At 66.6% G+C, this 56,866-nt stretch carries 54 protein-coding genes, 3 pseudogenes and 1 riboswitch (2 of these 58 running past the window's edge); of the genes and pseudogenes, 31 read left to right on the top strand and 26 right to left on the bottom strand.

The window, feature by feature from the left end:
- On the bottom strand, positions 1-824 hold the 5' portion of the coding sequence (locus L5G28_RS00555) for an amidase (protein ID WP_236999871.1). It extends 646 nt beyond the left edge of the window; the window shows 824 of its 1,470 coding nt (coding positions 1-824); the start codon lies at positions 822-824; its stop codon lies off the left edge, out of view.
- A 172-nt stretch (positions 825-996) separates the two neighbouring features.
- On the opposite strand from L5G28_RS00555, the gene L5G28_RS00550 reads away from it, so the two are divergent.
- Entirely contained in the window at positions 997-1,743 is a 747-nt protein-coding gene (locus L5G28_RS00550; RefSeq protein WP_236996750.1) for an SDR family oxidoreductase, read from the top strand.
- Here the strand turns inward: L5G28_RS00550 and L5G28_RS00545 are convergent.
- The 4 genes from L5G28_RS00545 to L5G28_RS00530 all read right to left on the bottom strand — a co-directional run bounded on the left by L5G28_RS00545 (position 1,737) and on the right by L5G28_RS00530 (position 4,599).
- Positions 1,737-2,696, bottom strand: a complete 960-nt coding sequence (locus L5G28_RS00545) for a hypothetical protein (RefSeq protein ID WP_236996751.1) — start codon at positions 2,694-2,696, stop codon at positions 1,737-1,739. The two genes, L5G28_RS00550 and L5G28_RS00545, sit on opposite strands and share 7 nt — an antisense overlap.
- Positions 2,693-3,241 carry an ImmA/IrrE family metallo-endopeptidase gene (locus L5G28_RS00540; protein ID WP_236996752.1) on the bottom strand — a complete coding sequence of 183 codons (549 nt, stop codon included), beginning with the start codon at positions 3,239-3,241 and terminating at the stop codon, positions 2,693-2,695. The genes L5G28_RS00545 and L5G28_RS00540 overlap by 4 nt, the downstream gene beginning before the upstream one ends.
- 6 nt (positions 3,242-3,247) lie before the next feature.
- A complete protein-coding gene (locus tag L5G28_RS00535; RefSeq protein WP_236999870.1) occupies positions 3,248-4,120 on the bottom strand; it encodes a hypothetical protein in 873 nt (290 codons plus the stop codon).
- A 68-nt stretch (positions 4,121-4,188) separates the two neighbouring features.
- Positions 4,189-4,599: a helix-turn-helix domain-containing protein gene (locus tag L5G28_RS00530; RefSeq protein ID WP_236996754.1), complete on the bottom strand. Its 411-nt coding sequence runs from the start codon at positions 4,597-4,599 to the stop codon at positions 4,189-4,191.
- A 506-nt stretch (positions 4,600-5,105) separates the two neighbouring features.
- On the opposite strand from L5G28_RS00530, the gene L5G28_RS00525 reads away from it, so the two are divergent.
- Entirely contained in the window at positions 5,106-5,366 is a 261-nt protein-coding gene (locus L5G28_RS00525; RefSeq protein ID WP_236999869.1) for a hypothetical protein, read from the top strand.
- A gap of 9 nt (positions 5,367-5,375) precedes the next feature.
- Here the strand turns inward: L5G28_RS00525 and acuI are convergent, their stop codons facing one another.
- From acuI to L5G28_RS00490, 7 genes and pseudogenes are all read right to left on the bottom strand, one after another.
- Positions 5,376-6,371 (bottom strand): acrylyl-CoA reductase (NADPH), encoded by a 996-nt coding sequence (gene acuI / locus L5G28_RS00520; protein ID WP_236999868.1) that lies wholly within the window; start codon positions 6,369-6,371, stop codon positions 5,376-5,378.
- A 64-nt stretch (positions 6,372-6,435) separates the two neighbouring features.
- A complete protein-coding gene (locus L5G28_RS00515; protein WP_372477130.1) occupies positions 6,436-7,215 on the bottom strand; it encodes an alpha/beta fold hydrolase in 780 nt (259 codons plus the stop codon).
- A gap of 61 nt (positions 7,216-7,276) precedes the next feature.
- The gene (locus L5G28_RS00510) at positions 7,277-8,056 is read right to left on the bottom strand and encodes a lytic transglycosylase domain-containing protein (protein ID WP_236999867.1); all 780 of its coding nucleotides are present in this window, start codon (positions 8,054-8,056) and stop codon (positions 7,277-7,279) included.
- A gap of 144 nt (positions 8,057-8,200) precedes the next feature.
- Positions 8,201-8,557, bottom strand: a complete 357-nt coding sequence (locus L5G28_RS00505) for a hypothetical protein (protein WP_236999968.1) — start codon at positions 8,555-8,557, stop codon at positions 8,201-8,203.
- Between the two features lie 46 nt (positions 8,558-8,603).
- Positions 8,604-10,319 (bottom strand): dihydroxy-acid dehydratase, encoded by a 1,716-nt coding sequence (gene ilvD, locus L5G28_RS00500; protein ID WP_236999866.1) that lies wholly within the window; start codon positions 10,317-10,319, stop codon positions 8,604-8,606.
- A 74-nt stretch (positions 10,320-10,393) separates the two neighbouring features.
- Positions 10,394-11,657: pseudogene (locus L5G28_RS00495) on the bottom strand (uracil-xanthine permease family protein).
- A gap of 68 nt (positions 11,658-11,725) precedes the next feature.
- Positions 11,726-12,301, bottom strand: a complete 576-nt coding sequence (locus tag L5G28_RS00490) for a hypothetical protein (protein WP_236999865.1) — start codon at positions 12,299-12,301, stop codon at positions 11,726-11,728.
- Positions 12,302-12,466: 165 nt separating this feature from the next.
- Between L5G28_RS00490 and L5G28_RS00485 the strand changes: the two genes are divergently transcribed.
- The gene (locus L5G28_RS00485; protein WP_236999864.1) at positions 12,467-13,708 is read left to right on the top strand and encodes a sensor histidine kinase; all 1,242 of its coding nucleotides are present in this window, start codon (positions 12,467-12,469) and stop codon (positions 13,706-13,708) included.
- Positions 13,705-14,379, top strand: a complete 675-nt coding sequence (locus L5G28_RS00480) for a response regulator (RefSeq protein WP_236999863.1) — start codon at positions 13,705-13,707, stop codon at positions 14,377-14,379. The genes L5G28_RS00485 and L5G28_RS00480 overlap by 4 nt, the downstream gene beginning before the upstream one ends.
- A gap of 16 nt (positions 14,380-14,395) precedes the next feature.
- Here L5G28_RS00480 and L5G28_RS19370 read toward each other — a convergent pair whose 3' ends face one another.
- Positions 14,396-15,793, bottom strand: a complete 1,398-nt coding sequence (locus tag L5G28_RS19370) for an outer membrane protein assembly factor BamB family protein (protein WP_236999862.1) — start codon at positions 15,791-15,793, stop codon at positions 14,396-14,398.
- Between the two features lie 479 nt (positions 15,794-16,272).
- On the opposite strand from L5G28_RS19370, the gene L5G28_RS00470 reads away from it, so the two are divergent.
- From L5G28_RS00470 to L5G28_RS00425, 11 genes and pseudogenes are all read left to right on the top strand, one after another.
- A complete protein-coding gene (locus tag L5G28_RS00470; protein ID WP_236999861.1) occupies positions 16,273-16,449 on the top strand; it encodes a hypothetical protein in 177 nt (58 codons plus the stop codon).
- Between the two features lie 149 nt (positions 16,450-16,598).
- A pseudogene (locus tag L5G28_RS00465) lies at positions 16,599-16,736 on the top strand (IS3 family transposase); the annotation flags it as partial.
- A gap of 347 nt (positions 16,737-17,083) precedes the next feature.
- Entirely contained in the window at positions 17,084-17,719 is a 636-nt protein-coding gene (locus tag L5G28_RS00460) for an MspA family porin (protein ID WP_236999860.1), read from the top strand.
- Positions 17,720-17,794: 75 nt separating this feature from the next.
- Positions 17,795-18,154 carry a hypothetical protein gene (locus L5G28_RS00455; protein WP_236999859.1) on the top strand — a complete coding sequence of 120 codons (360 nt, stop codon included), beginning with the start codon at positions 17,795-17,797 and terminating at the stop codon, positions 18,152-18,154.
- A gap of 741 nt (positions 18,155-18,895) precedes the next feature.
- Complete coding sequence (locus tag L5G28_RS00450) at positions 18,896-20,089, top strand: hypothetical protein (RefSeq protein ID WP_236999858.1); 1,194 nt, start codon at positions 18,896-18,898, stop codon at positions 20,087-20,089.
- Positions 20,074-20,445: a DUF6188 family protein gene (locus L5G28_RS19470; RefSeq protein ID WP_372477129.1), complete on the top strand. Its 372-nt coding sequence runs from the start codon at positions 20,074-20,076 to the stop codon at positions 20,443-20,445. The genes L5G28_RS00450 and L5G28_RS19470 overlap by 16 nt, the downstream gene beginning before the upstream one ends.
- A gap of 1,028 nt (positions 20,446-21,473) precedes the next feature.
- Positions 21,474-22,067, top strand: a pseudogene (locus L5G28_RS00445) (IS256 family transposase); the annotation flags it as partial.
- A 151-nt stretch (positions 22,068-22,218) separates the two neighbouring features.
- Positions 22,219-22,572, top strand: coding sequence for an antitoxin Xre/MbcA/ParS toxin-binding domain-containing protein (locus L5G28_RS19365; protein WP_236999857.1), 354 nt, complete (start codon positions 22,219-22,221; stop codon positions 22,570-22,572).
- Between the two features lie 447 nt (positions 22,573-23,019).
- Entirely contained in the window at positions 23,020-25,572 is a 2,553-nt protein-coding gene (clpB, locus tag L5G28_RS00435; RefSeq protein WP_236999856.1) for an ATP-dependent chaperone ClpB, read from the top strand.
- Between the two features lie 365 nt (positions 25,573-25,937).
- On the top strand, positions 25,938-27,383 hold the full coding sequence (gene gnd, locus L5G28_RS00430) for an NADP-dependent phosphogluconate dehydrogenase (protein WP_236999855.1): 1,446 nt from the start codon (positions 25,938-25,940) through the stop codon (positions 27,381-27,383).
- Positions 27,384-27,452: 69 nt separating this feature from the next.
- Positions 27,453-27,830, top strand: a complete 378-nt coding sequence (locus L5G28_RS00425) for a PPOX class F420-dependent oxidoreductase (protein WP_236999854.1) — start codon at positions 27,453-27,455, stop codon at positions 27,828-27,830.
- Position 27,831: 1 nt separating this feature from the next.
- On the opposite strand, the gene L5G28_RS00420 is transcribed toward L5G28_RS00425, so the two are convergent.
- Positions 27,832-29,049: a M20 family metallopeptidase gene (locus L5G28_RS00420; RefSeq protein WP_236999853.1), complete on the bottom strand. Its 1,218-nt coding sequence runs from the start codon at positions 29,047-29,049 to the stop codon at positions 27,832-27,834.
- A gap of 67 nt (positions 29,050-29,116) precedes the next feature.
- Here L5G28_RS00420 and L5G28_RS00415 point away from each other — a divergent pair, with 67 nt between their 5' ends.
- The 3 genes from L5G28_RS00415 to L5G28_RS00405 are packed head-to-tail and all read left to right on the top strand — an operon-like array spanning position 29,117 to position 31,338.
- Entirely contained in the window at positions 29,117-30,082 is a 966-nt protein-coding gene (locus L5G28_RS00415; protein ID WP_236999852.1) for a TtfA family protein, read from the top strand.
- A 31-nt stretch (positions 30,083-30,113) separates the two neighbouring features.
- Positions 30,114-30,656: an orotate phosphoribosyltransferase gene (gene pyrE, locus L5G28_RS00410; RefSeq protein WP_236996772.1), complete on the top strand. Its 543-nt coding sequence runs from the start codon at positions 30,114-30,116 to the stop codon at positions 30,654-30,656.
- Positions 30,649-31,338 (top strand): TrmH family RNA methyltransferase, encoded by a 690-nt coding sequence (locus L5G28_RS00405; RefSeq protein WP_236999851.1) that lies wholly within the window; start codon positions 30,649-30,651, stop codon positions 31,336-31,338. Before pyrE ends, L5G28_RS00405 begins: the two co-directional genes overlap by 8 nt.
- Positions 31,339-31,527: 189 nt before the next feature.
- On the opposite strand, the gene L5G28_RS00400 is transcribed toward L5G28_RS00405, so the two are convergent.
- Positions 31,528-32,169, bottom strand: coding sequence for a TetR/AcrR family transcriptional regulator (locus L5G28_RS00400; protein ID WP_236999850.1), 642 nt, complete (start codon positions 32,167-32,169; stop codon positions 31,528-31,530).
- A 53-nt stretch (positions 32,170-32,222) separates the two neighbouring features.
- Between L5G28_RS00400 and L5G28_RS00395 the strand changes: the two genes are divergently transcribed.
- Complete coding sequence (locus L5G28_RS00395; RefSeq protein ID WP_236999849.1) at positions 32,223-33,803, top strand: GMC oxidoreductase; 1,581 nt, start codon at positions 32,223-32,225, stop codon at positions 33,801-33,803.
- A 14-nt stretch (positions 33,804-33,817) separates the two neighbouring features.
- Here L5G28_RS00395 and L5G28_RS00390 read toward each other — a convergent pair whose 3' ends face one another.
- Positions 33,818-34,534 (bottom strand): DedA family protein, encoded by a 717-nt coding sequence (locus tag L5G28_RS00390; RefSeq protein WP_236999848.1) that lies wholly within the window; start codon positions 34,532-34,534, stop codon positions 33,818-33,820.
- A gap of 145 nt (positions 34,535-34,679) precedes the next feature.
- On the opposite strand from L5G28_RS00390, the gene fbaA reads away from it, so the two are divergent.
- Entirely contained in the window at positions 34,680-35,714 is a 1,035-nt protein-coding gene (gene fbaA / locus L5G28_RS00385; protein WP_236999847.1) for a class II fructose-bisphosphate aldolase, read from the top strand.
- A gap of 93 nt (positions 35,715-35,807) precedes the next feature.
- Here fbaA and L5G28_RS00380 read toward each other — a convergent pair whose 3' ends face one another.
- Positions 35,808-36,998, bottom strand: a complete 1,191-nt coding sequence (locus tag L5G28_RS00380) for an Rv0361 family membrane protein (protein WP_236999846.1) — start codon at positions 36,996-36,998, stop codon at positions 35,808-35,810.
- A gap of 117 nt (positions 36,999-37,115) precedes the next feature.
- Here L5G28_RS00380 and L5G28_RS00375 point away from each other — a divergent pair, with 117 nt between their 5' ends.
- The 3 genes from L5G28_RS00375 (at position 37,116) to L5G28_RS00365 (ending at position 39,724) form a co-directional block, all read left to right on the top strand.
- Complete coding sequence (locus L5G28_RS00375; protein WP_236999845.1) at positions 37,116-37,544, top strand: DUF3151 domain-containing protein; 429 nt, start codon at positions 37,116-37,118, stop codon at positions 37,542-37,544.
- Between the two features lie 12 nt (positions 37,545-37,556).
- Positions 37,557-38,720, top strand: coding sequence for an FUSC family protein (locus L5G28_RS00370; protein ID WP_236999844.1), 1,164 nt, complete (start codon positions 37,557-37,559; stop codon positions 38,718-38,720).
- A gap of 68 nt (positions 38,721-38,788) precedes the next feature.
- Positions 38,789-39,724 carry a cation diffusion facilitator family transporter gene (locus L5G28_RS00365; protein WP_236999843.1) on the top strand — a complete coding sequence of 312 codons (936 nt, stop codon included), beginning with the start codon at positions 38,789-38,791 and terminating at the stop codon, positions 39,722-39,724.
- Here the strand turns inward: L5G28_RS00365 and L5G28_RS00360 are convergent, their stop codons facing one another.
- On the bottom strand, positions 39,725-40,513 hold the full coding sequence (locus L5G28_RS00360; protein ID WP_236999961.1) for a site-2 protease family protein: 789 nt from the start codon (positions 40,511-40,513) through the stop codon (positions 39,725-39,727). It lies immediately after the preceding gene.
- A gap of 2 nt (positions 40,514-40,515) precedes the next feature.
- A complete protein-coding gene (locus tag L5G28_RS00355; protein WP_236996782.1) occupies positions 40,516-41,157 on the bottom strand; it encodes a hypothetical protein in 642 nt (213 codons plus the stop codon).
- Between the two features lie 102 nt (positions 41,158-41,259).
- On the opposite strand from L5G28_RS00355, the gene L5G28_RS00350 reads away from it, so the two are divergent.
- Positions 41,260-42,546 (top strand): adenylosuccinate synthase, encoded by a 1,287-nt coding sequence (locus L5G28_RS00350; RefSeq protein WP_236996783.1) that lies wholly within the window; start codon positions 41,260-41,262, stop codon positions 42,544-42,546.
- Positions 42,547-42,561: 15 nt separating this feature from the next.
- Positions 42,562-44,127, top strand: coding sequence for an adenylate/guanylate cyclase domain-containing protein (locus L5G28_RS00345; RefSeq protein ID WP_236996784.1), 1,566 nt, complete (start codon positions 42,562-42,564; stop codon positions 44,125-44,127).
- Here the strand turns inward: L5G28_RS00345 and L5G28_RS00340 are convergent.
- Positions 44,124-44,582, bottom strand: a complete 459-nt coding sequence (locus L5G28_RS00340) for a VOC family protein (RefSeq protein ID WP_236996785.1) — start codon at positions 44,580-44,582, stop codon at positions 44,124-44,126. The genes L5G28_RS00345 and L5G28_RS00340 overlap by 4 nt on opposite strands.
- A 72-nt stretch (positions 44,583-44,654) precedes the next feature.
- On the opposite strand from L5G28_RS00340, the gene purT reads away from it, so the two are divergent.
- Together purT and L5G28_RS00330 are read left to right on the top strand one after the other, a co-directional pair.
- Entirely contained in the window at positions 44,655-46,202 is a 1,548-nt protein-coding gene (purT, locus tag L5G28_RS00335; protein WP_236999842.1) for a formate-dependent phosphoribosylglycinamide formyltransferase, read from the top strand.
- Positions 46,203-46,394: 192 nt separating this feature from the next.
- Positions 46,395-46,895: a hypothetical protein gene (locus tag L5G28_RS00330; protein WP_236999841.1), complete on the top strand. Its 501-nt coding sequence runs from the start codon at positions 46,395-46,397 to the stop codon at positions 46,893-46,895.
- A gap of 102 nt (positions 46,896-46,997) precedes the next feature.
- Here L5G28_RS00330 and L5G28_RS00325 read toward each other — a convergent pair whose 3' ends face one another.
- Positions 46,998-48,386, bottom strand: a complete 1,389-nt coding sequence (locus L5G28_RS00325) for an FAD-dependent oxidoreductase (protein ID WP_236999840.1) — start codon at positions 48,384-48,386, stop codon at positions 46,998-47,000.
- Positions 48,387-48,591: 205 nt separating this feature from the next.
- Between L5G28_RS00325 and L5G28_RS00320 the strand changes: the two genes are divergently transcribed.
- The 3 genes from L5G28_RS00320 to L5G28_RS00310 are packed head-to-tail and all read left to right on the top strand — an operon-like array spanning position 48,592 to position 50,726.
- A complete protein-coding gene (locus L5G28_RS00320) occupies positions 48,592-49,086 on the top strand; it encodes an Rv0361 family membrane protein (protein WP_236999839.1) in 495 nt (164 codons plus the stop codon).
- Positions 49,083-49,496: a rhodanese-like domain-containing protein gene (locus L5G28_RS00315; protein ID WP_236999838.1), complete on the top strand. Its 414-nt coding sequence runs from the start codon at positions 49,083-49,085 to the stop codon at positions 49,494-49,496. Before L5G28_RS00320 ends, L5G28_RS00315 begins: the two co-directional genes overlap by 4 nt.
- A gap of 15 nt (positions 49,497-49,511) precedes the next feature.
- The gene (locus L5G28_RS00310; protein WP_236999837.1) at positions 49,512-50,726 is read left to right on the top strand and encodes an O-succinylhomoserine sulfhydrylase; all 1,215 of its coding nucleotides are present in this window, start codon (positions 49,512-49,514) and stop codon (positions 50,724-50,726) included.
- Positions 50,727-50,772: 46 nt separating this feature from the next.
- On the opposite strand, the gene L5G28_RS00305 is transcribed toward L5G28_RS00310, so the two are convergent.
- From L5G28_RS00305 to L5G28_RS00285, 5 genes are read right to left on the bottom strand one after another with little or no spacing between them, the layout of a single operon-like run.
- Positions 50,773-51,852: an isochorismate synthase gene (locus L5G28_RS00305; RefSeq protein WP_236999836.1), complete on the bottom strand. Its 1,080-nt coding sequence runs from the start codon at positions 51,850-51,852 to the stop codon at positions 50,773-50,775.
- On the bottom strand, positions 51,849-52,427 hold the full coding sequence (locus tag L5G28_RS00300) for a hypothetical protein (protein ID WP_236999835.1): 579 nt from the start codon (positions 52,425-52,427) through the stop codon (positions 51,849-51,851). The genes L5G28_RS00305 and L5G28_RS00300 overlap by 4 nt, the downstream gene beginning before the upstream one ends.
- Positions 52,424-53,632, bottom strand: coding sequence for a Trm112 family protein (locus L5G28_RS00295; RefSeq protein WP_236999834.1), 1,209 nt, complete (start codon positions 53,630-53,632; stop codon positions 52,424-52,426). Before L5G28_RS00295 ends, L5G28_RS00300 begins: the two co-directional genes overlap by 4 nt.
- A gap of 1 nt (position 53,633) precedes the next feature.
- The gene (locus tag L5G28_RS00290; RefSeq protein WP_236999833.1) at positions 53,634-54,794 is read right to left on the bottom strand and encodes an SPFH domain-containing protein; all 1,161 of its coding nucleotides are present in this window, start codon (positions 54,792-54,794) and stop codon (positions 53,634-53,636) included.
- 21 nt (positions 54,795-54,815) lie between these two features.
- Positions 54,816-55,364, bottom strand: coding sequence for a hypothetical protein (locus L5G28_RS00285; RefSeq protein WP_236999832.1), 549 nt, complete (start codon positions 55,362-55,364; stop codon positions 54,816-54,818).
- Between the two features lie 411 nt (positions 55,365-55,775).
- Positions 55,776-55,888: riboswitch (SAM riboswitch) on the top strand.
- Between the two features lie 16 nt (positions 55,889-55,904).
- Here L5G28_RS00285 and L5G28_RS00280 point away from each other — a divergent pair.
- Positions 55,905-56,866, top strand: partial view of an aminotransferase class V-fold PLP-dependent enzyme gene (locus L5G28_RS00280; RefSeq protein WP_236999831.1) — the 5' portion only. It continues 268 nt past the right edge of the window; the window shows 962 of its 1,230 coding nt (coding positions 1-962); the start codon lies at positions 55,905-55,907; its stop codon lies off the right edge, out of view.

The raw sequence follows: 56,866 nt of genomic DNA, 5'->3' as shown, positions 1-56,866 counted from the left end.
CCGGCCAACGGTGTGTCGGAGCGTAGGCCGTCGAGCGCCATGGTGAGGAAGCCCTCGCCGTCGGGGCAGGTGGCCGACCGGGGGACTGCCGACCAGTCGCGTGAGTCGGGGCGGATCAGCTCGTCCATGAACGCGGCCGTGTCCGTGACCGTGCGGGTCATCGGTCCGGCGTGCGCGAGCGTGCCGAATGGGCTCGACGGAAACATCGGGATCACACCGTACGTCGGTTTGAGGGCCACGGTGCCGGTGAAGGCTGCGGGGATGCGTACCGACCCGCCCGCATCGGTGCCGGTCGACAGGGGGCCGAGTCCGGCGGCGACGGCGGCGGCGGACCCGCCGCTCGACCCGCCCGGGGTGCGGTCCGGATCGTACGGATTACGGGTCACGCCGGCCAGTAGGGAGTCGGTGACGCCCTTCCAAGCGAACTCCGGGGTCGTCGTCTTACCGACGACTACGCAGCCCGCTTCGACGGTGGCCGCGGTGACCGGGGCGTCGACAGTGGCCGCGACGCCGTCGTCGGCGGCCGCGATCAGCGTCGAGCCTCGGTAGGTGGGCAGGCCAGCCGTGAGGAACACGTCCTTGATGGAAGTCGGGACGCCGTCCAACGGTCCCAGCGTGCGGCCGTCCCGGTATCGCTGCTGCGCATCCTTCGCCGAGGCGCGCGCGCCGTCCTGGTCGACGACGCAGAACGCCGACAGACTGCCGTCGATCCGATCGATCGCGTCGAGGACCGCGTCGGCGGCTTCGACGGGTGACAGAGTGCCGGCGCGGTAGGCGTCAGTCAGCTCGAGTGCGGAGAGATCGCAGATGTCGCGGGAATCCATGAGCGCGGCCGCCCTTCGACGAAAATCGATTGATTGTTGACAATCCTACATCGGCCCACGGGCGTAGTCACTGTTTTCGCGGCGTCCGCCTTGACGGCCAGTCGGTGCGGCGATACAAAGTAAGCAATCGCTTATTTTTTGAAATGGGTGTCGACTACCGCAGGAGAGCCGCATGACCGCACGTTTCGCCGGAAAGACCGCCATCATCACGGGAGCGAGCAGAGGTATCGGGTTGGGGGTCGCCCATCGTCTGGTCGGCGACGGCGCGAAGGTCGTCATCACCGCGCGCAAACAGGAGGCGCTCGACGACGCGGTCGCCGAACTCGGTGGCCCCGACGTCGCGCTGGCCGTCGCGGGTTCGGCCGACGACTCCGATCATCAGGACGAGACCGTCGCGAAGGCGATCGAGACCTTCGGCAGCGCCGACTTCTTCGTCAACAACACCGGGATCAACCCGGTGTTCGGTTCGCTTATGGACATTGATGCCGCTGCGGCGCGGAAGATCCTCGACGTCAATGTCGTCTCCACTCTGCAGTGGACGCAGAAGGTGTACCAGGCGTGGCAGAAGGAGCACGGCGGCGCCGTCGTCAACGTCGCATCGGTCGCGGGCATCCGCCCGGCTCCGGGCATCGCGTTCTACGGGGTGTCGAAGGCCGCCGTCATCGACCTCACCTCGTCGCTCGCGGAGGAGCTCGGTCCGAACATCCGGGTCAATGCCGTCGCGCCCGCCGTCGTCAAGACACGTTTCGCCACCGCCCTATACGAAGGTCGGGAAGAAGAGGTCGCATCGGCGTACCCGCTCAAGCGTCTCGGCGTGCCGGACGACATCGGATCGGTCGTCGCCTTCCTGCTGTCCGACGACGCAGGCTGGATGACCGGCCAGACGCTGACCGTCGACGGCGGCGTCCTGCTTCACTGAGCGCGGGCGGGCGGCGCCTTCTCGTACTCGCGGGCGATCAACTGGACCCACCGGCGATCGGACAGGTCGTCCGGTGTCGTCAACTTGTCCGGGTCGATCGGGGTCACCTCGGTCTCGTGCAGCCACGTCGCGATCTGGCGGGCGCGAGCGCGCGGCGTGCCGTGATCGGGTTCGTCGCCCGGCGTGATCAGACCCGCGCCCGCATGCAGGTATAGACCGTCGAGGATCTGTGAGACGCGGTCGTTGGCGGCCAGGACGGGAGTCGCCGACTGGTAGTCGCCGGTCGCGACCTCCGGGTGTGCGGCGGCCAGCGCCGCCCACAGACGGTGTGTGCGGCGCAGGTCACGACGGGCGACGAACCACGACGCCAGCATCACCGACGAGCACGCGAAGCTGATGATGATGATCGCGGCCGCCCACCAGCCGTTCTCCGGGTCCGGGCTGCGCAAGTCGAGCGCCAGGACGACGGTGACGACGGTGATCCCGGTCAAGAAGTAGGCGATCGCGCGCCCCAACGCATGCCAGGCGATGTACCGGAGCCCGTTGATCAGGGCGATGACGCCTGCTACGACGACGAACACCGTTCCGACGACGGCTTCGCCGACCACGCTCATCGCGATGATATCGGCCGAGCCCACCGCGACGGTGATGACAGTGGTGACGTGCAGGGCCCTCTGGGTCATCCGCGGCAGCGCGGCGGCGCCGATCAATGTCGTCGCAGTCAGGACCACCACCCAGCAGCCGACGAAGGTCAGTACCGCGACATCGTCGCCGAACGGATCAAGGATTCTCGAGACGGTCGGCGTCCGAACAGCTGCGGCGAGTGCGACGCCGATCGCCGCGACGGCGACGGAGGTGCGTGCCAACGACGGAGGGCGGACGGTGAGCCGCCCGATGCGTGCGCCGACGGCGGCAGCGCACAAGGCCGCGATCACCCACGTGAGCAGCGTCATCCGAGGGCCTCGTCGTAACGGAGCATCGGGCGCAGCGACCGGTTGCGGTGGAGTTGGCGCAAGCGTTGCAACAGCCGTGCGGCGAACGCTTCCGCCTCCCACTCCTGAAGTTCGAGTTCTTCGGCGGTGATCGACTCTCCCTGTTCGTGTTCCGGTTCCGAATCGCCGGACTCGGACAGCCCCAGCATGTAGGCGATCAGGTCGTCCTCAGCTTCAACGGTCGACTCGTCGGCGACGGTGCCGGTGTGCGAAAACACGATGTGTCCAAGTTCGTGTGCCAGCGTGCGAGCCTCACTGGGGAGGGCTCGGGCCAACACGATCACGTCACGATCGGGGTAGTCGCGACGCTGGCCCCACACCCCGGGGGCGAGGTCGTCGACGGCGACGGAGATCGGCCGTTGGCGGCTCTCGCCGACCGCGCGGACGATGTCGTCCAATGATCCGGCCTGCTTCTGAGCGGCGACGTCGAGCACCGCGTCGACCGCCGCGTGCACACGGCGGTGCGAGCGGTGCGAGATTCGGGCCGATTCAACGGGGTTAGACACGCGGCATCACTTGGGAGGCGACAAGAATTGCGTGCGCGCGGCGTTCAACCGGGTTCGGCCGGCGCGAGCACTTCGATGGGTCATCAGGCCTGCGGCGCCCGCGATCACGATCATGCCGCCGACCCCGCCGCCCGCGGCAGCGTACTGCCCGGCGGTCACGTCCGACGGAGCCGGAAGCGCTTGCGCCTGACGGGCCCGATCCTGATCGGGCGGTGTCGGGTCGGAAGCCGGCTGTGCGGCCGGGGCCTTCGACGAACGGGTCGTCGACGGCTTGGACTTCTTCGACGTCGGGGGCTTCTTCGATGTCTTGGTGCGCTTGCTCGTCTCGGAGCGCTTCGCGTCAGTCGGTGCTCCCGCGGAGCCACCACGACTCGGGGTGCGCGGCGTCGCGGTGCGCTTCGGCACGCGGATCGGCGGGTTGTCGGCCGACGAGTTCTCGTCAGTGTCGGGGAGGTCCTGGTAGATGGTGCCCGGGTCGCGTCCCTCCTCGGACGTGCTCGGCGGTTTCGGCTTCTGCGTCGTCGGTGCCGGCGGCTTCGGGCGGGTCGTCGGCTCGGACGGCTCGGGCGAGGTGCTCTCATCGTCGGAGTCGTCTTCATCGGAGTCGTCGTCATCGCCGGAACCGTCATCGCGGGTCGACGTCGACGGCGATGCGGGAGTCTCGGACGTCGTCTCAGGAGCCGTCGTCTTAGGAGCCGTGGTGTCGGGGGCGGTGCTTTCGGGGGTGCTGTCGTCGTCGCCGCACGCGGAGTGGTGGTGACAGTGGTGATGGTCGTGCCCGGGCAGGGCGAGCGCGGTGCCCGGTGTGACGAACAGGGCGCCCACGACGACGGCGGCGACGCCCACTGGGCGCACGACGCGCGAGAATTCCACCTGCATCACACTTCTCCAACTACTCCTCGACCTAGAGGATACGAGATGGCGAGCCCACTCCGTCGATCACCCGGTCAGTCGAGCGGATTCTCTGGGAGCCCTTCGCCGCGGCGAAGCTTCTCTGCCATCGCGGTCAACATATCCTGCGACTCTACGGACAGGTCGAATGCTCGGCTCGACAGGCGTCGCAGGCTCGCGCCACGCAGCTGCGACAGGAGTTCGAGGTCGTGGTCGATCTTCGCCGCGTACACGTCGTCGTAGAAGTAGTCCGGCTTCACCTTGAAGAAGCGGGCGAGCGCGGTGATCGTCTCGTGGGACGGATTGGTTCGGTGACCGTTGCGCAGCTGCGAGAGGTACGGCTTGGACAGCTTGTGGCCGGCGGCGGTGACCGCGTCGGCCACTTCAGCGTTCGTGTGGGGCTTGCGTCCCGGAGGGTGCACGGTATCGAACAATCTGTTGAGCCGATCCGCGAATTCGTTGTCCATGGCGCCTTCCCCCGTCGAGTGCGGTGATCCGGGCGCGCCGCCCAGGCCACCACTTTGACACGCGTCGACGGTCTAGGTCGTCGCGATGCCCCTGATGTCCGTTACATACTAGCAATCCGATGTTGCCAGGTGGAAATTTCTAACGCAACAGGTGGGTGGCGCGAGTAACTCCAGCGTCCGGCATGCGCTTTTGGTGGCGTCAACCAGTATGAATCGGTCGCGGAGGTGACGATTCCTGACCGGGACTAGCGGTAACATTCGGTTTGCTGTACGGTAACTGACGTGCTCATGGGGACGGGTGCAGCGGATGTTCGTTCGGCGGAGGGACCGGCCGGTCGTATTTCGACCAGGTAGGTGTCGACGGACGTCCGCGGCAAACGCTGCCGAAAGCGTTGAAGCCGCCGACCGCGGGTATCTCTCAGGGGGGAGTATCCGCGGTCGACGGCTTCAGCCGTATCCCTGTGCCACAGACTCAGGCGAGATCGACGCCCTGTCTTGGACGCGATGTGGTCGCGGGTGACTCCCGGTGCAGTCTCGACGAGGGTGGCCGTCCCGTCGTCGAGGTCGATCACACCGAGATCGGTGATGACCCGGTTCACCACCCCTACACCGGTCAACCATCCAGTTCGCGAGGTCGCCGGTCCGGGCGGCCGGAATGGGCGCTCAGCTTGAACGGTGTGCAGACGCGCTTCTCCGCGACCCGTCGCCCGCAACTCGGTGAGGCTCTGCTGCGCGTGGCGCACGACCTCACCAAGCGGGTGCGGTGACGCCGATGCTCACTCCCCGATCGGGACGACGATCCGTCCGCGGACTCTTCCGGCGATGAGCTCGTCGGCGAGACGCGCGCAGTCGTCGAGCGTGGCCGACGTGGTGACCGGCTGCAAGACCGCCGAATCGAGGTCCTGCGCCAGTCGCCGCCAGGCTTCGCGCCGGTCCTCGACGGGGCACATGACACTGTCGACGCCCGCGAGCGTCACGCCGCGCAGGATGAACGGTGCGACGGTGGCCGGGAAGTCCATGCCGCCCGCGAGTCCGCACGCGGCGACCGTGCCGCGATACTTGGTTCCTGCGCAGACGTTGGCGAGCACCTGGCCGCCGACGACGTCGACGGCGCCCGCCCACTGTTCTTTGGCGAGCGGTCGGCCGGGTTCGGTGAAGTCGGCGCGCGGAAGAATGCGTGATGCGCCGAGACCGGTGAGGTAGTCGGCTTCTTCTGGCCGACCGGTGACGGCGGCGACCTGGTAGCCGAGCTTGGCGAGGATCGCGACGGCGATGCTGCCGACGCCGCCCGCCGCGCCGGTGACGAGGACTTCTCCGTCGTCGGGCGTGACGCCGTTACGTTCGAGCGCCATGATGCACAGCATCGAGGTGTATCCGGCGGTGCCGATGCTCATCGCCTGCTCGAACGTGAAGGCGGTCTCCAGGGGGATCAGCCAGTCGCCGCTCACCCGCGCGTACTCGGCGAGTCCACCCCAGTGGCGCTCGCCGACACCCCACCCGTTGAGGACGACGCGATCGCCCGGAGCGAACGCCGAGTTGCTCGACTCCTCGACGGTTCCGGCCAGGTCGATGCCGGGGACCATCGGGAACTGGCGGACGATGGGGCTCGCGCCGGTGATGGCCAGCGCGTCCTTGTAGTTCAAGGTCGACGCGGCGACCCGGACGGTCACGTCCCCTTCGGGAAGTTGGTCTGCGGAAAGGTCGGTGACCTGGGCGGACTGCTTCTTGTCGTCGTCTCGGTCGATGAGGAGCGCGCGGAACGTGGAGTTCATGGATGCCTTTCGTCGGTGCGAGCAGTGGTTCGGGCGGCAACGTGTGCGGCGAGCAGTGCGGGATTCAGTCCGCCGTCAAGAAGTCCACCACCATTGGACTCGCCTCGTCGCGGCATTCGTCGAAGTAGCCGTGGCGTGCGCCGTCGAAGATGTGGGTTCGAGCGTCGGGGATCCGATCCGCGAGTATCTGTGCGTTCGCCACCGGCGCGAAACGGTCATCGGTGCCGTGTAGGACGAGGGTGGGCGCGGTGATCTCAGGGAGTCGGGCCCACGCATCGTGGTTGTTGCTCGCCGCGAGATGGCCGTGGCGCGCTTTCGGTGTCATCGTCTCGTCACCGAGGGTGCGGTACGGTCCGGGATGTGCGGCGCGCCAGGTCGGCGTGTACATCATGTCTTCGAGTGCGGCGTCGCGGTCGGGGCCGGCGAGGAGCCTGCGGACCTCGTCGCTGCGTTCGACGGCGTGCTCGCCTCCAGGGGTGGTACAGCCGAGGACGAGTCTCTTGACGCGGTGGGGCGCGAAGATCGCGACCCACTGTGCGGTGCGGCCGCCCATCGATGCCCCGTAGACGTGAAAGTGCTCGATCGCCAGCGAATCCATCACGGCGAGTGCGTCTTCGGCGAACAGCGGGGTGCTGTAGACGTCCGACTCCTGGCTGCCGCCGGTGCCGCGATAGTCGAAGGTGACCGTCGTGAACTCGGCCGCGAAATCGTTACGGGTCCGATCCCACCAGCGGTGATTGTTCGCCTGCCCCGGTAGGAGGAGAAGTGTCGGCCCGTGCCCGCGGAGTTGGACGGCGAGACGGGTGCGATCAGCGGTCACCGTGGTCTGGCTGTACTGGATCACGCTGATCTCACCTCCGCCGCTCGACGTGCACGCTCTGTTGTCGAGTCTAGTGCCGCGGACGTCAGTAGCTGCGCGCGAAACCCAGCACGTCGTTCACGTACTCCGTCGAATTGTTGTAGCGCAGAACGGCTTTCGTCTGATCCGCGACCTTGCTCAGGTTGAGTCCGTCGTCGCACAGGTAGTGGGCGGTGGTCAGTGCCGCGTCGTAGACGTTCTGCGGATCGCTCTTGCCGTCCCCGTTGCCGTCGGCGGCGTAGTGCTCCCACGTCTCCGGAAGGAACTGCATGGGGCCGACTGCGCGGTCGTAGGTGGCGTCGCCGTCGAGGCGGCCGCCGTCGGTGTCATTGACGACGCGGTTGCCCGCCAGCGATCCGTTGAGCGTGGGGCCGTAGATGGGCGTGCGTAGACGGCCGTGCTTGTCGGTGTCGCCGAGGTTTGCGTGATGGGATTCGACGCGGCCGATGCCGGCGATCAGCTTCCAATCGATATGGCATCGGCGATCCGTCTTCCCCATCGACTCCTCCGCGGCGTGGTAGGCGGCGAAGTTGACCTTCGGAACCGCGCCAGAGGTGACGGACTCCGGGACTGCCGGAGCCTTGTCGACGATGGGTTTCTGCGGTGCAGGCTTCGGCGTCGACGGCTGCGCGTGCACAGTCGACTTGTGCGCCGCAGGCTTCACCGCAGGTTGCGCAGCGGGGGAGACGTTGACGACGTTGGTCGGGGAGGGGCTGGCGTAGTGGTCGGTCGCGGACGACGACGCACCCATGAGTGAGCCGACCATCGGGATGAGACCGGCGGCGACGAGCACGGCGTTACGTGTCTGTTTTCGATTCGGCGGCATGAAAAGACCTACAGGTTGGGAGGGGATGGGTCTCCTCGAAGGCGTACCGAGGCGGACAGGAGGAGGTGTCGTGGGGACCTGCGGCTCTCGAGGACTGCCGACGAACGTACCGGAAATCCACCCCGTGCCGTTATCTGACCGTTATCAATACGGTGATCTCATCGTTACCGAAGCGAGGGCCGCGCAGGTCACGGATGCGATCGGAACACAGCTGTGAGCCTTGCCACGGCGGTCGATGACGGTCGGGGATCGGCGCGGTGTGCGCGTGCGGTAGGCAGGCAGCGTTCGGGAGACGCCCACGGTGACACCGGTGAATATGGGCTCGAGGTCATCTGGGCCAGATCGGTGCCGGATCGGGAGGTATCGGGGCCAGACGGTCGGCGTCACGCGATACTCGTTCGACGTCGTGTGGTCGGACGTGTCCCACCGCTCGACGGTCATGTCGATGCCGCCGCCGAAGGCGATCTTGTCGTCGATGACGGCGATCTTCTGGTGAGCCAACCGAGCAGTTCCCCGAGTTCGTCCGGGACGTGGCCGGTAGCCACGTTCACTCGCAGATCGCGCCCACCGAAGCGGACTTCACCAGCTTCGCGTACTTGGCGAGCACGCCGCGCGTGTATCGGGGCGGGAGAGGTTCGAAGCCCTGTGTGCGTTCGGCCATCTCGTCGTCGTCGATCAGGACGTCGAGGGTGCCCGAGCCGACGTCGAGTCGGATGCGGTCGCCGTCGCGGACCATCGCGATTGGTCCGCCGTCGACCGCTTCGGGGGCGACGTGCCCCACGCATAGTCCGGTGGTACCGCCGGAGAAGCGGCCGTCGGTGAGGAGCAGGACGTCCTTGCCCAGGCCTGCACCCTTGATGGCGCCGGTGATGGCGAGCATCTCGCGCATCCCCGGTCCGCCCTTGGGCCCCTCGTAGCGGATGACGACCACATCGCCTGCGGTGATGGTGCCGTCTTCGAGCGCGTCCATTGCGGCGCGTTCGCGGTCGAACACCCGCGCGGTGCCCTCGAATACGTCGGAGTCGAAGCCGGCCGATTTCACGACCGCGCCTTCGGGGGCGAGCGTGCCGTGCAGGATCGTGATGCCACCGGTCGGATGGATCGGGGCATCGAGCGCGCGGAGCACCAGGCCGTCCGGATCCGGCGGGGCGATGTCGGCGAGGTTCTCGGCGACCGTCCTACCGGTGACGGTGAGGCAGTCGCCGTGCAACAGACCGGCGTCCAGTAGCGCCTTCATGACGACGGGCACGCCGCCGATCCGGTCGACGTCGGTCATCACGTGCGCACCGAATGGCTTCACGTCGGCCAGGTGCGGTACCCGGGAACCGATCCGGGAGAAGTCGTCGAGCGTGAGGGGGACGTCTGCCTCGTACGCGATCGCCAACAGGTGCAGCACGGCGTTGGTGGATCCGCCGAACGCCATGACCACTGCGATCGCGTTCTCGAAAGCCTCCTTGGTCATGATGTCGCGTGCGGTGATTCCGCGACGCAGCAACTCCACGACCGCTGCACCGGACTCGCGTGCGAACCGATCCCGTCGACGATCCGGCGCGGGCGGAGCCGCGCTCCCCGGCAGCGACATCCCCAGTGCTTCGGCGGCGCTGGCCATCGTGTTGGCGGTGTACATCCCGCCGCAGGCGCCCTCGCCCGGGCAGATCGCCCGTTCGATGGTGTCGACGTCGTCGCGGCTCATCAGGCCGCGTGAACACGCGCCGACGGCCTCGAAGGCGTCGATGATCGTGACTTGGCGCTCGGAACCGTCGGATAGCTTCGCGTATCCGGGCAGAGTCGATCCGGCGTAGAGGAACACTGATGCCAGGTCGAGTCGCGCCGCGGCGATCAGCATGCCGGGCAGCGACTTGTCACATCCGGCGAGCAGTACCGAACCGTCGAGCCGTTCGGCGCTCATCACGGTCTCTACGCTGTCGGCGATGACCTCGCGTGACACGAGCGAGAAGTGCATCCCCTCGTGTCCCATCGAGATGCCGTCCGAGACGGAGATGGTGCCGAACTCGAGGGGGTAGCCGTTTGCCTGGTGAACCCCTTCCTTGACACCTTTCGCCAGCCGCTCCAGCGAGAGGTTGCACGGGGTGATCTCGTTCCACGACGACCCGACGCCGATCTGCGGTTTCACCCAGTCGTCGTCGCCCATCCCGACCGCGCGAAGCATGCCGCGTGCTGCGGTGCGCTCGAGGCCGTCGGTGACATCCCGGCTACGCGGTTTGATGTCCGGGGCTGTGGTGGTGTCGTCGTCGGTACCCATGCCGTCCACAGTAGGAGGCTGAGTGCGGAGTGGGAGGGAACCTGCCGGAGTGGTCGCGCACGACCGGCCGATCGTCACACTGTTGACGGCGTCCCGCGGCGTCCGCCGACATCGCGCGCAGCAGTGCACAGCCGCATTCCATGGTAGATGAGCAGAGCTGCGACGGACCCGAGCGAGATGCCGGTGAATGTCAGATCGCCGAGCTGCCAGGTGAAGTCGGCGATACCGATAATCAACGGGATCGCAGCGGTCATCTGGTTGATCGGCAGGGAGAAGTCGACGTGGCTGGTTAGCCAGATCCGGACGCCCAAAATTCCGACGAGGCCGTACAGGACGATTGTCGCGCCGCCGAGCACGCCCGGCGGAATCGCCGAGATTACTGCGCCGATCTTCGGGCACAACGACAGTACGACGGCGACCCCGGCAGCGATCCAGTACGCAGCGGTGGAGTAGACGCGGGTCGCCGCCATGACGCCGATGTTCTCGGCGTACGTCGTCGTGGCGGTGCCCCCGCCTGCGCCGGCGAGCATCGTCGCCAACCCGTCGTCCATCAGCGCGCGGCCGGTGACCGGGTCGAGATCCCGACCGGTCATCTGCGACACGGACTTCACATGTCCGATGTTTTCGGCGACCAATGCGATCACTGCGGGCAAGAACAGCGGAAGCACGGAGAGGTGAAAGGCCGGTGCCGCGAAGTCGGGGAGCCCGACCCATGCCGCCGAGGCGACGGCCGACGTGTCGACGTCCCCCATCGCCAAGGCCAGCAGATAACCGACGACCACGGCCAGGAAGATCGCCAGCCGACCGATCAGTCCGCGGAAGAACGCCAGGACGACGACCATCAGCACCAATGTGACGAGACCGGCGACCGGCCCCTGTACGAAATTGTCCTTCGCGGCGGGAGCGAGGTTGAAGCCGATCAATGCGACGATGGCGCCGGTGACCACGGGCGGGAGTATGACGTCGATCCAGTGCGTGCCGACCAGGTGGACAACACCGCCGATCATTGCGAGCACGGCCCCGAGGACGATGAAGCCGCCCAGCGCGCTCCCGGTGCCATGGGCGCCGACCGCGGCGGTGACGGGGGCGATCACCGCGAAGCTCGAACCCAGGTAGCTGGGCAGCGGTTTCCGGTGACGATCAGAAATACGATGGTCCCGATGCCGGAGAACAACAGCGTGGTCGACGGCGGGAAGCCGGTCAGGACCGGAACGAGGAAGGTCGCTCCGAACATTGCGACCACGTGCTGTGCGCCGATGCCGATCGTTCTTGGCCAGGACATGCGTTCATCGGCGCGACGACGACGGCGTCGGCAGGCACTTGCTTCCACGAGAGCATGCGTCGCAGATTAGCCGGTGGTCGTCACCGCACGAGAGTGACGTGCGCAAGGACGGACTCGCGGTGGACTATGCCGACCTGTCCGTCCCGAAGTAGGAATCTTGTCGCAGCAGAATCTTGTCGAGGAGCCACGCGGCAGCGGCCATCATCAGCAGTGCGTCGAGGTAGTGGCAGGCCATCGCCCCGGCGTAGGTGGGACCGCCCCACGCGTTGACGGTGAAGTCCGGGTCGAGTCCGCCGGTGACTTGAACTCCCGCGCGGAACGCGCCGTAGAGCAGCACCGCTGCGGGAATGATCGCGGCGACGATGCGCCACAGCCCGCGTCCGCGGGACGCATTGGCGAGTGTGCGGCGGACGCGACGTGCCGCCCGTTCACCCACCGGGAGAAGCAGTGCTGTCCCTCGGCGGCCGTTTCGTCGACGATGAACGAAGACACCGGCCGCGAGCGCGACGGCAAACAGAGCCAGTGCCAGGTGCGGCCACCACGCCGCCGTGCCCGCCAGGTGCTTTTCGGGCGCTGGGGAACGATTGGCATAGACGAACCCGCCTTGCACCAGGCCTGCTGCGAAGAAGGCGGCGAACAGTGCGAGTAACGGCCGGGACAAGCGGGGACGAGCGGCATGATGCGATTGCGACGTGGTCATGCTGTCAATGGTGGCGCCGCGCGAGGTGCGCTGTCGTCAGACTGCGGGCCCGATATCGAACCGTCCTCGAGACGAGGATGGACGGTCGGGTCGTACTCGAGGAGGACCCGAACTCCGGCCGCGCGGACGACGTGCCAGCGGCCGCTCGCTCGTATGTTGATACACATGCCACTCTCCTCGGAGCCAACGTCCGCCGAGCCCGCGCGACCGCCGTGGTTGGTTCGGGTCGAGCACCGCCTCGGCGCTGACGGAGCGGCGACGCTGGTCGACGCGGTCATCGCGATCGCCTGTTTCGCCTTGTTCACCGGTCCGCTCCTCCTGGGCGTCGTCGACCGTCAAGGGCCGCTTGCGGCCCAAGCGGCTTTCGGTCTGATCGCCGCGGCGCCGTTGGTGCTCCGCCGTCGTTCGCCGATCGGCGTCCTCGCGTGCATCACCGCTGTCCTGGTTGCGGCGACGCTGCTCGGCGTGCAGTTCACGCCGTTCGTGTCGGACGCCGGTCCGGTGTTCCCGATCGCCGTCTACACCGTCGCCGCGATGCACCGTCGGTACGTGTCGTTGTCGGTCTCGGTCACGGCTGCGGTGATCACGTGGATCGGTGCCGCGGTCGCGTTCGCCATGTACACCGACATCGACCAGGATGCGGTCCAGGCTGTGCTCGCCGTTCCGGCGTGGTTGATCGGGAATGCAACGCGTGGCCGCCGGGAGTTCCAGCGCGAGATCGGCGAACAGGAACGTCGGTGGGAAGAGGAGCGGCAGCGTCGTCGTCGCGTCGAGGAGCACCTGCAGCTCTCGCGGGAGGTGCACGACGTGGTGTCGCACAGTCTGAGCATGATCGCTGTCCGTTCCGGGATCGGTCGGGTCGTGTTCGACGAGCAGCCCGACGAGGCGCGTCATGCGCTCGCGACCATTGAAACCGCCAGCCGCAAGGCGCTCGCCGATCTTCGAGGGTTGTTGCGCGACATCCGCACCACGGCCTCGGGCACGGCCGCACCGGCCCCCGGGCTGGCTGATCTTCCTGCGCTCGCGGCGCAGATCCGCGACGATGGGGTGGCCGAGGTGCGCCTCACCGAGGAGGGGCGGCCGCGTTCCTATCCGCCCGCAGTCGACCTGTCCGGGTATCGCATCGTCCAGGAGGCCGTCACGAATGTCGTCAAGCACGCTCCCGGGGCCAGTGTGACGGTCCGGCTCACGCACCGGCCGACCGAGTTGGTCCTGACAGTCACCGACGACGGCGGTACACAGCCGGCGACGGCACCAGTCGGGGCGGGTCTGGGCCTCGCCGGAATCCGTGAGCGGGCCGAACTGCTGGGTGGCGCGGCCACCGCCGGGCCGGACCCAGACGGCGGGTTCACCGTGCAGGCGAGACTGCCCATAGTCGCCGCGACCGACCCCGCGGCATCGGCATGAGCGATGCCACGGAGCCGATCAGGGTGCTGGTGGTCGACGACGAACAGTTGGTGCGGGCCGGGTTCCGCCTGTTGATCGACGCGACGCCCGATCTGGTCGCAGTGGGCGAAGCAGGCGACGGAGGTGAGGCCGTCCGCACCGCGCGACGACTGCGACCGGACGTGCTGGTGATGGACATCAGGATGCCGGGCATCGACGGCCTCGAAGCGACGCGATTGATCGCGCCGAGCGAGGACGCGCCGCGGATTCTCATCGTGACGACGTTCGACGACGACGAGTACGTGTTCGCGGCGCTCCGCGGCGGGGCCAGCGGTTTCCTCCTCAAAGACACGCCGCCCGAGGACATGCTGGACGCGATCCGCACCGTCGCACGAGGCGACGCCTTGCTCGCCCCGGCGATCACCCGGCGACTGATCACCGAGTTCGCCCGCATGCCGACGCCCCCCGTGTCGAGGCCGGAAGCTCTCGGCACGCTCACCGACAGGGAGCGGGAGGTGTTCGAGTTGGTCGCCACCGGACTGTCGAACAGCGAGATCGCCGGGCGGCTCCACCTCGGGATCACGACCGTGAAGACCCATGTCGGACGACTGCTGACCAAACTCGGCGTCCACGACCGGATTCACCTTGTCATCTGCGGCTACGAGAGCGGAGTGGTCTCGCCGGGAAGATAGTCCGGGTCGGGGTGAATCATGCTGGACCGAAGACGGTGAGAGTAGTCGGAGTGGTCACGACGAGGTGCTTTCCGTCGGTCTTCGACAGTCTCGCGTCCTCGGTGGAGTCGTGGTCGGTGGGCGTGTGCGGGTAGTCGACCGACCACACCTGGCGGCCGGTCCTCGTGTCGAAGGACTGCAACTCGTCGTCGATGATGCTGACCCACCGTGTGCCGTCGAGGAACATCTGCACCGGCATGGACTGGTAATCCCGGTGCCACAACTGCTTACCCGTCGTGAGGTCGAGTCCGATCAGCGAGCCTGCCGGATAGTCGTCTCGCAGGTCGAGGATCACGGTGTCGTCGACGATCGCCGTCACCGCCGATTGAATGCCACTCAACGGGTCGCTGTCGGATCTCATCAGACGCTCGTCGCTCCACAGGCGTCGACCGCTGGAGGCGTCGTAGGCCGTGTTGCCGACGAGGACGACGTCTTCACGCGCCGTGCCGACCAGCCGCGAGATGTAGGAGTGATTTCCGGCATCGGCGCCGCGCCCGACGACGGCGCCGTTCGCGTCGAGGATCTCGAACGTGCGGCGTTGCCGGTCGACGATCCTGATCTTGGTTCGGTCCGACCAGGCCCACAGATCGGGGTCGGAGGGTGCCGACGGATCGGGGATCTGTGTTCCCGTATCGAGGGCGAAGGTCGCGGACTCGCCCGGCTTTGATCCGAACCCGAGTGTGGCGTGGGTGCCGGTCGAATCGACGTAGAGCGGCGGGTCGGGGTAGGTGACTCGGTAGGTAGCGGACCACACGGAGTCGATGTCGGTCGGTGTGCCGCGGTGGACGATCATCTCGCCGGGGCGGTTGCCTTTGACCGCGACGACGAACTCGGTGCCGCTACGGTCCACGGGAGTAACGCTGGTTATCTCGTTGGGCGTAGAGATCGGTGCGGTCACCGCGCCGTTCTCCAGGTCGACGTACCGAAGAGTCGAGCTGCCCGCCTCGTTGGAATCGCACGGGAGGTAACGGCCGCGAACGGTCGGGGTGCATGATGCAGGGTAGTCGAGCTTCGCCCGCCACTTCGGTTGGCCGTTCACGACGTCGTAGCGGACGATCTCGCCCGGACCCGAGGGGTCGGCCGGGTCGGCGAGGTAGATAAGCGGATCGCCGTCGACGGTCGTCGTGTTGTACTGGTACGCCTCGAGGCCGGCGGTCGCGAGATTCGTGCTCCACCACTGTGCCGGAGCAGAGTCGATCCCGTCCAACTCGTAGAACTTCGACATGTCGTTCCGGTCGACCGAGGTGTTCCCCGCCTGTGGTGTGCCGGTGACACCGGTGTTCGCGACGAGGAAGGTCACCGTGAGGGTCACGAGGCCCACGACGATCGCCATGATCGAAACGACCATGCCTGCCGAGGTGTTCGACGACTTCACTGCGCATCCTTCTGGAGAGTCTTCGCGTCAGGCGACGCCTCCGATTCAGCACATTATGCGGTGAACCGGGCCGATCGGTCATTCGCTCGACTGGTGCCGCGGCTGCAGCTGCTGCGGGACTGCTGCACGAACAGGTGACGTTGATGATGGAAGGGCCTCGCCGCTGGTGCGTGTGGCTCTGTAGGTGACTGATGGCCCTCGGGGCTTGTCTTGGAACTGATTCGCCCGCGTGCCGGTGGTGATGGCGCTGTCCGATGCATGTCGGCCAGAGGCGAGCATGACTTCATACGAGCTTGGTCGGCCCCGTCAACGTCTTGTCTGCCCGGCCCCTGGCCGATGTGCCCGCTGAGGAAGGCACGGTCCCATCATGACAACATCCACCGCCGAGTGCACGACCGCTCTCGACATCGTTGCCGGCGTCGACACGCACGCCGATACCCACCACGTCGCCGTACTCGACATGGCCGGAAGGAGGCTCGGTGATCGACATCCGCGCTACTGCTGCCGGCTACGAGGCGCTCCTGACTTACCTCGAATCCTTCGGAAACATCCGACTCGTCGGCATCGGGGGCACCAGTTCCTATGGTGCCGGGCTCGCTCGATACTTGAGGACGCAGCACGTCGACATCCGCGAGATCATCCGGCCCCGCCGGTAGAGCATGGGTAACCTCCTGCGTCGCTTCGAGCTGAGTTTTAGTATGCCGTGCACGCGAACGAACCCTGCGGTCCAAGGACCCCATGTGGTCCTCACCATGGGGATCCACGCTGGACCAGATCCTTGTTGACGATCGGGTGTGCCGGGTGGTGGTCGAGCTTCGGCAAGAAACGCGGAATGAACGGGAAGAAGCCGGGTCCGCCGGTGCACGAGGATCTCGTCGAACGGAAGTTCGCCGCTGATCTTCCAGATCAGCTGTGGCTGACCGATATCACCGAACACCGGACCGCTTGGATTCCAGGCCGCCGTTGACAGTTCTGCCCTGACGTGGAATCCGGTAGTTGGGCGAGGGCGCGTACTTCAGGGGGTGCCTCAATCGCCATTGCTGGCCTCGACTGGCTCACGCACAAAGCGATTGTGATCTACGCCATGCTAGTTGCTGAACGATTGATAAATTTGGCGGGTGATTGTATCGTGCGTCTCGTCTATTTTCGGCGGTTCGGGGAGGAATCGTCCAGGCTTCCGGTGGGGTGTTCCAAGTTTTCGGAATCGGTCTCTGTGCTGGTCGTGCTGGCCAACTTCTCTATCTCGCACCGCGTACCGCGGTCGTTGTCGAGTGTGAGGAAGTCTCAGAAGTGAAACGTTTGATCTGTATTGTCGGGGTGGCGTTTGCAGTGTTGCTCGGGGGTTTCGCCACGGCTGCCGATGCATCTGCTGCAGCGACGCGTTCGTTCGCTGATCAGTCGCTGGTCCGTCATTCTGATGATGGGTGGGCGGTGAAACTGTCCAAGTCTGGTGAGAAGATTCGGAGCGTTCCCGCACTAAGCCGTGGACACGGTTCCTATGAAGCGTTCTTATCGATGCGTGGTGCTGCGCAGATCTCCGGGTCTGGGAAGGTTCCGGTGGATGCGGCTGCGGTCTCGACGGGCTTTCAGGTGTCGTGCCAGTGGCAGATGGACGGAGTCAATATCGGGATGACCGCCGGCCCGACGGCGCAGATGTCGATCTCGTATCCGCCCGCTATTGTGCTCGGCGCGCAGGTGATGCCCAACATTTCCACCACGTTGAAAAATGGTGTGTCGGTGGATGTTCCGTTCGGGCAGAAAGCTTTAGCGGGACCGTCTGCCGGAGTCCGGCTCGACGGTGTTCGCGTCGAGATTTCCGGGTGTGTAGGTGCTCGCCCGGCTGTACGAGCCTATGTGAGAGTGGCGATGACCAGCAAGGCCAACGACAACACGTTCAACCTGTACGGCAAGCCCCACCTGCTCTAGGAAACCTTACGAGGGGAGCGTTAGGGGTCTCCCCTCTCTCGACTTTGCATAGCTCGTCAATTGAAGGGGCGTGGAATGGCCACCACCGATACGAAGAGCACGACACGATCGTCGACTTCGGGCGACCGTCCTAAGCACTCACGTGGGACGCAGGAACAACGTCAGCGTCCGCCCGAACCTGCTGGCGTTGTCCAGCCAGACGCTGCCGGTGACGGTGGTCGGTCGGTATCGGTGTGGACGATGCTCCTGTTCCTCGTCGGCTGCGGGATCTTGGTGGTCGCTGCGATCAACTTGCCGAATCTGGGGCGGTGGGGTGATCAGCACGGGAACGTTCTGGTGTTCTTGTGCTTCTTCCTCGTGATGTCGATCGGCGGGCGTTGGTTCTGGGCCGGTATCGACGCCTTGTGGGGCGCGGTCCGGAACAAGGAGGCATAAATAGTCATGCCGACACATCTGCGGACGGGTAAGGCGAGGCGGGTCGGTCGTCGTGGCGCGGCGATCGCGGCTGGGGCGGGAACGTTGGCGTTCACTGGCGCGATCTTGGCGGCTGGGATTGGTGGCGGTGCTGGTGATGCGGGTGCGGACGCGTTGTGTGATCAGATGCGTGCCCAGCATGGACCGAACTGGCCGTGTATTAGCGTCCCGACGTACACGCCGCCGCCGACCATGCCGACTCAACCGAGTGCACCGAACGCGCCGGGCGCTCCATCGGGGACAGGGCCAGTGATCGGCGGCGACGCCGGACCCGGTCCCGGGCAGGGCAACGGAACACCGATCGTAGGCGGGACAACCCCAGCCCCCGGCACACCCGGTAGCGGTCGAGTGCCGGTCACGCCGACGACACAGGCACCAGAGACCGCTACGGTGTCGCCGGGACCGCGCGAGACCGGTCGGCCGACCAGTGAACCGGCGCAGGGCCGCACGACCGTGCCCGCTCAGGCGCCGGTCAGGCAACCCGGGCCCGAGCTCAGTGATCAGGCACTCCTGGCACCCTCCTCCGACGACGGTACGATTCCGTTGCCGGTGTGGGCGATCGCGGGCGCCGCGGCTGTGGCCGCGGCCAGCCCACGCGGACGATCCCTACTTAAACGCGGAGGATCTACTCGGGCGACAGTGGGCCCATCGAGGATGGTGCTTGTACACGACGAATCCTCACCGACCTCCTACTGGTTCGCGATGAACGTCCCTGACGGCGGCTACACCAAGATCAATCCAGACGGCTCGGCGACCATCTACGACAAAGACGGCAACGCGATCCGCCAGGTTGCCCGCCCGTGGGCGTTCGACGCGGCCGCCCGGCCACAAAAGACCTGGTACACCGTCGATGAGAACGGCGACCTGATCCAGCACGTCGAAACGGCAGAGAACGCGATCTTCCCCGTTGTGGCCGATCCAGTGGTCGACCGTACGAGCGGCGACACCGAGGCAGAAACAACCCGGCGTGCCGAAGAGGTTGCACGTGAAGAACTTGCGCGCCAGGAGGCCCAGCGAGCTCTCGAAGAGGCCGAACGTGCCCGTCAGGAGGAGCAGGCTCGCCAAGAAGGGCAGGCACGTCAGGAGGAGCAGGCACGTCAGGAGGAGCAGGCACGTCAGGAGGAGCAGGCACGTCAAGAAGAGCAGGCACGCCAAGAGGAGTCCACGCCTGAGGGGGACAGTGGGGGAAGTGGCTCTGGAGGCGGCGCAGGAGACGGAGCCGGTACGGGCAGTGGTAACGGGACCGGAACGGGTAGCGGCCCTTCGGCACCTGCACCCGGCGCTGGGACTGATCCAGGCCACGAACCGGGGCAACCCGATTCTCAAGACGGCAATAGCCAGATCAAACCCATGTTCTTCGGAATCGACGACTTTATCGCTGGCTCGGTCATACTCGGGTTCGTGACCGCCGCGATGGCCGCATTGATCGCCGAGTACGGAATACAGTGGCTCTACGACCACCGAGACCAGATCCCCGATCTCCTACAAGACAAACTGCCAGGCTTCATCAGCGCGCCAGCCGCCACGATCGCCGGAGTCATCGCAAAATTCTTCGCAGACAACGCGCCAGCGGACGAACCACCACGAACTCCCCCTTATCAGGGACGGGGGGCTGAGCCCCCCTCTAAACCGGATGTAGTCCCTGACGACTGGGTACCACGTGAGGCGGATAACGGAAAGGGGTGGGTATGGCAGCGGCCAGGGGCCAATTCTAATGAGGACTCCGTTCGAATCATGGAGCCTACGCCCAAGTATCCAAACGGGTATGTTCGGATATATAACGAGCATGGGCAACCTATTGATTTGAACGGAAAGCCGGGAGGGCGACCGGAAACGCATATTCCACTGAAGCCTGACGGAACGTACGAAATACCTAAAGGATGGAGTCCAAATTGATGAAGGAAATTCCAATTTCCGGGTCCACGGTTGTCGGAATCACTGCCGGGTATGCGATCAACATCGCCCTATCTAATGGTGGTGGTATTTCAATCGAGGACCCAGTCAGGATAGTAAGCGGTGCTGGTATTGTCGCTGTCGATCCATCCTCTGGAAGTCCTGACGTTAGCCCGATCGAGAAAGGGATTCTCGATCGAAGGGTCGAAGGCGCTTCATGTGGCGACGACTACACGCTATCTGTGCTACTCGATAACGGAGTCGCATTGATTGTCGCGCCGAATAAGGACGGGTATGAGTCGTGGTCCGTGTCGGTACCGCCAGACTATTATATCGTTGGTAACGCTGAGTTCTCTTAAGTTGATCTGAACGCAGACGGCGTCCCTCACCCCGAAGCGGCTGGAGCGGCCGGGCGTTGACCCGGTAGGTGCGGCTGTGGTCAATGGGTTAAACAACCCTGCTCAGCCCGCTCAGTCTGACCTGCTGATGCATTCAGGCACCGATTAAGCTCCCGCAACCGCAGCTGGAGCGGATCCGAAAGCTTGCCGCCGCTGTCGCTGCCCTGGTAGGGATATGGATATTAAGAATGGGGTGGGCCTGGTGAAGGTAGTACGAGTAGGGGGCCGTAAGGCCCGTTGCCACGGTAGCTGTAGTTGAACGCGTTCCCTTGGATGCTCGCACTGTCGGCGAAGGATCGGCAGACCTTCGCGCAGGACCTTGTCGACGCCGTGCGGGCCTCGTTCTTTACCGACCGACCAGCCGCACCGGGCGCGGGTTTCTGTGTGGAGGTGGTTAGTCAGACCGTTGTCGGGGCGAGCCTATCCTCTTCTGCTGCTTCACAGAGCCACTCTGGAACATCGCGACCGTCATACTCGCGGATTTCGATGGCTGCGCGCGCTGCGGCAGCCGCTACTCGAGGACGAGGTCGGCGCTGTGCGGGCTTCTTTTCGGTGGTTGTCATCGCTGGCCCTCCTCGGTGTTCTCGCCGTGCTCGATGCCTGCGCACGCAAAACAGGGATCGTTGGCGGCGGTGGCAGCATCACGACTGCCGCCGTCATCTAACCTCAATCTTTCGTCGGGGGCATCTCCCCGTCTGAGTGGTTCGGATTGATTGCGGCAGAGCCGATTATGCAGGTCGGGTACGACAGACTGGCCGGATGCCGCCGGATCGCGGCCGGGCTTCACGGGCCCGGGGGTGTCTTTCAGGTCGTTCGGATACAAGCGAGCGCCCTGGTCAACTGCTGTTTTCGAAGCCGTTCGAGAAGGCGTGTCAGATGGTCTGTGTAAGCGGTGAGGTTCAACCCTGAAGGGAACCGCTGTAGTGACTGTCAATCATGATGTGAGCGTGGATGATTCGCGTGCAGGGCAACGCCGTCGGCAGACCGAGATGGCAGGCGAGCTGATCGCCTCCGGGGCGTTGGATGACGTGTTCGCGCGCATCGATGCCGGCGAGCCGGTCGGCGGGCAGGACGGTCTGCTGAACTCGCTTCTCAAAGCGACCCTCGAACGAGGCCTGAATGCCGAGCTGACCGAGCACCTCGGCTACGAGGCCGGGGATCGGGATGCGGCGTCGTTTTCGAACTCCCGCAATGGATACGCCGCCAAGACCGTGGCGACCGAGATCGGTGATGTGGCGTTGTCGGTCCCGCGGGACCGCGACGGCAGCTTCACTCCGATGCTGGTCCGCAAGGGCCAACGCCGCCTCGACGGCCTGGATGCGACGATCGTCTCGCTCTACGCCGGGGGCATGACGATCCGCGATATCCAACACCACCTCGCGAGCACGATCGGCACCGACCTGTCGCACGAGACGATCTCGAAGATCACCGAGGAGGTCGCCGACGAGGTCGCCAAATGGCAGACCCGCGACCTGGAAGCGCTGTATCCGGTGATCTACCTCGATGCGATCATCGTCAAGATCCGCGATGGCGGGCACGTGCGCAACAAGGCCGCCCACCTCGCCGTCGGCGTCGACATGGACGCGACGGGCTGACCGGGTTCGCCGACGCGGTGGAGGCGCAAGCGACCTACGCTCACCCCACGACGACCGCGCCCGCGACCGTCTAACCACGGAACGAAACCCAGGGCGCTTCACACGGATTTCGGGTATTCACATGGATTAGGGCGTAATTGTGTCTACGCAGGCGTTTCACGACACCGTCTTGACGCCTGCGTCGGTGATGGTGTCGAAAGCGTCTGACGTTCTTGGGGTGGAGTTGGCGATGAGCGCCCTCGGCGTGGCCGATCGTCGGACACTCATGCGCTGGCGTAGCGGCGCCCCGATACGTGCGGTGCGTGCGCGGATGCGTCTGCAAGCGGTGTTCTTGATCATCAGCGAACTCGAGCAATCCCTGACGCCTGTTCAGATTCCCGCATGGTTCACGACGCCGAATCCGGCGTTTGGCTATCGCACTGCCCTCGACATGCTCATCGAGGAATCTCTGGACACCGTCGTCCCGACAATCCTGGAGACTGCTTCACGGTAGGTAGGGCCGAGGCGGCAGCGGCAGGGACCAACTATGGCGTTCCGGACTATGGGTTCGGCTACGCGGCGCACGTTCGTCCAGTCGCGAGGGTCAGTTCTCAACGGAGTTGAAGGCTTGCGCGGCGGGTGAGACTGACTCGGTGTGCACCGCCCGGTCAGGTGGCGATGGCTTCGGAGGGGCGGTGTTGTTCGGCGCGTCGGTCCAGACTTCGTAACGCAAGTGACGAGTGTGACGTTTGAGTTCAGCAGTCCAGGCTTTTGTGTGGATAGTCCAGACTCCTGGCGCCTGCGGCAGCTACTCAAGATGGCGCACATCACAATTGTCTAGGAACTTTAGCGGAACAGACTCAACCCGGTTCGAGTTGAACTAACCGAACGGCAAACATGAGCCGTATAGACTAAGGTTCGGAAACAGGTTCCGGGCTCCGATCAACGGAAAGGCAACCCAGTGGACAGCTTCACTCCCACGACCAAGACGCAGGCTGCGCTGCAGGCTGCTGTCCAGGACGCAGCCGCCTCGGGCAACCCCGATGTGCGGCCCGCACACATCCTCGCCGCGCTTCTCGAGCAGAGCGACGGCATCGCATCGCCGCTACTCAAGGCGGTCGGCGTCGACCCCGTGCACATGCGCTCGGAGGCGAACGCCCTCGTTGGCCGTGCGCCGACGGTGGCCAGCAACAGCGGTCAGCCGACGCTCTCGCGTGAGGCGATCGCAGCGGTCACCGCTGCGCAGAATCTCGCGACCGAGATGGGCGACGACTACGTCTCTACCGAGCATCTGATGGTCGGCCTCGCCACTGGCGACTCCGACGTCGCACGACTCCTCACCGACGCGGGCGCCTCCCCGGAGGCTCTGCGCGAGGCGTTCGTGTCCGTGCGCGGTACCGGTCGCGTCACCAGCGAGGACCCCGAGTCGACCTATCAGGCACTCGAGAAGTACTCGACCGACCTCACCCAGCGCGCCCGTGCGGGCGAACTCGACCCGGTGATCGGCCGCGACAGCGAGATCCGTCGCGTCGTGCAGGTCCTGTCCCGTCGCACCAAGAACAACCCGGTGCTCATCGGCGAACCGGGCGTTGGCAAGACGGCCATCGTCGAAGGCCTCGCCCAGCGGGTGATCGCAGGAGACGTCCCCGAGTCACTGCGCGGCAAGACTGTCATCTCGCTCGACCTCGGCTCGATGGTCGCGGGCGCCAAGTACCGCGGCGAATTCGAGGAACGACTCAAGGCCGTCCTCGACGAGATCAAGGGGTCCGACGGGCAGATCATCACGTTCATCGACGAGCTGCATACCATCGTCGGCGCCGGCGCGACCGGCGAGTCGGCGATGGACGCGGGCAACATGATCAAGCCGATGCTCGCCCGCGGCGAACTGCGGCTGGTCGGAGCGACGACGCTTGAGGAGTACCGGCAGTACATCGAGAAGGACGCCGCGCTGGAACGGCGCTTCCAGCAGGTCTACGTCGGCGAACCGTCCGTGGAGGACACCATCGGCATCCTGCGCGGACTCAAGGACCGGTACGAGGTGCACCACGGCGTGCGCATCACCGACTCCGCGCTCGTGTCCGCGGCTACCCTCTCGGACCGCTACATCACCTCGCGCTTCCTGCCAGACAAGGCCATCGACCTCGTCGACGAGGCCGCGTCGCGCCTGCGCATGGAGATCGACTCGCGTCCGGTCGAGATCGACGAAGTCGAACGGGTGGTCCGACGCCTCGAAGTGGAAGAGGTCGCTCTGGAGAAGGAGACCGACGCCGCGTCGAAGGATCGCCTGGAGAAGCTGCGCGGCGAACTCGCCGACCACCGCGAGAAGCTCAACGAGCTGCTCGCGCGCTGGCAGAGCGAGAAGACCGCGATCGACGCCGTCCGCGACGTCAAGGAGCAGCTCGAACGGCTCCGCGGCGAAGCCGACCGTGCCGAACGCGACGGTGACCTGGGACAGGCCGCCGAACTGCGGTACGGGCGGATCCCCGGGCTCGAGAAGGAACTCGAGGCTGCGATCGAGAAATCCGGGGGAGACCCCGACCAGGACGTGATGCTGCAGGAGGAAGTCGGACCCGACGACGTCGCCGAAGTGGTGTCGGCGTGGACCGGTGTTCCGGCGGGCAAGATGCTCGAAGGCGAGACCGCCAAACTGCTGCGCATGGAGGACGAACTCGGTCGCCGCGTGATCGGGCAGAAGGCCGCGGTGGGAGCGGTGTCGGACGCGGTTCGTCGAGCACGCGCAGGCGTCGCCGACCCGAACCGTCCGCTCGGCTCATTCCTGTTCCTCGGCCCGACCGGCGTCGGCAAGACGGAGCTGGCCAAGGCTCTCGGCGAGTTCCTGTTCGACGACGAACGCGCTCTCATCCGCATCGACATGAGCGAGTACGGCGAGAAGCACAGCGTCGCCCGACTCGTCGGCGCCCCTCCCGGGTACGTCGGTTACGAGTCCGGCGGGCAGCTGACCGAAGCCGTCCGTCGTCGCCCGTACTCGGTGGTCCTGTTCGACGAGGTCGAGAAGGCGCACCCGGACGTGTTCGACGTGCTGCTCCAGGTTCTCGACGAAGGTCGGCTGACCGACGGTCAGGGACGCACGGTGGACTTCCGCAACACCATCCTCATCCTGACGTCCAACCTGGGCGCAGGCGGCGACAAGGACACCGTGATGGCGGCCGTCCGCGCGGCGTTCAAACCCGAGTTCATCAACCGTCTCGACGACGTCGTGATCTTCGACGCGTTGAGCCCGGAAGAACTCGAGTCGATCGTCGACATCCAGCTCGGCCAACTCGACAAGCGTCTGGCCCAGCGGCGACTGAGCCTCGAAGTGACGCCGAAGGCCAAGGAATGGCTGGCCGAACGTGGCTTCGACCCGCTGTACGGTGCGCGCCCGCTGCGCCGCCTCATCCAGCAGGCCATCGGCGACCAACTCGCCAAGGCACTGCTCGCAGGCGGCATCCGTGACGGCGACGTGGTCCCGGTCAACGTCAGCGGCGACGGCGAATCACTCGTCATCGGCTGACCCGCCGCACCGACCGAAGGTCCCGCCCCCGAGAAGGGGAGCGGGACCTTTCGCGTCAGTGATCCCGCGAAAACTACACCGATCCCGCGAAAACTACACCGATCCCGCGAAACCTACACCGATCCCGCGAAACCTACACCGATCCCGCGAAACCTACACCGCTCACGCCGGACATCGAGTGATAGACCGATGTTCGCCCCACACGGTGTAGGTTTCGAGCGCTGAGCCGTTGCGAGCCGCGGATCCGCCGATCTGACGGTCCGTGTGTCGCACCGCACAGGGCCTCGTTCGCGGCCGCGTCAACGCGATCTGCGGAGACATTGCAAGATAGAAGAAACCCGAGACTTCTATCGATGGAGACACACATGGCTGACCAAGCGACCGCACGCGCTCAGATCGGAGTCACCGGACTCGCCGTCATGGGCTCGAACATCGCCCGCAACTTCGCCCGCAACGGCTACACCGTCGCGCTGCACAACCGCAGCATCGGAAAGACCGACGCCCTGATCGCCGAGCACGGCGGCGACGGCGAGTTCGTCCGGACCGAGACCATGACCGAGTTCGTCGCCGCTCTGGAACGTCCGCGTCGCGTGTTGATCATGGTGCAGGCAGGCGCCGCGACCGACTCGGTGATCGAAGACCTCGCGAACCTGATGGAGCCGGGCGACATCATCATCGACGGCGGCAACTCGCTGTACACCGACACCATCCGTCGCGAGAAGGCGATGAGCGAGCGCGGCCTCAACTTCGTCGGTGCGGGCATCTCGGGCGGCGAAGAAGGGGCACTCAACGGCCCGTCGATCATGCCGGGCGGACCCGCAGAATCGTATGAGTCGCTCGGTCCGATGCTCGAGTCGATCGCCGCACAGGTCGACGGTGAACCGTGCTGCACCCACATCGGCGCCGACGGCTCCGGGCACTTCGTCAAGATGGTGCACAACGGCATCGAGTACGCCGACATGCAACTCATCGGCGAAGCCTACGACCTGATGCGCAAGGCCCTCGACCTACCGGTCGCCGATATCGCGGGTGTGTACCGCCAATGGAACACCGGCGACCTCGACTCGTACCTGATCGAGATCACCGCCGAGGTCCTCGCACAGGTCGACGCCGCGACCGGCAAACCGCTCGTCGACGTGATCGTCGACGCCGCAGGTCAGAAGGGCACCGGCCGGTGGACGGTCAAGTCGGCGCTCGACCTGGGCATCCCGGTGACCGGTATCGGCGAGGCCGTCTTCGCGCGCGCCCTGTCGAGCGCGGGAGACCAGCGCAAGCAGGCGCAGGGTCTGGCGTCGGGTGCACTCGCCGCGGCCCCGACCGACAAGGACGCGTTCGTCGACGACATCAAGAACGCCCTGTACGCGTCGAAGGTCGTCGCCTACGCGCAGGGCTTCGATCAGATCAAGGCGGGCAGCGTCGAGTACGGCTGGGACGTCAAGCCGGGCGACCTCGCTACGATCTGGCGCGGCGGCTGCATCATCCGTGCCAAGTTCCTCAACCGCATCCGCGAGGCGTACGCCGAGAACCCGGACCTGCCAAGCCTGCTCCTGGCGCCGTACTTCCGTGACGCCGTCGAGAACGCCGTCGACAGCTGGCGCCGCGTCGTCTCCACCGCGACCCTGATGGGCATCCCCGTCCCGGCGTTCGCGTCGTCGCTCGCCTACTACGACGGTCTGCGCGCCGAGCGTCTACCGGCCGCGCTGATCCAGGGCCAGCGCGACTTCTTCGGCGCCCACACCTACCGTCGCACCGACAAGGACGGCTCGTTCCACACCCTGTGGAGCGGCGACCGCACCGAGATCGAAGCGTAAGCCGCACGACAGGGCCGGTCAGGCGCACGATAGGGCCGGTCAGCGGCTCGGCCACGGTACGCTGCGAACATGAGCACCGTCGGGGAGATCGCCGAAGCCAAGTACGTCATGCTGACGACGTATCGGAAGACGGGCGAAGCCGTCGCGTCGCCGCTGTGGGCGGTGCGCGACGGATCCGACCTCGTCATGTGGACGGTTGCCGACTCGTGGAAGGTCAAGCGGCTGCGGAGCGACAACCGGGTGCTCGTCCAGAAGTGTGACGCTCGCGGAAGCAAGACGGTCGGCTCCCAAGTCGCGGGCGTGGGCGCGGTGTTCGACGACGCGACCCGTGCCGCCGACCTGATCGTCAAGAAGTACGGGATCCTCGGTCGGCTGACGATCCTCGGTTCGAGACTGCGACGGGGAGCGGCCGGGACGGTCGAGATCCGCGTGCACGACGTCGTCTGAACTAGTTCCCGGACAGCAGGTCGACCGCGGCCCGCACATAGCTTTGTGCGGCGAACACCAACTCCGACAGGCAGACGGACTCGTCGGGCTGGTGCGCCTGCGTGTTGATGTCGCCGGGGCCGAGCACGACCGTCGGGACGCCGAGCGCGGTGCTGACGAAACCGCCGTCGCAGGCCGCCGTCCACCCGCCGACGGGAGCGTCGAGCGCTGCGCGCGACGCGGCCGACACGAGTCGGTGGTCCGCGTCGGTCGCGAACCCGGGCAAGAACATCGTCGGGGTGACGCGCACTTCGATCCCGTCGACGACGATCCCCGCGGCGTGGATGTCGGCGAGCAATCGTTCACCGATCTCGTGGACGTCCTCGCCGGGCATCAGACGGCGGTCCACGCCGAGCGAGCACGACGGTGCGACCACCGAGATGCCCTGCCCGCCTTCGATGGTTCCGACGTTCCAGGTGCCGAAACCGAGGAGAGCGTCCGGTGACGCCGCCAACCTCGCCTGGTCGGCGCGGATCACGTCGATGACGCGGGCCGCCGCGTCGATCGCGCTGACTCCGTCGCTGGGGCGTCCGGAGTGTGCGGCGCGGCCGGTCACCTCGATCTCGAAGTACGACGCCCCGCGGCATCCGCGGACCACCTCCATCCGGGTCGGCTCGGCGACGATGCAGCCGGCGAACTCGCCGACGCCGGTCGCCCGGTGAAGAAGCCCAGGGTTCGCGACGAGATGACGGACGCCGGTGCCGTGCTCCTCCTCGTCGACTGTCACGACCAGCCCGACCGGGCCCGACAGGTCGATTCCGAACTCGCCTGCCCGCGCCAACACCGACATCGCGGCGACCGCAGCGGCGATCCCGCCCTTCATGTCCGACGCGCCGCGTCCGATGATCCGGTCGCCTGCCCGGCGCGGGACGAACGGGTCCGCCGACCATCCCGGTCCCGGCGGGACGACGTCCGAGTGGCCGAGGAACATCAGCCCCGGTCCGGTGCCGCCGGTGCGTGCCGTCGCGAACAGGTTCGGACGTCCCGGAGCGGCCTCGATGACGTCGACATCGAACCCCGCGGCCCGGCATGCGTCGGCGAGCACCCGAACCGCCGACTCCTCGGTCCCGCCCGGATTGACACTCGGCTCGCCGATCAAAGCGCAGGTCAACGCGTCGATTGCGCCGGAATCGACCGTCTCGAGGAGTTGGTCGAGGCGCTCGTCGCGTCGTACGGTCATCGGATTCCTTTCGGCGGCGTTCGAGTCGGGCATGGTTCGCGGGGCGTTCGATAGTAGGCTATCGCTGATGACCATTGTCTATTTCGTGATTGCGGCGCTCGCACTGGCCGGTGCGGCGGTGCTCCTGTGGCTCGACCGGAACCGGTCGGAGCAGGTCCACCACCAGCGGGCTGTGTGGGGCGAGACGCACTCCTTCAAGTTCCGCGACAGCGACAGCAAGCTGCGCACCGTCTTCAAACGTGCCGCCATGGACGCACCCGAGCACGTTGAGGCGCGCGACGTGGCCTACGGCGTCTACGAGGGCGCCGAAGCGGTCGTGTTCGATCTGGAGGAGACCGCGACCGTGGTCGCCGTCCGACGTCCGGCGGCCTCGTCGGTCACCGTCGACCTCCGGTACGAAGACGTCCTGGCGCCCGCCGAAGACGACGTCGACCTCCTCGGCGCGATGGGGGCACGCGTCATGTTCGCGAGCAACCTCGACGCAGCCCGTCGCATCTGCGACCGCCGCATGGTGACGCTCGCGACCGAGGCGCCCGCGTACCTCGAGATCCTGTGGAACGAAGGCAACTGGGTCCTCGGGTCGATGCCGATCACCACCGACTCCGAGCGGCTCGACGTCGCACTCGACTCGGTGCGTCGCTTCGCCGACCTGCTGCGCGTGCTGCCGCCCGTGACCGACCCGCAGGACTCGCCGGACCCGCGTGACCCGCACGGTCCGATCCGTGAAGAACTCGCGGACGAGAAGACCGAGTCGCTGCGTGACAAGGAACGTCGACGTCGGGCCGAAGCCGCGCGTGCCGCGGAGCCGGGCCAGGAGTCGCTGCTCGACAAGACGCCGCGCCCCGCGGCCCGTCCGGCCGCCCGGCCCGCTCCGCTCGGTGACGAGCCGTCCCGCGTGGAGCCGATCCGCCGTCCCGCACCGCCGACCGAGGCATTCGACTCGCCGGACCCGACGCGTCCGGTGCCTGCGCCGCGGACACCGCGGGTGCCGCCGCCGAACCTGCCTCCCCTGAACGACCCGCGCAACCGCTGACGCCCCGCGTCGCACTGGATGAAGGACACCGATGTCGGACGCTGCTGACCGCGCACGCCTGGCCGAACTCGTCACCGAACTGGCCGTCGTCCACGGCAAGGTGACGCTGTCGTCCGGCAAGGAAGCCGACTACTACGTCGACCTGCGCCGAGCCACTCTGCACCATGAGGCCAGTCGGCTGATCGGCAAGCTGATGCGCGAGATGACCGCCGACTGGGACTACACGTCCGTCGGCGGCCTCACACTCGGAGCCGACCCCGTCGCCACATCGATCATGCACGCCGACGGCCCCGCGGTCGACGCGTTCGTGGTCCGCAAGGCCGCCAAGGCGCACGGTATGCAACGCCGGATCGAAGGCCCGGACATCACCGGTCGGAAGGTGCTCGTCGTCGAAGACACCTCGACCACCGGGGCCTCGCCGTCGCAGGCGGTCGAGGCCGCGCGCGAGGCGGGCGCGGAAGTCGTCGGCGTCGCGACCGTCGTCGACCGCGCGACCGGTGCGGACGAGGTCATCGGAGCGCTCGGCGTGCCGTACCGTTCGCTGCTCGACCTGGCCGATCTCGGCCTTGCCTGACTCTGATCCGCTGACCTCGGACGCGGTCGGCCCCACCGAGTGGGCGACTGGCGTCGGTCCGACGGTCGGCGTCGGGCCGTGGGCGGACGAACACCCCGATCGACGTCCGGACGATCCTCGTCTCGACCCGGTCCTGGTAGCCGACGGCGACCGCCGGAACGTGGTCGACGAGTACCGATACTTCTCGCGCGAAGCGATCATCGCCGATCTGGACACTCGACGCCACGACTTCCACGTAGCCATCGAGAACTGGGCGCACGACGCGAACATCGGCACCGTCGTCCGGACCGCGAACGCGTTCCTCGCCGCCGAAGTCCACATCGTCGGACGCCGCCGCTGGAACCGTCGTGGCGCGATGGTCACCGACAGGTACCAGCACCTGCGTCACCACGAGAGCGTCGACGGCCTCGTCGCGTGGGCACGCGACCACGATCTGGTGGTGGTCGCGGTCGACAACACCCCGGGCGCATCCCGACTGGAGACGGTGGAACTGCCGCGCCGCTGCGTCCTGCTGTTCGGCCAGGAAGGCCCCGGCGTCAGTGAACTGGCGCAGGAGTCGGCGGCGCTGACCGTGTCGATCGCCCAGTTCGGGTCCACGCGCAGCATCAACGCGGGAGTGGCCGCCGGGATCGTCATGCACCGATGGATCGCGGCGCACGCCGACCTCGACACCGCCTGGTGACGTAGGTTTCCGCCAGGTCGACCAGATATCGGGGAAGTACACCTGGGCCGGAAACAAGTTACCAATGAGTAGTGATCTGCATCACAAACGGAACAGAAGGCTTCACAGTTTAAGTCGTGTGACTGATTATTGACGAGCGTGATGCCGCACGATCGATCAGTCAGAGGAGGTGGCGATCACATACGAACTTCAACTGGTCGTTGTCGGTGCGGACCACAGTCCGACGAGTCCGTCGACCATCGCGTCCGAGAACCCCTGCCACGACGTCGAGTCGGAGGCGCCGAGTTCGTTCCTTCTGCGTTCGAAGTCGGCGAACGTTGTGATCAGGATGTTCTGGGTCATGAGGTTGCGGACTTGGACGACCTCTTCGGTCAGGGCAGGCAGGGCGCTGTACATGCCGTTCAGGGTCGCGATCAGGGGCTCCGATAGAGCGGCTTGTGTGTACAGAACGGGGGCGGTCGTCGGCGTGGTCGCCATCGCCATCCAGAACTGGCCGAAATAGCTCGGTCCGGTGCGCGTGCCGATGTACTTCAACTGAGGCTCGATGAGGCACCGCAGCCAATCCCGGAGGTCGGGTTCGGTGCCGATGGTGTCGAGTGTCCGCAACCGGATCGGATCGAGAATCTCTACGTGCAACTCCAGTAACGCGTTCAGAAGCTCTGTGCGCGTGCCGAAGTGGTATCCGACCGCATAGTTGTTCGCCTGGCCGGCAGCTTCGCTGATCTGACGGTTTGATACCGCGTCCAGACCTCGCTCGGCGAAGAGCTTCTCGGCCGCGGACAGCAGGCGGAGTCGCGTCTCGTCCGCTTTCGCGCTCCGATCGTTTTTCACTTGCGCGCTCTCATCGCAGTCAATTGTCCCTCATTGAAAGGCATTTTCCTCGCATGACCATCACACGTCGTACATTTCTCGCCGGAACGCTCGCGGCTGGAACCGCGGGCGCGGGTCTCGCGGTCAGTGGTCGGGCCAGCGCGGCGCCGAGTCGGGTGCGCACGCACGCATCCGACCACCGGGTGATCGTGGTCGGCTCCGGCTTCGGTGGCGCGATCACCGCGCTGCGACTGACACAGGCGGGTGTTCCGGTCCTGCTCCTCGAGCGCGGCCGCGAATGGAAGACCGGACCCAATGCGCGGACGTTCCCGAGTCCCACGAACCCCGACAAACGCATGTTGTGGCACAAGAGCGCACCGCAGCTATTCGGGCGACCGTTCTCGCCGGAGCCGTACGCAGGCCTCGTTGACGCGGTCGTTGGCGACAACATGACGGCGGTCACCGGGGCCTGCCTCGGTGGCGGAAGCCTTCTCTACCAGGGGATGTCGTTGGAGCCGGCGGAGGACGTGTTCAACGAGTTCCTGCCAGAACGACTCGACTGGGCGCGGATGCACGCCACCTACTACCCGCGCGTGTGGAAGATGCTGCGGTTGGAGACGGCACCGGACTCGCTGATCCGCACGCCCGAATACAAGGCGGCACGGTTGTTCGCGTCGCAGGCACGCAAGGCGGGTCTGCCGGTGTCGAAGATCCCGATGCCCATCGACTGGCAGTACGCGCTCGACGAGATCGCGGGCAAGATGCGGCCGTCGTACACGGACGGATCCGGTGCGCTCGGCGTCAACAACGGCGGGAAGCACAGCGTCGACGTCACGTACATCAAACAGGCTCGGGCCACCGGGCTGCTGACCGTCGCGACTCTCCACGAGGTGTCGGATGTGACGCGTGCGAAGGACGGGCGGTGGCGACTGCAGGTGACCCAGACCGACGACAACGGCGACGCGGTCGCGCACAAGACGATGACCACCAAGACACTGGTGATGTCGGCGGGCAGCGTGCACACCACCAGGCTGCTGGTCCGCGCGCGGGACGCGGGCGGCGTCGACCTGCCAGACGGTGTCGGCGCCGGATGGGGAACCAACGCCGACCGCATCTATGTGTGGAGCAACCCCAACCTCGACTTCGGCGCCGTCCAGGGTGGCCCCGTTGTCTACGGCAGCCTGAACTGGGACAAGGTGGACTCCGCCCACACCGTCATCCAGGCGTCCATTCCGTCGTTCGGCGTGGATGCGCACAGCACCATGATGGTCGGCTATGGCGTCAGCCGCTCTCGCGGCGGCCTGCGGTACGACGCGTCAACCGGCGACGCGCGACTTCACTGGCCTGCGGACGGCGACCAACGGATTCAGTGGGGTCACATTCATCCGACAGCACTCAAGATCGCCGGGAGGGGGTCGATGCTCACCGACTCCAACCGAATGCTCAACACCACCTGGCACCCGCTCGGCGGCGCCGCGATGGGCGCGGTGTGCGATCTGGAAGGACGCGTTCACGGACAGAAGGGGCTCTACGTGATCGACGGTGCGCTGATCCCGGGCACGGCCGGAGCCTGCAATCCGTCGATGACCATTGCCGCTGTCGCCGAGCGTGCCCTGGACCGCATCGTCGCGAACGACGTCGGCTCGATCATCTGACCGGGACCCCGCGGTCACTCAGCGGCGACGGCGTCTTCTTCTTCGTGGTTCTTGCCGTTGCGGCGGCGACGCAGCCACTCGAAGACCATCGGCAGCACGGAGACGAGGACGATCACGATGAAGATCGGCTCGATCAACTTCTGGACGATCTCGAACTGGCCGAGCCAGTAGCCGAGCAGCACGATGCCTGCGCCCCAGATGATGGCGCCGACGACGTTGTAGATCGTGAAGACTGCGAACTTCATGCGGGCAGCGCCCGCGACGATCGGGGCGAGCGTGCGCACGATCGGCACGAAACGGGCGAGCAAGATCATGATCGGGCCGTGCTTCTCGAAGAAGTGGTGCGCCTCGTCCAGGTATCGCTGCTTGAGGAAGCGCGCGTCCGGCTTGAACATCGATGTGCCGACGTAGCGGCCGATCCAGTAGCCGATCTGGCCGCCGATCATGCCCGCGATCGGAACACCGATCAGCAGCGGCCACAGTGTCAGGCCGGAGTCGGCGACCTTCTCGGCGTGCTCGCCGGTCTGGCTGCCCGCGGCGATGAGACCGGCGACGAACAGCAGCGAGTCGCCGGGGAGCACGGGGAACAGCACGCCCGATTCGATCAAGATGACGAGCAGCAGGCCCCAAAATGCGACGGGGCCGAAGTATCCGATCAAGTTGAACGGGTCCATGAAGCCGGGCATCAGGGCCACGGTCGAAGTGGTCTCGGCGAGAAGAGTGTCGATCACAGGCCCCAACCCTACCGGTGAAACCTTCCAGAATCCTTAAAGCACCCAGCGGTGGGGTATGGCTCCGTGTCGAACGTGACCTGGCAAACTGTGGTGGAACCCTTAACACACGTGGAGATCTCCACCGGCTCGACAGGACGTGAGTATGCCCATCGCAACACCCGAGAAGTATGCAGAGATGCTCGCCAAGGCGAAGAAGGAGGGCTACGCCTTCCCGGCCATCAACTGCACATCGTCGGAGACGATCAACGCAGCCATCAAGGGCTTCGCTGATGCCGGTAGCGACGGCATCATCCAGTTCTCCACCGGCGGAGCCGAGTTCGGTTCCGGGCTGGGAATCAAAGACATGGTGACCGGTGCGGTCGCGCTCGCCGAGTTCGCACACGTCGTCGCCGACAAGTACGACGTGACGATCGCCCTGCACACCGACCACTGCCCGAAGGACAAGCTCGACGGATTCGTCCGTCCGCTCATCGAGATCTCGCGTGAGCGCGTCGCCAACGGCCAGAACCCGCTGTTCCAGTCGCACATGTGGGACGGTTCGGCTGTGCCGATCGACGAGAACCTGGAGATCGCCAAGGAACTGCTCGCCGCAGCCAAGGCCGCGAACATCATCCTCGAAGTCGAGATCGGCGTCGTCGGCGGCGAAGAGGACGGCGTCGAGAACGAGATCAACGAGAAGCTGTACACGTCGGTGGAAGACTTCGAGAAGACCGTCGACGCTCTCGGCACCGGCGAGAACGGCCACTACCTGCTGGCCGCGACCTTCGGCAATGTGCACGGCGTCTACAAGCCGGGAGGAGTCAAGCTCCGCCCCAGCGTCCTCAAGGACGGGCAGAACGCCGCCATCGCCAAGCTCGGTCTCGACGCCGCCGCGCAGCCGTTCGACTTCGTGTTCCACGGCGGGTCCGGCTCGCTCAAGAGCGAGATCGAAGAGGCCGTCAGCTACGGCGTCATCAAGATGAACGTCGACACCGACACCCAGTACGCGTTCACGCGCCCGGTGGCCGGCCACATGCTGGGCAACTACGACGGGGTGCTCAAGATCGACGGCGAAGTCGGCAACAAGAAGGTCTACGACCCGCGCAGCTACCTGAAGAAGGCTGAGGCCTCGATGACCGAGCGCGTCGTCGAAGCCTGCACCGATCTCGGGTCGTCGAACAAGACGATCGGTCGCTGACCGCCACCGACTGACGCAGAAGGGGCGCCCGAGAATCTCGGGCGCCCCTTCTGGTGTCTCATACAGGCGCCGGGCTCAGTCGGACCCAGCGGGTCAGTCGACCTTGGTGCAGACCTTCCAGTCGTCGCCGACCTTGTGCAAGGTGATCTGAGCGGGCATCTTCTTGCTCGAGTCGCTCGTGTTGTACATGTTGACGCCGGCGCGTGCGGTGTCCCCGTCGATCGCGACCGAGTCGACGTCATCGAACGTCATCAACTCGTTGCGGTTCTTCTGAGTCTCGTACGCCTTTGAGAAGTCCTCGTCGGAGACCGTCGTGTAGTACTTGTTCTCCTCGCCGCACGTGATGTCGCGGAGCTTGGAAAGGTCGCCGTCGGTCATCGCCTCCTGGTACGAGGTGGCGACATCGGCGACCTCGGACTCCGGCGAGCTGCCCTTGAGCAGGTACCACGCGCCGACGGCGACGGCGGCGACCACGACGAGCACGGCGACGAGCGCTGCGACCACCTTGCCGCGGCCCTTCTTCTCGGCCGATGCTTCCGACGGCGCGATGACCTGCGGCGCCGCCTGTTGCTGCTGCTGCTGCGGTCGCGGCTTCTCCGGCGTCGGGGTGGGCGTGGCGGCCGCCATCTTCGCGGTCTCATCGTCCGACCCGGCGGGAGCGGGCTTCTGCGTGTCGATCTTCGTCGTGGCTGCTGCGGCGGCGGCGGGCACCGCGAACTGCTCGGTCGGGGTGGATCCTTCCGACTCCGCAGACTCCTCCTCCGCCGCACTGTCGTCCGCAGGGGTCTCGCCTGCCGCGTCGACGTCGACCGACTCTTCGACGACGGTGCTCGTCGCCGGAGCCTCGACTCGTTCATCGTCAGCGTCGTCGGAGTCACCCGCGACGGCACTCGTCGGCTCGCCGACCACTGTCTCCTCGACCAATCCGGTCGACTCGTCAGCGGTATCGGTGCTCCCGGCGTCGGTGCTCTCCGCTTCTGGGTTGTCCGCTTTTGGGTTGTCCGCTTTTGGTTTGTCACCGTCGGCCGTCGCGCCGCCGCTCGCTGCCGCGGCGGCGGCAGCGACCTCGGTGGGAACCTTGAATGCGCGGGTCGGCGATTCCGAGTCGCCGCCCTTCGGTTCGGGAGCGTCGGAGTCGCCGAGCTTCACCACGGGCGTCGGGCCGTCGGCGGAAGCCGTCGAGTCGCCGGTCGAGGCGTCGTCGGCGGCCTGTTCGCGGCGTGCGCGGAAGGCTCCGACCACCTTGTCGAGGGCGGCGGACTTTTCGTTATCCGAATCAGGCATCTGGCTCTATCCTGTATCGCGTTGAAGTTGACGGTGCGCGAGGCGCGATGTCGAGACTATCTAATGACTGTGGCGTCGGCCTCCTCGGACGGCCCGGATGAATGATTGAATGGCCGAGTGACCTCATTCGGAGACCTTCTCGGACCGCAACCCACCCTCCTCACCGGAGACGACGAGGCAGAATCGGACCTCCTCAACGGTGCAGACCCGGCCACCGTCGCCGCCGGGCACCCGACGGCATCCATCGCGTGGGCCTACCTCGCCGAAGCGGCCCTCGACGGCGAACCCGCCACCGCGGGCGTCATCGCTGCCTACGCGTACGCGCGAACCGGCTACCATCGCGGCCTCGACCAGCTCCGACGCCACGGATGGAAGGGTTTCGGTCCCGTCCCGTGGAGCCATGAACAGAACCAGGGATTCCTCCGCTGCGTCGGCGCGCTGGCGCGCGCCGCCAAGGCCATCGGCGAAGAGGACGAGTACCTGCGTTGCGTCGACCTGCTGAACGACAGCGACCCCCGCGCACTCACCGAACTCGGTATCGGCTGACTCGAACGCGGCATGCGCTCCGCCCGCACGATCCGCGACGCCGGTTACGCAGGTGACCAGGCGTTGCGGACCGTGCGGTCCCGTTTGGGGGCCAAGATCCCGGTCTTCCTGCTGACTCGGCTCCGCCGACTCTGGTTGTCCCTCGTCCCGATCGTCCAATGTTCGATCGCCGCCGGTCTCGCCTGGTGGATCGCGGCCGACGTCGTCCACCATCCGCAACCGTTCTTCGCTCCCATCGCCGCCGTCGTCTCGCTCGGCATCTCGCTCGCCAAGCGCTGGCGCCGATCCGTCGAACTCATCGGCGGCGTCATCATCGGGATCGTTGTAGGCGACATCGGCATCTCGATCCTCGGCAGCGGCGGTTGGCAGATCACCGTCGTCGTGGCCATCGCCATGAGCATCGCGGTGTTCCTCGACCGAGGTCTGATGATGCCGATCCAGGCCTCGTCGTCGGCCGTCTTGATCGCCACCCTCATCTCGCCGGGTGTCACCAGCTTCGGTCGCGTCATCGACGCACTGATCGGCGGCACAGTCGGGCTCGTCGTCGTCGCGTTCGTGCCCGTCAATCCGGCACGGCGGGCCAGACGTGATGCCGCACAGATCCTCGCCACGCTCCGGGACCTGTCCGCAGATCTCGCGGAGGCGCTCCGACGTAAGGACGAGGACGGCATTTACCGAGTTCTCGCTGCGGCGAGGGGAACGCAGGGCTCCATCGACTCACTCCGAGCCGACGTCACCGCGGGCCGCGAAGTCAGCAGGCTCTCGCCGGTGCACTGGTCGTCGCGTAAACGCATCCAACGCATCGGCGCGACGGCCGACCCCATCGACAACGCGGTCCGCAACTTCCGAGTGATCTGCCGGCGCGCCCTCGGCGTCACACAACGCGGCGTCGCCGTCGAGTCGGCGATCGTCGACCTGGTCGGCGACCTTCAGGTCGGTTTCGAGACGCTCCGCGAAATGATGATGGCCGAGCCCGGAGGCTCTCCCGACCAGGCCGACGCCTCTCGCGTCCTGCGTTCGATCGTCCGCAAGGCGCGGACATCGCTCGCCGACAGTGTGGAGGACCTGTCCGAAGCCGCCATGCTCGCCGAACTGCGGTCGTTGCTCGTCGACATGCTGATGATCGCGGGCCTCAAACGGTCGTCGGCGCTCGCGCAGTTGCACCGGAACCGGTGACCGCACCCGCCCGGAGCCCGTGGCCACCGCCGCCTTGACATATTCGTCAACGCGCATATATTGAGGTCATGGGTAGCGAACACGGCCACGACGGGCACAGTCATGGTCCCAGCGCAGCCGATGTCGCATCGGGTGCGCCCCACAGGCGGATCTGGCCATTGGCGACGTCGGTAGGCATCATCGGCGGCTTCTTCGTCGTCGAACTGGTCACGGGGCTCGTCTTCGGGTCACTCGCGCTGGTCGCCGACGCAGGGCACATGCTGACCGACGTCGTCGCCCTCACCATGGGGCTCTCGGCGCTGCTCCTGGCGCGGCACGGTCGGATCACCGACGGTCGCAGCTTCGGCTGGTACCGCGCCGAAGTGTTCACCGCTGTCGTCAACGCGATCCTGCTCATCGGTGTCGGCGCGTTCGTCCTCGTTGAAGCGATCAGGCGGATCGGTTCGTCACCGGAGGTCCCCGGCGGACCGATGATCATCGTCGCGACGCTCGGTCTGGTCGCCAACATCGTCGTCATGCTGCTGCTCCGCGCCGACGCGGAGGGATCGATCGCCGTCCGCGGCGCCTACCTGGAGGTCCTCGCCGATGCGGTCGGCAGTGTGGGCGTACTCGTCGCGGGCGTCGTGGCGCTCACCACCGGTTGGGGCTACGCCGACCTCATCGTCGCTGTCCTCATCGCGCTCTGGGTGGTTCCGCGTGCCCTGCGACTGGCTCGCGACGCGCTGCAGATCCTCAACCAGCAGGCGCCGTCGCATATCGACCTCGCCGATCTGCGCGCCCGTCTGGCCGACGTCCCCGGCGTCGACGACGTCCACGACCTCCACGTCTGGTCGGTCACCACCGGCATGGACGTCGTGACCGTGCACCTCACCGCGCACGGCGACCACACTCGCGTCCTGGCCGACGCACGCGCTGTGCTCGACGCGCAGGGACTCGAACACGCCACCGTGCAGATCGAGTCGTCGGGCAGCCGAGCCGCGTGCAGCGGCGAACTCACCTGGTGACTAGAGCCAGAACGCGAACAGGTGCCACCCGTACGACACGAAGATCGAGTCGACGCCGAACAGGCCCATCAATCCTTCGATCAGGTCGAAGAACGCCCGGTTGAGAACTGGCAGCCACAGGACCACCAGAACGATGAGGAATCCGAACGGAGCGATCTTCTCCGCGGAGCGTCGGACGTCCCACGACAGGTACGGCTCGATCGCGTGGTAGCCGTCGAATCCCGGCACCGGAATCAGGTTGAGGATCAGGGCGGTGAACTGGAGGAACGCGAGCATCGCGAACGACGACCACAGGTTGACGTTCCCGAAGTCGTCCGCGACGGGCATCGCGGCCAGCGCGATGCACAAGACGACGCCGATGATCAGGTTCGCGGCCGGGCCGGCCAACGCCACCTTCGTCCGCTGACTCTTGGTGAACGCGGCCTGGTTGACGAATACGGCTCCGCCCGGAAAACCGATGCCGCCCAACGCGATGATCAGCAGCGGCAACGCGATCGACAGACCCGGATGGGTGTACTTGAGCGGATTCAACGTCAGGTAGCCGCGCAGTTCCGCGCTGTGATCGCCGTACCGGAACGCGGTGAACGCGTGCGCGAACTCGTGCAGGCACAGCGAGATCACCCAGCCGGACAGGACCAGCAGGATCGCGCCGAGGGTCGCGGTCGCGGAGTCCTCACTGCCCGACGAGACGAGCAATGCGACGCCGACGCCGAAGGCGACGCACAGGCCGAGGAAGATGAGGCCGGGTCGAACCGACTTCAATGCGACCGCGGTCGGCGTCATCTTCATCGTCACGGCCCGACCAGTTTCCAGTCGATGTGGTGCCGGTAGAACGTCGATCGTTTGACGAGACGTTCGGTCACCACGCCTTCGCGTTCGACGACGAGATTGCTGCCGCCGGTCTGCACTGCGCGGCCAGTCTTCCAGCCGCCCGGCAGCCATCGTGCGACTCGTCCGCGCACGCCGGGCTCTTCCGGGAGCGGTTCGATCTCCACCGCGTCGACTTCGCCGTCGAATAGTCGGTCCGAGTCGACGTACGCCTCGCCGTGGAGTTTCTCGCCGTCGGCGCCCAGATGCCGGGCACGGCCGACGAGGACGGTGGCTGCATCGTCGCGGATCAGCGGCAGGCTCTGCGCGACGCCCGACTCGGCCATCGCCATCGCGTGGGCGCCGTACTTGAGCTTGTAGACCTTCGTCGCGGGCGTCTCATACGGTGCGACGTAAGCGATTTCGACGTCGAGCCGATCCTGCTTCATGATCGCGGCGACGATGTCGGAGAGGAAGACGTCGGGCTCGACCCCGGATTCGGCGGCATCCGGGGGAGCGACGATCACCCGCGTCAGGTCGGGGTCTTCGAGGGCCTGTTCGACGAGAACCGCAGGCGTCGGGCCGTCTGCGGCGCCCGTCGTCGGGGCGAGAAGAGTAGATGACACGGCTACCAGAGTAACGGCGTGGCGCGTGTCGACTGCGGACTCGGGGTCTGACGGCACGTCCGGACCCAGTAGGGTGTACCCGAACAGGAGGAGCACCGAACTATGGCTGCGATTGTGCTGATCGGCGCCCAGTGGGGCGACGAAGGCAAAGGTAAAGCGACTGATCTACTCGGCGGAAAGCTGCAGTGGGTGGTCCGCTACCAGGGTGGGAACAACGCCGGACACACGGTTGTGCTGCCGAACGGGGAGACGTTCGCGCTCCACCTGATCCCGTCCGGCATTCTGACGCCCGGCGTCAACAACGTGATCGCCAACGGCGTCGTCGTCGACCCGAGCGTTCTCCTCAACGAACTTCACGGGCTCGAGGAGCGAGACGTCGACACGTCGCGGCTGTTGCTGTCGGCCGATGCTCACCTGCTGATGCCGTACCACGTCGCCATCGACAAGGTGACCGAGCGTTTCCTGGGCAACAGCAAGATCGGCACCACCGGCCGCGGCATCGGCCCCTGCTACCAGGACAAGATCGCGCGCGTCGGCGTACGCGTCGCCGACGTCCTCGACGAGAAGATTCTCGCTCAGAAGGTCGAAGCGGCCCTCGAAGTGAAGAATCAGATCCTCACCAAGATCTACAACCGCAAGGGTCTCGACGTGGCCGAGGTCGTCGACGAGACGCTCGAACTCGCTGAAGGATTCAAACACCGCATCGCCGACACGCGGCTGTTGCTCAACCAGGCGCTCGAGCGCGGCGAGACGATCCTTCTCGAAGGTTCGCAGGGCACGCTGCTCGACGTCGACCACGGCACCTACCCGTACGTGACGTCGTCCAACCCGACCGCGGGCGGCGCGGCGGTCGGCGCGGGCATCGGCCCCGGCCGGATCGACACCGTCTTGGGCATTCTCAAGGCGTACACGACGCGCGTCGGCGCGGGTCCGTTCCCGACCGAGCTGTTCGACGAGTGGGGCGAGTTCCTCGCCAAGACCGGAGGAGAGGTCGGCGTCACCACGGGGCGGGCACGTCGGTGTGGTTGGTTCGATGCGGTGGTCGCACGCTACGCGACACGCGTCAACGGAATCACCGACTACTTCCTCACCAAACTCGACGTGCTGTCGAGTCTGGAGACGGTCCCGATCTGCGTCGCGTACGAGGTCGACGGCGAGCGCGTCGACGACATGCCGATGACCCAGACCGGCTTCCACCACGCGAAGCCGATCTACGAAGAGATGCCCGGCTGGTGGGAGGACATCTCCGGCTGCCGCACCTTCGAGGACCTGCCCGTCAACGCCCAGAACTACATTCTCCGACTCGAAGAACTGTCCGGCGCGCACATGTCGTGCATCGGCGTCGGACCGGGGCGCGATCAGACGATCGTGCGCCGCGAGATCGTCTGACCGAGGACGTCGCAGGTGTGGCGGCCGAACTTCAACCGTGACTACGGTTCCACCCTGCTCGGTTCCGCCGACCAGTCCGCTCGGCTCGTCCGAGTCCGCGTCCAGTCGATCCTCACGGTCGCCGTCGTGTTGGCGAACCTCATCGGCATCATCATCGCCGTAGGCCTCGGCGCCGTCGGGATCCCAGAACCGTCCCTGCTGCGCAGCGACCTCGTCTACGTCAATTTCATCGGGGTGCCCGTCTACGTGGTGTGCGCGCTGATCGTCGGCGTCACCGTCGGCACTGCTTCGACGGTGAAAGCGGTTCGCTGGTCCATCGACGACGAGGTCCCGAGCCGTGAGGACGCCCGCCGCGCGAAGCGGGCACAACGACGTCTCGTCTGGCTGCAGGGAGCGCTGTGGGTCGGGGGCGCAGCCGTGCTCGGCCTCCTCTACGGGCTCGTTGACCCGTCGTTGATACCGAAGGTCGTGCTCATCACGTTGATGTGCGCGACGGTCGTCGTCGCGATCGCGGGCATCTACACCGAGATTCTGCTGCGCCCCGTGTGGGCCAGGATCATGCAGGCGGGTCTCGGGCTGAAGGGCAGTTCCGTCCGTTCGCGCGCGGTCAACTCCTGGATCATCGGTACCGGCATCCCGCTCACCGGCATCACCCTCGTCGTGCTGTTCGGTGTGCTCCGGCCGGAGACGAGCAAGGCCAACGTGCTGGTCGCGGTGACCGTGCTCGCCGTCGTCGCGGGTTTCGTGGGTTTCGGCTCCATCATGCTGTTCGTCTGGAGCATCACCGGTCCGCTGCGCAGTGTGCGCAACGCGATGACAGCGGTCCGGCACGGCGACGTCGGCACGGACGTCGACCTTCTCGTTTATGACGGTTCCGAACTCGGCGAACTCCAGTACGGGTTCAACACGATGGTCGGCGGGCTCCGCGAACAGGAGCGCATGCGCGATCTGTTCGGCAAGCACGTCGGTCGCGACGTCGCCGCCGCCGCACTGCGCCGCGACCCCGAACTGGGCGGCTCCGAGCGCGTGGTCGCGGTGGTGTTCGTCGACGTCATCGGCTCGACGACGATCGCCGAGAAGCGCTCGCCGACCGAAGTGGTCGCGCTGCTCAACCGGTTCTTCGCGGTGATCGTCGACGCGACCGAACGCAGTGGTGGACTGGTCAACAAGTTCGAGGGCGACGCGGTCCTGTCGATCTTCGGTGCGCCGGTCGACCTCGACGATTCGGCGTCGGCAGCGCTAGCCGCGGCCCGCGAGATCGCCGACGGTCTCGCCACCGACGTCCCCGAACTGTCCGCCGGGATCGGCGTCAGCTACGGCACAGTCGTCGCGGGCAACGTCGGAGCCGTCCAACGGTTCGAATACACGGTGATCGGCGACCCGGTGAACGAGAGCGCGCGGCTGTCCGAGGTCGCCAAGGACGATCCGCGGTATCCCGTCGCGTCACAGCGCGTGATCGACGCAGCGTCCGACGAGGAAGCGGCTCGGTGGACGCTGTGGCGTGAGGTGACGTTGCGCGGACGCACCGAACCAACCGTGGTCCATACGGCGCGGCCGCCGCTAGTGGACACGCGACCCTAATCCAGGCAGAACTCGTTGCCCTCGGGATCGGCCATGATGATGTGTCCCTGGCCGAGCGGGGGAGCGGGTTCCACGAGTTGAAGCCGTGACGCTCCGAGCGCGACGAGATGGTCGGCCCGAGTCGCCAGTGCGGCCATCCGTTCGTCGCCGACGAGACCGGGAGCGGCCCGCACGTCCAGATGGACACGGTTCTTCGTGACCTTCTCGTCGGGTACCTGCTGGAAGAACAGTCGCGGCCCGGCGCCGGTCGGATCTTCGGCCGCAGACCTCGAATTCCAGTGCTCGGCCGGCACATCGATCCGTGCGAGGAACTCGTCCCAGGCGGCGAACGGATCGTCGGGGTCGGGCTCCGTGCCGGGCGGGCCGGGGATCACGTAGCCGAGCACCTCACACCAGAATCGGGACAGTGCGCGCGGATCGTGCGCGTCGAACGTGATCTGAACGTCAACAGCCATGCGGTTCAGGGTAGGTCTCACGAATGGCGCGTGGACCGTATCGGTGTGTTCTGGGCCCGTAAGCTCGAGACCATGTCGTCAACGGTGATCGGTACCCCGCTGCGTCCCAGCGCGGTCAGAGTCCTCCTCCTCGGCTCCGGCGAGCTCGGGAAGGAGGTGGCGATCGCTCTGCAGCGGTTCGGTGTGGAAGTGATCGCGGTCGACCGGTACGCCGACGCGCCGGCCCACCAGGTCGCCCACCACGCCGAGGTGATCGATATGACCGACGCGCAGAAGGTGCGCGCGGTGATCGACAAGTACGAGCCGCATTACGTGCTGCCGGAGATCGAGGCGATCGCGACCGATGCGCTCGAAGACGTGGAACGCGACGGCATCGCCGAGGTGATCCCGAGTGCGAAGGCCGTGTCGGCGACGTTGAACCGTGAACGGATCCGCCGATTGGCAGACGAGGAGTTGGGGCTCCCGACGTCGCCCTACCTGTTCGCGGGATCGCTCGAGGAGATGCGCCGAGCCGTCGAGAGCATCGGCTACCCGTGCGTGGTGAAGCCCGTCATGTCGTCCTCGGGCAAGGGACAGAGCGTGCTGGAGGGGCCCGACGACGTCGACGCGGCGTGGGAGGCGGCCCGCACCGGCGCCCGCGTCAACAACGACCGGGTGATCATTGAGGGATTCGTCGACTTCGACTACGAGATCACGCTGCTCACCGTTCGCGCGGTGGATCCGGCGACGGGCAAGCTCGCGACCTACTTCTGCGATCCGATCGGGCACCGGCAGGTCTCCGGCGACTATGTGGAGAGCTGGCAGCCGCAACTGATGAGCGAGATCGCTTACGGCACAGCGCGTTCGGTGGCTGCTCGAATCGCAACGGCGATGGGTTCGGGCGTCCGTGAGCTCAGCGGGCGCGGCGTCTTCGGCGTCGAACTGTTCATCAAGGGCGACGAGGTGTACTTCTCCGAGGTGAGCCCGCGGCCGCACGACACCGGCCTGGTGACGTTGGCGTCGCAGCATCTGTCGGAGTTCGAGCTCCACGCCCGCGCCGTCCTCGGACTGCCGGTCGACACGGGGACCGTCGCGCCGGGGGCGTCCGCGGTGATCTACGGCAGGCACGACGCCGAAGGCATCAAGTTCGCGGGCGTCGCGCAGGCGTTGGCCGACCCCGCGGTGGACGTGCGACTGTTCGGCAAACCGGAGAGCTTCGCCCGACGACGGATGGGCGTCGCGGTCGCGACCGCACCGAACACCGACGTGGCGCGCCAGAAGGCGACCCGGGCAGCAGAGCTCGTGCAGCCGCTGCTGGCCGACGCCGACGAGCCGTCCGCGCCGACGGCCGTCGGACCGGAGACGGTGCGGATCGCCAAACAGTCCCCGCCTCCTTCGGGGCCGCCTCCTTCAGGACCGCCTTCTTCCGGGCCGCCGCCTCCGGGACCCCCGCCTCCGGGACCCCCGCCTCCGGGAGCTCGACCTCCCGGGCATCCGCCTCGGCGCCCACAACCGGGACCGCCGCCTCCGCCCCCGGGTCGCCCCGGCCCGGGACCCGGACGCCCTGGGCCCGGCGGCCCGGGCGGCCCGCGCCCAGGATCCCCGCCGCCGCGTCCGCAGGCGCCGCCGCCCCCACGCTGAACGGTGTCGTCTATTCGTGCCGTAGAGCGAGCAGTCTGAGCATTTCCTGAACAATTCGGTAACAGCTGTGCGGCGATTCGCCGATAGAGGAGTAAGGGTGGACGCAGAAGTCCATCAACGCGCTGTGGTTCGTGACGAGATTCGTGACGGATTGCGGCCTACTCGCTACAGGTGAAACGAAAGGTATTCGACATGAGGAAGACCCTGACACGTGCGGCGGCGAGCATCGCCGCAGTCGGCGCCATCGGTGCCGGCACCCTCGTCGCGGCCCCGCAGGCGCACGCCGCAGGCCCGGGCGATCTTCAGATCATCGGTGGCGTCAACTGCACCTTCAGCCCGTGGGGCCCCAACTGGTCCGACGGCCCGCAGTGGCAGATGCACCGCTGGATGGGCGTCAAGAACGTCGGCGGGTCCACCATGCACAAGGTGACCATCACCGAGTTCGGCGGCCCGACCAGGTGGGTTCCGGCCAACAAGGAGCGCAAGACCAAGTTCGGCGACCTGCAGGCCGGCCAGACCGCGGTCCTGTTCTCCACCAAGTGGAAGGGCTGCTGGCCGTCGTCCATCTCCGGCTACACCATCAGCGAGCAGGTGGAGAACCCGCTGAACAACGTCGGCTTCTGGCAGAACGTCCGCCGGGCTGAGCCGAAGGGCGGCGAGAACGGGAAGCAGGAGTTGGCGCCCACCAGCTAGCCGCTTAACCCCTGGAAACGAACAAACGCGGTAGTTCACTGTCACTGTGTGGCAGTGAACTACCGCGTTTGTCCCAGACGATGCGGAAGCCGCGTGCGGCGTCTACTTCTGGAGTTTGTGCGGCTCAGCGGCGGCGAGCATGTCGTCGCGCTCGACGACCTTGATGCGCTCACGACCTGCCGCGGCGCCGAGGGCGCGCTCATGCTCGTCGAGGCGGTACCAGCCGTCCCACGTGGTGAACGGGATGCCGCGCTCTTCGAGGAGCGCGACGATCGCGTCCTCGCCCGGAGCCTCCGGGGTGTTGAGCGAGTCGGCCTTCATGTCTTCGAGGATGCATTCGACGGTCTCGTTCGCGTCGCCCTTGGTGTGGCCGATGAGGCCGACGGGGCCGCGCTTGATCCAGCCCGTCGTGTACAGGCCGGTCAGGTGGTTGCCGTCGTCGAAGACGCGACCGGCCTCGTTCGGGATGACGCCTGCCTGATCGTCGAACGGGATGCCCGGCAGGTTATCCGACAGGTAGCCGACGGCGCGGTAGATCGCCGAGACGTCCCACTCGCGGATCTTGCCGGTCGCCCGCACGTTGCCGGTGCCGTCGAGTTCGGTGCGCTCGGTGCGCATGCCCACGACCTTGCCGTCCTCGCCGAGGATCTCGACCGGATTCTCGAAGAAGTGCAGGAACAGCTTGTGGATCGCGCCCTGCTTCGGCTCGCGGATCGCGTAGTTCTCGATGATCGTCGCGACCTGGTCGGTGATCTTGCTGCTGCGGCGCGCGACGGCCGAGCCCTCGTCGTACTCGATGTCTTCGGGGTCGACGATGACCTCGATGTTCGGCGAGTGGTCGAGTTCCTTGAGTTCGAGCGGGGTGAACTTGGCCTGCGCCGGTCCGCGACGGCCGAACACGTGGACTTCGATGGCCTTGTTGGACTTGAGCCCCTCGTAGACGTTGTCCGGGATCTCGGTCGGGAGCAGTTCGTCGCCCGTCTTGGCGAGGACGCGCGCGACGTCGAGCGCGACGTTGCCGACGCCGATCACGGCGACCTTCTCCTCATCCAGCGGCCACGTGCGTGAGAAGTCCGGGTGGCCGTCGTACCAGGCGACGAATTCGCCTGCGCCGTAGCTGCGTTCAAGATCGATGCCGGGGATCCTCATGCCGCGGTCATCGGTGGCTCCGGTGGAGAACACGACAGCGTCGTAGTGCTTACGAAGGTCGTCCAGCGAGACGTCGGTGCCGTAGTCGATGTTGCCGAGCAGGCGGACCTGCGGCTTGTCGAGCACCTTGTGCAGTGCCGTGATGATGCCCTTGATGCGCGGGTGGTCCGGTGCGACGCCGTAGCGGATCAGGCCGAACGGCGCGGGCATGCGCTCGTAGAGGTCGATGCTCACACCGCGCTCACTCGCGGTGTCCGACTTCATCAGGGCGTCCGCACAGTAGATGCCGGCCGGTCCGGCGCCGACGATCGCGACCCGCAACGGGCGGTTGGTGTCAGTCATGAGCTCGTGTTTCCTCAGCTGTATGGAACCTTGTCCCCTCTACGTTAAATCGTGCGCGAGCGGGACCAAAATCTGTTAGTGAGGTGAACCTCAGTAGCGTCGGGTCTGACCGAAACTATTGACGGGTGGCGCGGCGTGTGCCGTGATCGCGGCAGGGTAAGCGTGTTGCACGCCATTCAGGGACAGGTCATAGACTCTGAAGACCATGAGCGCGAAGCGACCCGACGGCACAGCGCAGGACGACCTGCCTGACTCCGCACCCGAGCACCGATCGTGGCGAGCGGCGCTCCCGTTCATCATCGCGTTCGGCCTGATCATCATCGTCGTCGCGTGGATCGCGCTGTCGCACCTGATCCGACCGTCGGAGGAGCGGGTCAGCGAGGACACGAAGGTCCAGTACGTGGTCAACGACATGTACAGCGCCCGGAACTCGCTCAACTACGACCTGTACCGCGACTCGCAGTGCACCGCGGACATCAACGCCAAGGGTTTCCCGACCGCGGCGGAGTTCGCGGACACCAACCGCGGCCCGCTCGAGAAGGACGGCAAACTCGTCGTCCCCGAGATGGAGGTGGAGGTGACCGGCTCGCGTGCCGCGGTCACCGTCCACGTGCACCGCGAGAACACCGAGGACAAGAAGACGACGACCGACCTGATCGTCGTCAAGCAGGGCGACGACTGGAAGGTGTGCGCATCGTGAGCTATGCAGGCGACGTCACGCCGCGCGACGCGTGGGAACGGTTGGCCGCCGATCCGAAGGCGGTGCTCGTCGACTGCCGGACACGCGCCGAGTGGAGCTTCGTCGGGGTGCCCGACGTGAGTTCGCTCGGCAAGCAGACGATATTCATCGAGTGGGTCGACTACCCGAACGGTGCGAGAAACCCGTCGTTCGTCGACGAACTGCGGGCGGCGGGGGTCGCCGACGACGACGAGGTCCTGTTTCTGTGCCGTTCCGGCCAACGATCCATCGGCGCCGCGGAAACGGCGACGGCCGCGGGGATCGTCGCGGCGTACAACATCCTCGACGGTTTCGAAGGCGGCATCGACCCCGCCGGGCATCGTGGCTCCGTCGGATGGCGGGCCGAAGACCTTCCCTGGCGCCAGTCGTAGAGGAGCGTGTGAACAGTGAGCAGTGAAATTCCAGAGGGGGAAATTCCAGAGTGGGCGTCTCCGGAGACCGTCGCAGTGCGTGGCGGCCTCATGCGTTCCGGCTTCTTCGAGACCTCCGAAGCCCTCTACTTGAACAGCGGGTACGTGTTCGACTCGGCGGAGGCCGCCGAACGCGCCTTCACCGGTGAAGACCAGCGCTTCGTCTACAGCCGGTACGGCAATCCGACGGTCGCGATGTTCCAGGAACGGCTCCGCCAGATCGAGGGCACGCAATCGTGCTTCGCCACGGCGAGCGGCATGTCGGCGGTGTTCATCGCCCTCGGCGCGCTCTTGAAGAAGGGATCGCGGCTGGTCGCCGCGCGCAGCCTGTTCGGTTCGTGCTTCGTCATCTGCAACGAGATCCTCCCGTCGTGGGGCGTCGAGACGGTGTTCGTCGACGGCGACGACCTCGCACAGTGGGAGGCCGCGCTCGCCGAACCCGCCGACGCAGTGTTCTTCGAGACGCCGTCGAACCCGATGCAGTCGGTCGTCGACGTCCGGCAGGTGGCCGAGATGGCACACGCGGCAGGCGCGCAAGTGGTGCTCGACAACGTGTTCGCGACACCGCTCCTGCAGCGAGGACTCGAACTCGGCGCGGATGTGATCGTGTACTCGGGGACCAAGCACATCGACGGTCAGGGTCGCGTGATGGGCGGCGCGATCCTCGGCACCGAAGAGTACATCCAGGGCCCGGTCCGCGAACTGATGCGGCACACCGGGCCGGCGTTGAGCCCGTTCAACGCGTGGGTGATGCTCAAAGGGCTGGAGACCATGAAGGTGCGCCTCGACCAGTCGGTGTCGACGGCGCAGCGGATCGCCGAGTTCCTCGACGACGATGCGCGTGTCGCGAAGGCCATCTACCCGTTCCTGACCTCGCACCCGCAGTACGATCTCGCGAAGTCGCAGATGGCCGGCGGCGGCACCGTCATCACGTTCGAGCTGGCAGGAAGCCCGGGCGCGTCGGGCAAGGAGCGCGCGTTCGAGGTTCTCAACGGCCTCCAACTGGTCGACATCTCGAACAACCTGGGTGACGCGAAGAGCTTGATCACGCATCCGGCGACCACCACGCACCGCGCGATGGGGCCGGAAGGTCGAGCCAGCATCGGTTTGACGGACTCGATGGTCCGCCTGTCGGTCGGCCTGGAGGCGGCGGACGACCTGATCCGCGATCTGGACACCGCGCTGGGCTGAACGAACACCCCCTGTCAGCGAACACCACTGTCAGCGAACATCCCTGTCAGCGCACACCCAACGCGCCGAGCACCGTGCGGAACTTGGCCTCGGTCTCGGCCACCTCGGCGTCCGGGTCCGAGCCCACGACGATGCCGCCGCCGGCCCACGTCGTGACACCGGTGTGGGCGGCATCGAGTTCGAGACAGCGGATCGACACCGTCCACTCGCCGTCGCCTGCCGCGTCGCACCACCCGACCGCGCCCGCATAGAAGTCGCGGCGGCCTTCGATCTCGGCGATCAGCGCGGTCGCGGCATCGCGCGGAGTGCCGCAGACGGCTGGCGTCGGTGACAGCAATGCGGCGAGGTCGAGCGCGGTGACGGATTCGTCGGCGAGGACGCCCCGGATCGGTGTCGCCAGGTGCCACACGGCGGGCGTCGACTGGATCTGCGGCGCGTCCGTGACAGTGAGCTCAGAGCACAGCGGCGCCAACGCCGAGACAAGGGAGTCGACGACGAACGCGTGCTCGCGGAGATCTTTGTCGGATGCGCGCAGCGCGTCGACCGCGAGACGATCGGTGGCCGGATCGGCGCTGCGCGGCGCGGTGCCCGCGAACGGATGGCAGGTGACTATGCGGCCGGACCGTCGGACGAGCAGTTCGGGGCTCGCGCCGACGAGCCAGTGCCCGCGGCGTCCGAGCGCAGGATCGAGCGGGACCGCGAACGCCGTCGTCGTCGACGCGGTGGCGTCGGGAACGAAGCGGCCGAACAGGTCGACCGGGTCGAAAGGTGCGTCGAAGGTCAGCTCGTTGGTGCGGGCGAGGACGACCTTCGCGACGCGCGCGTCGTCGATCGCGGCGAGAGCGGTTCGCACCCGGTCGGCGTGCTCGTCGGCCGGAGTGAGCGCTGACGAGACGAGCCGAGGCGGCGGACCCGCCGTCGGGGCTGCGCGGGGGACGACGCCGAACGACTCGGGCGTGATCAACGCGGCGTCACCGGACGGATCGAAACCGAACGCTCCGGTCACCGCGGTCGCCGCACCGGATGCGAGAGCTTCGCGGGCGGCGTCCACCGTCGAGTACTCGCCGGTCCTGCCGCTTCCTCGCCGTGACGTGGTGGCGGACGCGAACAGAGAACTCGGAATCACTTAGCCAGGTTACTCGGCGGATCGCGACGGTCACGGCGCTCAGCAGGCTGCTGGACAGTGATGTCCGGCACGGGCGGGACAACTTGGGGAGGTGAGGCCGGGGCTTCGCCGGCGTAGCCGCCGAGACTGCCTGCCGCGTCTTGGGCACGGCCGACGGCTCCGTCGGACGACGACAGGGCGACCGACGCCGCAGCGGATTCGAGCGCGGCGACACCGTGCTCCACCTCGGCCAGCGGCTGCGCTCTCGCGGCCGCGGGAAGCGCCCAGATCGTCACCAGGCGCTGATCGAGTTCCTGCGCGGACACCATCAATCGGGCGCGGTCGTCGATCTGCGCGATGCCGGACGTGCCGATCGTCGCATCGAGCGCCGCCACCGCGTCCCGAATGCGCCGGTGCAGTCGGGCCTCCGGGTCGTGCGAGCCCGCCCACGATTTGGGGACAACGACACCGACGCCCCCGATCGCGGCGCCCGAAGGCGCCGACTTGGACGATCGGACCAACGCGAAGGCGAACGCGCCGCCGCCGAGTACGGCGAGCAGCACGATCACGAGCACGACGACCAGCAGGACGGTCATTGTCTTCCCCAGATCAGATAGGCGACCACACATATGACGATGAGCGCAGCGATCACCGCGGCCGCGATCTTCACCTTGCTCCACGGGCGCTCGCCCTGGACTTCGCCGGTGAGGCCGTTGACGAACACTTGGAACGGTTTCCCGTCGTAGTTGACGGTGAGCAGCCACATCGGCAGCAGCAGGTACATGAACTGCAACAGCCCGTAGGTGGTGTTCTTGCTGCTGATGCGCTGGTGGTCGCCGCCGATGTCGCGCCGGATCGTTGTCTCGATCTGGCTGTCGATGCGGGGCCGCGCCTCGCGGGCGAACACGTCCTCCGGGTCGCGGTCGTACGTGCGGGACAGGTGGCCTGCGACGAATTCCGGCGAGTACGGGACCGCCGTCTGGATCGGCCACGGCTCCAGTTCTCGGATCCGCCCGCCGTCCATCCCGGTGTTGGACAGTTCCGGCAGATCGCGGATCGTGTTGCGGACGACGCCGGACGCCGGTCGCCAACGGATCCGCGTCTCCGTGCGACGGTTGTCACCGGAGCCGACGGTCACCGTGTAGGTGTCGCCGCGCTGGCCGTGATAGCCGGTCGTCGTGTCGGCGTCGTACGAGTAGTACGAGAGGTAGACGCTCGTGAACGATCCAAGGGTCCGATACTTCTTGAACTCGCGCGGCGCGAACCACCGGCTGTTGATCCACTTCTCGATCGCCTCACGTGCCTGCGGTTCGCCGACTCGCAGCGGGACGATCGCGTCGAGGGCGAAACGTTCCGGCGAGTCCTGGATGTCGTCGCGTTGGATGGGTGTCGCACAGTACGGGCACCGCGTCGCGGTGAGACTGCCGTTGAAGACTGTCCGGCCGCCGCACGACTGGCACACCACCTCGTGCTCGTCGCCGCCGACCGAGGCGAGCCCGACAGCGCCGGACGCGATCGACGCCATCGCCGTCTGCAAGTCGTGTTTGACGACGGTCGCCGAGGGATCGAGCTCGATGGGGTAGGCGCGACCGCACGAGCGACACGACAGGTCCTGTCGTTCGGGCGAGAACGCGAGAGGTGCACCACACGATCCGCACGGGTAGGTGCGGGTCTGTTCGGTGACGTGTTGCCGGGCACGGTCGGCGGCCTGCTGTGCGCGTGGCGGCGGAGCCTGCGGCGGCTGGGGCGGAGCCTGCGGCGGCTGGGGCTCCTGCGGCGGTAGCGGGGGCGGTTGCGTCATGTCACTGAGCGGGCGGAGTCGGTGGGGCGGGCGGAGTCGGTGGGGCGGGCGGCGTCTGCGGTGGCAGGGGTGGCGGGCCGGCCGGGGCGAAAAGCGGTGCGAGCGCCGGAACTTGGCCCGCCGGCGTCCACGCGGCCATGCCCTGGGCCCAGACGAGAGTGGTCGCGGTGATCGAACCGCGGAGTTGGTCGAGGGTGTACGGGCCCGCTGCCGCACCGTTCTGCTCGATGTGGAAAGCCTGCGCACTCGGGACCGGTGGAGGTCCTGACTGTTGTTGTTGCTGGTTGAACTGGTTGGCGAACTGGCCGGCCATGGCCAGACCCATACCCGCGCCCATCATGTCGCCCATCGCTCCGCCGCCCGGATTCTGGGCTGCGGCGAGCATCGAATCGGCGGCCTTGCCCTGTTGGTAACGATTGAGGTCGCCGACGTTGTTGAGGAACCCGCGTTCCTCCACGCCGCGGGCGACGCCGCGTGTCATGGCCTCGGTGATCTCGTCGGGCAGCGAGATGTTCATCGTCACCGAGTCGACGTGCAGACCGAACTCGTCGTCGACGCGAGTCTGCACGTAGTCGCGGAGTTGGTCGCTGAGCTCCACCTGCTTGCCCTGCAGGTCGATGGCTCCGACACCCGTCTCCAGGATCATGTCGGAGAACGCCGTCGAGATCACCCGACGCAGCAGTTCGGCGATCTCGTCGGCGTTGACCTGGCTGTCCGCGCCGATCACCTCGCGCAGGAAGATCGCCGGATCGGCGATGCGGATGACGCACAATCCGTTGGCGCGGACCTGCACCATGCCGAAGTCGGGGTCGCGCACCGTGATCGGGTTCGGGGTCCCCCAACGAAGGTCGGTGACCGGCCGCCGGTTGATGAAGTACACCTCGCTGCGGAACGGGCTGTCGAACCCGTGCTTCCACCCTTGGAGGGTGCTCATGATCGGCAGGTTCTCGGTGGTCAGCTCGTAGTGGCCGGGGGCGAATGTGTCGGCGAGCTTGCCGCGGTAGACGAACACCGCCTGCTGGCCTTCGCGCACGATCAACTGTGCGCCGTTCTTGATCTCGTTGTTGTAGCGCGGGAAACGCCACGCGAGTGTCGAGCGTGAGTCGTCGACCCATTCGATGATGTCGACGAGTTCTCCGCGCATCTTGTCGATGATGCCCATGATGTCTCCGTTCGGTCGGGGTCAGGTGGCTTTCGCCGCGGTGATCGCGTCGTCCGCCAGGAGCTTCTGCGTCAGGTCGGACGCGGTGGACTCCATCGTCGTCGACCGACCGAAGTCGATGCCGACGATCTGGAAGCAGTAGGTGGTGTCGACGCGCGTCACCGCACTGTGACGGTAGGTCTGGACGCCGCCGTCGGTGTCCTGGTCGGTGTCCGGGCGCCACTCGCCTGCCGACAGATCACTGAGCGATGATCCGCAACTGTCGGCGATGCCGATCAGCGCATGGATGGGCTCGGCGGTGCCACCGTCGTCCATCGCGTCACCGTCGCGGTCGACCTGGGCGATGGTGCGGTCGTCGGTCGCCGGCACCAGCATCATCGACTTCGATCCGTCGAAGTCGCCCTGTTCGATCCGCCAGTCGGCTGGAACCTCGACGTCGACGCTCACGCCATGGTCGAGGGCGACGCTCTCGTGGTGGGGCCCGCTGGAGTCGTTTGAACTCCACGGCGCGGCGACGAGCAGGATGGTGCCGACCGCCGCGACAGCCACCACGCCGATCGCGGTGAGCACCAGGGGAGTCCGTGATTTGCGCGGCGGCAGAGGCGGGTACGCGAACTGCCCGTACTGCTGATACGGCGGCTGATACGGCGGCTGGGGCGGAAGCTGCGGCCGGGGTGGAAACTGTTGTGGTGGAACAGATCCGGGACCCTGGGGTGGACCGTACTGTGACGGACCGTATTGGGGTGGACCGTACTGGGGCGGACCTGGTCGTGGAGCGTTCGGGCCCCAGGGGTTCGTCACGGCTCGGCCTTCCCCATTGGATCGGACGCAGTCGGACGACGGCGTTGCGGTTCACCTTCCGACTCTATCCGCCGGATGTGACCGCCGGGACCTTCCGCCCGCCGATCGAATGACGAATATTGCGCGCACGGTGCGTTTAACTATCGCCGGATCGACGGGGACAGGGGATCGTTGTCCACGGGTCACGAGTGCCAGCGACAAGCCCCGGCTCGCTGGACAGCAACCCTCCGCCACGGTGGGGTGCTCCGGGTGACGACCCGGCCCGCGTCGACCGGCACGGGCAAGTGTGGAATCTCTAGGAGTCTCGTCATGACCGCTGTCCTCGACGCCCGCGTGTGCCGTCCCGCCCGAATTCGTGCCCTTGCCCCGGTGGTGGGTGCAGACGCGACTGCGCCCATCACCGGATCGGCATCGCCGGTCACATACGCCAACCTCGACTATGCGGCGTCGGCGCCCGCGTTGACCGCGGTCGCCGATCGATTGGCAGGCGCGCTCGCCGAGTACGCGAGCGTCCATCGCGGCGCCGGGCACCTGTCGCAGGTCACGACCGCCCGCTACGAGCAGGCCCGGGAGACTGTTCGGTCGTTCGTGGGCGCCCGCGCGGACGACACGGTGGTCTTCACGCGCAACACCACCGACTCGATCAACCTCGCCGCGTCCATCACACCCGGCGACGTGGTGGTCCTCGACATTGAGCATCACGCCAATCTGCTGCCGTGGACGCGGGCCGGGCGGGCGCGGGTGGTGTCGTCGCAGCCGACGATCGACGACACGATCTTCGCGCTCGACGCGGAACTAGCCAAGGCCCCCGCCGCGCTGTTGGCGGTGACGGCCGCGTCGAACGTGACCGGCGAAGTACTGCCGATCGCGCGGCTCGCCGGACTCGCACACCGGCACGGTGCGCGGATCCTCGTCGACGGTGCTCAGCTCGTGCCGCATCGCGCCACGTCGATCGCGAGCTTCGGCGTCGACTACCTGGTGTTCTCCGGACACAAGCTGTACGCGCCGTTCGGTGCAGGCGTGCTCGTCGGGCGCTCGGACTGGCTCGACGCCGCCGAGCCGTACCTCGCGGGCGGCGGTGCGAGCGCGACCGTCGGGATAGACGTCGCCTGGCACACCGGCGCAGCGCGGCACGAGGCGGGATCGCCGAACGTGCTCGGCGCGGTGTCGATTGCCGCCGCGGCGCAAGCGTTGCGCGCCATCGGGTTCGAGCGCATCGGGCAGCACGAGGAGGCGCTGGTGCGTCGTCTCGATGACGGCCTCGCGGCGTT

The sequence above is a fragment of the Gordonia liuliyuniae genome (genome assembly GCF_021739025.1).
In the GTDB taxonomy this organism is placed as follows: Bacteria; Actinomycetota; Actinomycetes; order Mycobacteriales; family Mycobacteriaceae; genus Gordonia; species Gordonia liuliyuniae.
The sequence above is the reverse complement of the archived record's forward strand: the minus strand, read 5'-3'. Positions and strand labels throughout refer to the sequence as shown.

What these genes read in the sequence shown, in the direction of transcription:
- L5G28_RS00420 (WP_236999853.1), bottom strand. Translation starts at nt 29,049, where the DNA reads ATGACCGTACGACGCGACGAGCGCCTCGACCAACTCCTCGAGACGGTC.
- L5G28_RS00325 (WP_236999840.1), bottom strand. Translation starts at nt 48,386, where the DNA reads ATGACTGACACCAACCGCCCGTTGCGGGTCGCGATCGTCGGCGCCGGA.
- L5G28_RS00545 (WP_236996751.1), bottom strand. Translation starts at nt 2,696, where the DNA reads ATGACGCTGCTCACGTGGGTGATCGCGGCCTTGTGCGCTGCCGCCGTC.
- gnd (WP_236999855.1), top strand. Translation starts at nt 25,938, where the DNA reads ATGGCTGACCAAGCGACCGCACGCGCTCAGATCGGAGTCACCGGACTC.
- L5G28_RS00290 (WP_236999833.1), bottom strand. Translation starts at nt 54,794, where the DNA reads ATGGGCATCATCGACAAGATGCGCGGAGAACTCGTCGACATCATCGAA.
- L5G28_RS00480 (WP_236999863.1), top strand. Translation starts at nt 13,705, where the DNA reads ATGAGCGATGCCACGGAGCCGATCAGGGTGCTGGTGGTCGACGACGAA.
- L5G28_RS00300 (WP_236999835.1), bottom strand. Translation starts at nt 52,427, where the DNA reads ATGACCGTCCTGCTGGTCGTCGTGCTCGTGATCGTGCTGCTCGCCGTA.
- ilvD (WP_236999866.1), bottom strand. Translation starts at nt 10,319, where the DNA reads ATGGGTACCGACGACGACACCACCACAGCCCCGGACATCAAACCGCGT.
- L5G28_RS19470 (WP_372477129.1), top strand. Translation starts at nt 20,074, where the DNA reads ATGGAGTCCAAATTGATGAAGGAAATTCCAATTTCCGGGTCCACGGTT.
- L5G28_RS00535 (WP_236999870.1), bottom strand. Translation starts at nt 4,120, where the DNA reads ATGCAGGTGGAATTCTCGCGCGTCGTGCGCCCAGTGGGCGTCGCCGCC.
- L5G28_RS00550 (WP_236996750.1), top strand. Translation starts at nt 997, where the DNA reads ATGACCGCACGTTTCGCCGGAAAGACCGCCATCATCACGGGAGCGAGC.
- L5G28_RS00450 (WP_236999858.1), top strand. Translation starts at nt 18,896, where the DNA reads ATGAACGTCCCTGACGGCGGCTACACCAAGATCAATCCAGACGGCTCG.
- L5G28_RS00340 (WP_236996785.1), bottom strand. Translation starts at nt 44,582, where the DNA reads ATGGCTGTTGACGTTCAGATCACGTTCGACGCGCACGATCCGCGCGCA.
- L5G28_RS00370 (WP_236999844.1), top strand. Translation starts at nt 37,557, where the DNA reads ATGCGCTCCGCCCGCACGATCCGCGACGCCGGTTACGCAGGTGACCAG.
- L5G28_RS00380 (WP_236999846.1), bottom strand. Translation starts at nt 36,998, where the DNA reads ATGCCTGATTCGGATAACGAAAAGTCCGCCGCCCTCGACAAGGTGGTC.
- L5G28_RS00395 (WP_236999849.1), top strand. Translation starts at nt 32,223, where the DNA reads ATGACCATCACACGTCGTACATTTCTCGCCGGAACGCTCGCGGCTGGA.
- L5G28_RS00295 (WP_236999834.1), bottom strand. Translation starts at nt 53,632, where the DNA reads ATGACGCAACCGCCCCCGCTACCGCCGCAGGAGCCCCAGCCGCCGCAG.
- L5G28_RS00425 (WP_236999854.1), top strand. Translation starts at nt 27,453, where the DNA reads ATGAGCACCGTCGGGGAGATCGCCGAAGCCAAGTACGTCATGCTGACG.
- L5G28_RS00415 (WP_236999852.1), top strand. Translation starts at nt 29,117, where the DNA reads ATGACCATTGTCTATTTCGTGATTGCGGCGCTCGCACTGGCCGGTGCG.
- L5G28_RS00350 (WP_236996783.1), top strand. Translation starts at nt 41,260, where the DNA reads ATGGCTGCGATTGTGCTGATCGGCGCCCAGTGGGGCGACGAAGGCAAA.
- purT (WP_236999842.1), top strand. Translation starts at nt 44,655, where the DNA reads ATGTCGTCAACGGTGATCGGTACCCCGCTGCGTCCCAGCGCGGTCAGA.
- L5G28_RS00320 (WP_236999839.1), top strand. Translation starts at nt 48,592, where the DNA reads ATGAGCGCGAAGCGACCCGACGGCACAGCGCAGGACGACCTGCCTGAC.
- L5G28_RS00330 (WP_236999841.1), top strand. Translation starts at nt 46,395, where the DNA reads ATGAGGAAGACCCTGACACGTGCGGCGGCGAGCATCGCCGCAGTCGGC.
- L5G28_RS00360 (WP_236999961.1), bottom strand. Translation starts at nt 40,513, where the DNA reads ATGAAGATGACGCCGACCGCGGTCGCATTGAAGTCGGTTCGACCCGGC.
- acuI (WP_236999868.1), bottom strand. Translation starts at nt 6,371, where the DNA reads ATGAACTCCACGTTCCGCGCGCTCCTCATCGACCGAGACGACGACAAG.
- L5G28_RS00365 (WP_236999843.1), top strand. Translation starts at nt 38,789, where the DNA reads ATGGGTAGCGAACACGGCCACGACGGGCACAGTCATGGTCCCAGCGCA.
- L5G28_RS00530 (WP_236996754.1), bottom strand. Translation starts at nt 4,599, where the DNA reads ATGGACAACGAATTCGCGGATCGGCTCAACAGATTGTTCGATACCGTG.
- L5G28_RS00455 (WP_236999859.1), top strand. Translation starts at nt 17,795, where the DNA reads ATGGCCACCACCGATACGAAGAGCACGACACGATCGTCGACTTCGGGC.
- fbaA (WP_236999847.1), top strand. Translation starts at nt 34,680, where the DNA reads ATGCCCATCGCAACACCCGAGAAGTATGCAGAGATGCTCGCCAAGGCG.
- L5G28_RS00510 (WP_236999867.1), bottom strand. Translation starts at nt 8,056, where the DNA reads ATGCCGCCGAATCGAAAACAGACACGTAACGCCGTGCTCGTCGCCGCC.
- L5G28_RS00490 (WP_236999865.1), bottom strand. Translation starts at nt 12,301, where the DNA reads ATGACCACGTCGCAATCGCATCATGCCGCTCGTCCCCGCTTGTCCCGG.
- pyrE (WP_236996772.1), top strand. Translation starts at nt 30,114, where the DNA reads ATGTCGGACGCTGCTGACCGCGCACGCCTGGCCGAACTCGTCACCGAA.
- L5G28_RS00485 (WP_236999864.1), top strand. Translation starts at nt 12,467, where the DNA reads ATGCCACTCTCCTCGGAGCCAACGTCCGCCGAGCCCGCGCGACCGCCG.